Annotated in this window: 41 protein-coding genes and 1 pseudogene (2 of these 42 only partly in view); 22 read left to right on the top strand and 20 right to left on the bottom strand. The window is 66.7% G+C overall.

The window, feature by feature from the left end:
* The 4 genes from HWX31_RS19665 to HWX31_RS19650 form a co-directional block, all read left to right on the top strand.
* Window positions 1-1,240, top strand: partial view of a type VI secretion system Vgr family protein gene (locus HWX31_RS19665; protein WP_174963168.1) — the 3' end only. The gene continues 1,511 nt to the left of window position 1, outside the view; the window shows 1,240 of its 2,751 coding nt (coding positions 1,512-2,751); its start codon lies off the left edge, out of view; the stop codon is at window positions 1,238-1,240.
* A gap of 35 nt (window positions 1,241-1,275) precedes the next feature.
* Window positions 1,276-2,454: a hypothetical protein gene (locus tag HWX31_RS19660; protein ID WP_174963170.1), complete on the top strand. Its 1,179-nt coding sequence runs from the start codon at window positions 1,276-1,278 to the stop codon at window positions 2,452-2,454.
* Window positions 2,381-3,334: a hypothetical protein gene (locus HWX31_RS19655; protein WP_174963172.1), complete on the top strand. Its 954-nt coding sequence runs from the start codon at window positions 2,381-2,383 to the stop codon at window positions 3,332-3,334. Before HWX31_RS19660 ends, HWX31_RS19655 begins: the two co-directional genes overlap by 74 nt.
* Window positions 3,335-3,558: 224 nt before the next feature.
* Window positions 3,559-4,311, top strand: a complete 753-nt coding sequence (locus HWX31_RS19650; RefSeq protein WP_174963099.1) for a hypothetical protein — start codon at window positions 3,559-3,561, stop codon at window positions 4,309-4,311.
* Window positions 4,312-4,462: 151 nt separating this feature from the next.
* On the opposite strand, the gene HWX31_RS19645 is transcribed toward HWX31_RS19650, so the two are convergent.
* The 3 genes from HWX31_RS19645 to pdxR all read right to left on the bottom strand — a co-directional run bounded on the left by HWX31_RS19645 (window position 4,463) and on the right by pdxR (window position 6,913).
* The gene (locus HWX31_RS19645) at window positions 4,463-4,888 is read right to left on the bottom strand and encodes a cupin domain-containing protein (RefSeq protein ID WP_174963174.1); all 426 of its coding nucleotides are present in this window, start codon (window positions 4,886-4,888) and stop codon (window positions 4,463-4,465) included.
* Between the two features lie 10 nt (window positions 4,889-4,898).
* Window positions 4,899-5,336 (bottom strand): carboxymuconolactone decarboxylase family protein, encoded by a 438-nt coding sequence (locus tag HWX31_RS19640; protein WP_174963176.1) that lies wholly within the window; start codon window positions 5,334-5,336, stop codon window positions 4,899-4,901.
* Between the two features lie 116 nt (window positions 5,337-5,452).
* Entirely contained in the window at window positions 5,453-6,913 is a 1,461-nt protein-coding gene (gene pdxR, locus HWX31_RS19635; RefSeq protein ID WP_174963178.1) for a MocR-like pyridoxine biosynthesis transcription factor PdxR, read from the bottom strand.
* 235 nt (window positions 6,914-7,148) lie between these two features.
* On the opposite strand from pdxR, the gene HWX31_RS19630 reads away from it, so the two are divergent.
* Together HWX31_RS19630 and HWX31_RS19625 are read left to right on the top strand one after the other, a co-directional pair.
* Window positions 7,149-8,066, top strand: a complete 918-nt coding sequence (locus HWX31_RS19630; protein WP_174963180.1) for a LysR family transcriptional regulator — start codon at window positions 7,149-7,151, stop codon at window positions 8,064-8,066.
* A 129-nt stretch (window positions 8,067-8,195) separates the two neighbouring features.
* The gene (locus HWX31_RS19625; protein ID WP_059613281.1) at window positions 8,196-8,945 is read left to right on the top strand and encodes an SDR family oxidoreductase; all 750 of its coding nucleotides are present in this window, start codon (window positions 8,196-8,198) and stop codon (window positions 8,943-8,945) included.
* A gap of 45 nt (window positions 8,946-8,990) precedes the next feature.
* On the opposite strand, the gene HWX31_RS19620 is transcribed toward HWX31_RS19625, so the two are convergent.
* Window positions 8,991-10,637: a glycoside hydrolase family 32 protein gene (locus tag HWX31_RS19620; protein WP_174963182.1), complete on the bottom strand. Its 1,647-nt coding sequence runs from the start codon at window positions 10,635-10,637 to the stop codon at window positions 8,991-8,993.
* Window positions 10,638-10,795: 158 nt separating this feature from the next.
* Entirely contained in the window at window positions 10,796-12,358 is a 1,563-nt protein-coding gene (locus HWX31_RS19615) for a glycoside hydrolase family 68 protein (protein WP_174963184.1), read from the bottom strand.
* On the opposite strand from HWX31_RS19615, the gene HWX31_RS19610 reads away from it, so the two are divergent.
* The 6 genes from HWX31_RS19610 to HWX31_RS19585 all read left to right on the top strand — a co-directional run bounded on the left by HWX31_RS19610 (window position 12,260) and on the right by HWX31_RS19585 (window position 17,652).
* Window positions 12,260-12,550: a hypothetical protein gene (locus tag HWX31_RS19610; RefSeq protein WP_174963101.1), complete on the top strand. Its 291-nt coding sequence runs from the start codon at window positions 12,260-12,262 to the stop codon at window positions 12,548-12,550. The two genes, HWX31_RS19615 and HWX31_RS19610, sit on opposite strands and share 99 nt — an antisense overlap.
* Entirely contained in the window at window positions 12,532-13,560 is a 1,029-nt protein-coding gene (locus tag HWX31_RS19605) for a substrate-binding domain-containing protein (RefSeq protein ID WP_174963186.1), read from the top strand. Before HWX31_RS19610 ends, HWX31_RS19605 begins: the two co-directional genes overlap by 19 nt.
* A 373-nt stretch (window positions 13,561-13,933) precedes the next feature.
* Window positions 13,934-14,620 (top strand): type 1 glutamine amidotransferase domain-containing protein, encoded by a 687-nt coding sequence (locus tag HWX31_RS19600; RefSeq protein WP_059613275.1) that lies wholly within the window; start codon window positions 13,934-13,936, stop codon window positions 14,618-14,620.
* Window positions 14,621-14,768: 148 nt separating this feature from the next.
* Window positions 14,769-15,878, top strand: a complete 1,110-nt coding sequence (locus tag HWX31_RS19595) for an NADH:flavin oxidoreductase/NADH oxidase (protein WP_174963188.1) — start codon at window positions 14,769-14,771, stop codon at window positions 15,876-15,878.
* A gap of 138 nt (window positions 15,879-16,016) precedes the next feature.
* Window positions 16,017-17,087, top strand: coding sequence for an AI-2E family transporter (locus HWX31_RS19590; protein WP_174963190.1), 1,071 nt, complete (start codon window positions 16,017-16,019; stop codon window positions 17,085-17,087).
* Between the two features lie 190 nt (window positions 17,088-17,277).
* Window positions 17,278-17,652 carry a hypothetical protein gene (locus tag HWX31_RS19585; protein ID WP_059613270.1) on the top strand — a complete coding sequence of 125 codons (375 nt, stop codon included), beginning with the start codon at window positions 17,278-17,280 and terminating at the stop codon, window positions 17,650-17,652.
* Between the two features lie 15 nt (window positions 17,653-17,667).
* Here HWX31_RS19585 and HWX31_RS19580 read toward each other — a convergent pair whose 3' ends face one another.
* Entirely contained in the window at window positions 17,668-18,462 is a 795-nt protein-coding gene (locus HWX31_RS19580) for an SDR family NAD(P)-dependent oxidoreductase (protein WP_174963192.1), read from the bottom strand.
* Window positions 18,463-18,630: 168 nt separating this feature from the next.
* Here HWX31_RS19580 and HWX31_RS19575 point away from each other — a divergent pair, with 168 nt between their 5' ends.
* The gene (locus HWX31_RS19575) at window positions 18,631-19,482 is read left to right on the top strand and encodes an AraC family transcriptional regulator (protein ID WP_174963194.1); all 852 of its coding nucleotides are present in this window, start codon (window positions 18,631-18,633) and stop codon (window positions 19,480-19,482) included.
* Window positions 19,483-19,506: 24 nt separating this feature from the next.
* Here HWX31_RS19575 and HWX31_RS19570 read toward each other — a convergent pair whose 3' ends face one another.
* From HWX31_RS19570 to HWX31_RS19540, 7 genes are all read right to left on the bottom strand, one after another.
* On the bottom strand, window positions 19,507-20,094 hold the full coding sequence (locus HWX31_RS19570; RefSeq protein ID WP_045564882.1) for a LysE family translocator: 588 nt from the start codon (window positions 20,092-20,094) through the stop codon (window positions 19,507-19,509).
* 107 nt (window positions 20,095-20,201) lie between these two features.
* Window positions 20,202-21,650 carry a heavy metal sensor histidine kinase gene (locus HWX31_RS19565; RefSeq protein WP_174963196.1) on the bottom strand — a complete coding sequence of 483 codons (1,449 nt, stop codon included), beginning with the start codon at window positions 21,648-21,650 and terminating at the stop codon, window positions 20,202-20,204.
* Window positions 21,647-22,351 carry a heavy metal response regulator transcription factor gene (locus HWX31_RS19560; RefSeq protein WP_174963198.1) on the bottom strand — a complete coding sequence of 235 codons (705 nt, stop codon included), beginning with the start codon at window positions 22,349-22,351 and terminating at the stop codon, window positions 21,647-21,649. Before HWX31_RS19560 ends, HWX31_RS19565 begins: the two co-directional genes overlap by 4 nt.
* A gap of 19 nt (window positions 22,352-22,370) precedes the next feature.
* Entirely contained in the window at window positions 22,371-23,864 is a 1,494-nt protein-coding gene (locus HWX31_RS19555) for an efflux transporter outer membrane subunit (protein ID WP_174963239.1), read from the bottom strand.
* Window positions 23,864-25,096: an efflux RND transporter periplasmic adaptor subunit gene (locus HWX31_RS19550; protein ID WP_174963200.1), complete on the bottom strand. Its 1,233-nt coding sequence runs from the start codon at window positions 25,094-25,096 to the stop codon at window positions 23,864-23,866. The genes HWX31_RS19555 and HWX31_RS19550 overlap by 1 nt, the downstream gene beginning before the upstream one ends.
* Before the next feature lie 26 nt (window positions 25,097-25,122).
* On the bottom strand, window positions 25,123-28,371 hold the full coding sequence (locus HWX31_RS19545) for an efflux RND transporter permease subunit (protein ID WP_174963202.1): 3,249 nt from the start codon (window positions 28,369-28,371) through the stop codon (window positions 25,123-25,125).
* A gap of 168 nt (window positions 28,372-28,539) precedes the next feature.
* Window positions 28,540-29,271, bottom strand: coding sequence for a Crp/Fnr family transcriptional regulator (locus tag HWX31_RS19540; protein ID WP_059728759.1), 732 nt, complete (start codon window positions 29,269-29,271; stop codon window positions 28,540-28,542).
* 244 nt (window positions 29,272-29,515) lie between these two features.
* Here HWX31_RS19540 and HWX31_RS19535 point away from each other — a divergent pair, with 244 nt between their 5' ends.
* Entirely contained in the window at window positions 29,516-31,171 is a 1,656-nt protein-coding gene (locus tag HWX31_RS19535) for an acyl-CoA synthetase (protein WP_174963205.1), read from the top strand.
* Between the two features lie 34 nt (window positions 31,172-31,205).
* On the opposite strand, the gene HWX31_RS19530 is transcribed toward HWX31_RS19535, so the two are convergent.
* The 3 genes from HWX31_RS19530 to HWX31_RS19520 all read right to left on the bottom strand — a co-directional run bounded on the left by HWX31_RS19530 (window position 31,206) and on the right by HWX31_RS19520 (window position 34,463).
* On the bottom strand, window positions 31,206-31,649 hold the full coding sequence (locus tag HWX31_RS19530; protein ID WP_174963207.1) for a YqaA family protein: 444 nt from the start codon (window positions 31,647-31,649) through the stop codon (window positions 31,206-31,208).
* Window positions 31,650-31,689: 40 nt separating this feature from the next.
* Window positions 31,690-33,669, bottom strand: coding sequence for a methyl-accepting chemotaxis protein (locus tag HWX31_RS19525; protein WP_174963210.1), 1,980 nt, complete (start codon window positions 33,667-33,669; stop codon window positions 31,690-31,692).
* Between the two features lie 155 nt (window positions 33,670-33,824).
* Complete coding sequence (locus HWX31_RS19520) at window positions 33,825-34,463, bottom strand: LysE family translocator (protein ID WP_059609569.1); 639 nt, start codon at window positions 34,461-34,463, stop codon at window positions 33,825-33,827.
* Window positions 34,464-34,749: 286 nt separating this feature from the next.
* On the opposite strand from HWX31_RS19520, the gene HWX31_RS19515 reads away from it, so the two are divergent.
* Window positions 34,750-35,232 carry an Lrp/AsnC family transcriptional regulator gene (locus tag HWX31_RS19515; protein ID WP_174963212.1) on the top strand — a complete coding sequence of 161 codons (483 nt, stop codon included), beginning with the start codon at window positions 34,750-34,752 and terminating at the stop codon, window positions 35,230-35,232.
* Window positions 35,233-35,657: 425 nt separating this feature from the next.
* Here HWX31_RS19515 and HWX31_RS19510 read toward each other — a convergent pair whose 3' ends face one another.
* On the bottom strand, window positions 35,658-37,301 hold the full coding sequence (locus HWX31_RS19510; RefSeq protein WP_174963215.1) for an IclR family transcriptional regulator: 1,644 nt from the start codon (window positions 37,299-37,301) through the stop codon (window positions 35,658-35,660).
* A 175-nt stretch (window positions 37,302-37,476) separates the two neighbouring features.
* On the opposite strand from HWX31_RS19510, the gene HWX31_RS19505 reads away from it, so the two are divergent.
* The 7 genes from HWX31_RS19505 (at window position 37,477) to HWX31_RS19475 (ending at window position 56,400) form a co-directional block, all read left to right on the top strand.
* The gene (locus HWX31_RS19505; protein ID WP_059635737.1) at window positions 37,477-38,436 is read left to right on the top strand and encodes an MBL fold metallo-hydrolase; all 960 of its coding nucleotides are present in this window, start codon (window positions 37,477-37,479) and stop codon (window positions 38,434-38,436) included.
* A 156-nt stretch (window positions 38,437-38,592) separates the two neighbouring features.
* Window positions 38,593-39,954 carry an MFS transporter gene (locus tag HWX31_RS19500; RefSeq protein WP_174963217.1) on the top strand — a complete coding sequence of 454 codons (1,362 nt, stop codon included), beginning with the start codon at window positions 38,593-38,595 and terminating at the stop codon, window positions 39,952-39,954.
* A gap of 93 nt (window positions 39,955-40,047) precedes the next feature.
* Window positions 40,048-41,406: an MFS transporter gene (locus HWX31_RS19495; RefSeq protein ID WP_174963219.1), complete on the top strand. Its 1,359-nt coding sequence runs from the start codon at window positions 40,048-40,050 to the stop codon at window positions 41,404-41,406.
* Window positions 41,407-41,434: 28 nt separating this feature from the next.
* The gene (locus HWX31_RS19490; RefSeq protein ID WP_174963221.1) at window positions 41,435-41,923 is read left to right on the top strand and encodes a cupin domain-containing protein; all 489 of its coding nucleotides are present in this window, start codon (window positions 41,435-41,437) and stop codon (window positions 41,921-41,923) included.
* Window positions 41,924-42,530: 607 nt separating this feature from the next.
* Window positions 42,531-53,510, top strand: a complete 10,980-nt coding sequence (locus tag HWX31_RS19485; protein WP_174963223.1) for a hemagglutinin repeat-containing protein — start codon at window positions 42,531-42,533, stop codon at window positions 53,508-53,510.
* Window positions 53,507-53,788 carry a hypothetical protein gene (locus tag HWX31_RS19480; protein ID WP_174963225.1) on the top strand — a complete coding sequence of 94 codons (282 nt, stop codon included), beginning with the start codon at window positions 53,507-53,509 and terminating at the stop codon, window positions 53,786-53,788. The genes HWX31_RS19485 and HWX31_RS19480 overlap by 4 nt, the downstream gene beginning before the upstream one ends.
* Before the next feature lie 896 nt (window positions 53,789-54,684).
* Entirely contained in the window at window positions 54,685-56,400 is a 1,716-nt protein-coding gene (locus tag HWX31_RS19475) for a ShlB/FhaC/HecB family hemolysin secretion/activation protein (protein WP_244143789.1), read from the top strand.
* A gap of 115 nt (window positions 56,401-56,515) precedes the next feature.
* Here the strand turns inward: HWX31_RS19475 and HWX31_RS34995 are convergent.
* From HWX31_RS34995 to HWX31_RS19465, 3 genes and pseudogenes are all read right to left on the bottom strand, one after another.
* Window positions 56,516-56,620: pseudogene (locus HWX31_RS34995) on the bottom strand (VOC family protein); the annotation flags it as partial.
* A gap of 50 nt (window positions 56,621-56,670) precedes the next feature.
* Window positions 56,671-57,462 carry a DUF2182 domain-containing protein gene (locus HWX31_RS19470; RefSeq protein WP_174963230.1) on the bottom strand — a complete coding sequence of 264 codons (792 nt, stop codon included), beginning with the start codon at window positions 57,460-57,462 and terminating at the stop codon, window positions 56,671-56,673.
* On the bottom strand, window positions 57,459-57,671 hold the final stretch of the coding sequence (locus HWX31_RS19465) for a DUF1326 domain-containing protein (protein WP_174963241.1). It continues 432 nt past the right edge of the window; 213 of the gene's 645 nt are visible here — the last part of the coding sequence; its start codon lies off the right edge, out of view; its stop codon occupies window positions 57,459-57,461. Before HWX31_RS19465 ends, HWX31_RS19470 begins: the two co-directional genes overlap by 4 nt.

Below are 57,671 nucleotides of genomic sequence, written 5' to 3'. Positions count from 1 at the left end.
GTTCAACCAGCCGCCATGGGAGGTGCCGAAGAACCAGGCGCTCACCGGGTGGCTGAGCCGCTCGTTGACGGATAACCAGTCCACCGCGGTGGTGTCCGACGACACCCCGGGCAAGCTGCAGGTACAGGTGACGAGCGATCACGCGAAATCGCGCCTGGTGATCGGCTACAACACGCGCATCGAAGCGAAGACCGGGCGCATGGATGCGCGTGGCGAGGGCTGGGAGCTGTCGACGGAGGCCTGGGGCGTGGCGCGCGCCAACCGGGGCCTGCTGCTGACCACTGAGGCGCGCGAGGGTGCCGCCGCGCCAGTCAAGGACATGGACGAGACGATCGCACGGCTCGCGCAGGCGTGCGACGTACAGGAAAGCCTCACGGAGCTGGCGCAGCAGCACGGCGCGCAACGGAAGCACGCGGACCAGAGCGAGGTTGCACGCGCGATCGAGACACAGAACGATGCGATCCGGGGCGGAACCGCGACACCCGAGCAGCCGTTTCCACAGTTCGCCCGTGCCGACATGGTGCTGGCCAGCGCCGAAGGCGCCGCCATCACGGCTGCGCGCAGCGTGCATGTCGCGGCCGACGAGCATATCGCCCTCACCAGCATCGGGCATATGGCCATCGCGGCTGGCCGCTCGATCCATGCGAGCGCGCGCAAAGCGTTCTCGCTGTTCGTGAAAAAGGGCCTGCGGCTGATTGCCGGCGGAGGAAAGGTCGAGATCCAGGCGCAGCAGAACGGCATCGAGATCATCGCGAAGCAGGTCATCGACCTGATCAGTAGCACTGACAGTATCCGGCTGACCGCCGCGAAGAATATCGAACTCAAGGTCAACGGGACGGCCGTGCGGCTCGGCCCGGATGGTTTTCAGGTGCTCACGGGGGGCAAGTGCCATTGGTATGCGGGCGATCACCAGAGGTTCGGGCCGCAAGCGCCACCCGTGAAGATGCCGGTGACCCGTATCGAGGAAGCCAAGGTGGTGGAGCACTTCGTGCTGGTGGAACGCGAATCGGGTTGGGTTCTGCCGCAGCAGCGTTATCGCATCGCGCTCGACGACGGCCGAGTGATCGAGGGCACGAGCAGCTCGCAGGGCGAAACCGAGTTGGCGATGAGCGAGAGCTTGCAGATTGCCACATTGGAGTTGCTGCGCCAGGACGGCTCGCTGTTGGCAACGTCCTGCGCTGCCATCACGAAGGATGCGAAATCGAAAGGGGCCAATGCTCCGGAGGGAAAAGCCACGTGACTCGAACACGCAAGCACAAGGTTGGACCACACGAGATGCTGGTGAACAAGGTTCAGCCCACCAGCGCGGGCCTGATGCCGCAGTATCCGCTGTGCACGCCGGATCGATGGGGACTGCGACATTCGGACGCCGATCCGGAGCGGCGCGGCCAACTGACGTATCCGGTGGCCCGCGACTACGCGAAGGCGATCCAGAATGTGCTGGTCAAGCAGGTGCAGTGGGGGAATGCGTACTTCGGCCCATCAGGCACGGTGCCGGCATTGACGCTGCGATGGCCGTTCAATGAGACTGCGATTCAGCGATTTTTTTTATTGATTCGTCCCGTCATTGCCGCTGCATTGACCGATCGGGCGGCTGGTTTCGGGATTCCCATCGATGCCGTGCCGATCAACATGGGACTGATTGGATCATCGCGTAGTGCGCAGGGCCAGCAGGGAATCTTCAAGCCGAACGATTGGAGCCTGATCCTGAACACAGAGCAACTGGCGCCAATGTTTCGCATCGAGGCCGCGGCGGACATTAGTGGTGGCAATCGCGCTGCGCATCTTGGACCATTAAAAATGTTTGCCGACACGCTGTATCACGAGGCACGGCACTGCCAGCAGTGGTTCTGGATGTATGCCTTGGTACAGCAGCATCCGGACAACTTCGAGACATTGCCGAGCATCACGAAGTGGCCGACTGCGGTATCCGGCGGAAGAACTGGGCTTAGCGACGAAAAAATAAGGCAAGCGCACGACGTAATTGCGTTGGCCGCCAAACAAGCGATTCCGAATGAGCCGGCGGCGTTGGCAAGTCTCAAGCGGATGGCGATCGCGGAGTACGTGTACACGCTCAATATATGGCGGCATGCATCGGGGCCATATGTACCGCCCTATCTGGCGAATGCCGCAGCTCTGGAAGACGAGTTCGCGCGCGCCCGCGAGCTGGCGAAGGAACTGTTGCAAAACGTAGGCATGGGAGGAACCCCGATTGATATCGATGCGATGGTGGCTGAGCCGAGCCGGTGTTATTACGACTATACGGTCCGGCCGTGGGAAAACGATGCCTTTGTATGCGGCGACATGGCATCGGCCTACTGGGATGCCGAACTGGGACTGGCGCTCAGGACGTATCCGGCGGATCAGTGCAGCCGTGCTTATGAGCTGGCTGACCGTGCTCGCCGGTTGGAGTCCCGTTTGCCAGGCGCAACCGGCACCGAGGGAGGGCAGTGAAATGCAGGAGAAAACGCCGGTCCGGATGATGACCGAGGCCCAGCAAGTAAAGCTAATGGAGTTCGTGCGTGTCGGGCTGAAATGGGTGACGGGGCAGATCTCGTTCGACGACGTGGTGCGGACGTTTGGGCCGCCGGAGAAGTATGAGGCCGAGGGTGTCCGTATGATCGAATATGCCTATTACGTCGACGACGACGTGATCTCGGCAACCTTCTCCTACGACAAACTGCATCGGATTGACGGCAAGCCGAGCCTCTACGGAATGTCGCTCAAGATCAGGGACGATGTCTACACGAGCATCCCTTACGAGACGTGGGATCACTTGGGGCTGCACCGGCTGATGTATGGCGAATTGATTGACGGAGCGCGTACGGAGACGGGAGATTTTTTCGATCCGACCGGCCGCAGAGACATTACCGGCTGGGACCCAAAAAACTACGTCACATTCAGTTACCGCCTACCGATGCCACCGGATTCGCTCTTCGACGTCGGAGCAGGTTTCGGCTACTTGGGCGAATGGATAAATGAGCGCGGCGACGCCACGCTGAGCAATTTCCGCAATGCGGTCAATCTGCGCGACCTTGGCGTAGGTCGCCACTACCTGACGCCGGAAGAACTACAGCAGCGCCAACTGGCGAAGCGCCAGAAGTACGGCGAGATGAACCTCTGTACGGGCATGGTCTGCCCGGAAACGGCGATATGGCAGGCCTGGACATCCAACGGCGCGACCGATGCACACGTCGTGTTCGAGGGCCGGCCGTTTCCCACGGCGCGCAATCTTACCTACGAGGAAGCCAAAGAGCAGCAGAGATTTCCGACGTGGGAGCATGCGCGCTGGATGTGGCTGAACGAATACAACGCCCCTGAGATCGATCTTTAAGGGCGGTGTGCGTGAGTTGGGTTCTGCCGCAGCAGCGTTATCGCATCTCGCTCAATGATGGATTGATATCGATGGATGGTAGCCGAGCTGTTGTTATTACGACTACACGGCCGGGCCGTGGGAAAACGATGCCTTTGTATGCGGCGACATGGCTTCGGCCTACTGGGATGCCGAACTGGGGTTGGCGCTCAGGACGTATCCGGCGGATCAGTGCAGCCATGCTTATGAGCTGGCTGACCGTGCTCGCCGGTTGGAGTCCCGCTTGTCAGGCGCAACCGGCACCGAGGGAGGGCAGTGAAATGCAGGAGAAGCCGGTCCGGATGATGACCGAAGCCCAGCAGGCAAAGCTGATGCAGTTCGTGCGCGTCGGGCTGAAATGGGTGGTGGGACAGATCTCGTTCGACGACGTGGTGCGGACGTTTGGGCCGCCGGAGGCCGAGGGTGTCCGTATGATCGAATATGCCTATTACGTCGACGACGACGTGATCTCGGCAACCTTCTCCTACGACAAACTGCATCGGATTGACGGCAAGCCGAGCCTCTACGGAATGTCGCTCAAGATCAGGGACGATGTCTACACGAGCATCCCTTACGAGACGTGGGATCACTTGGGGCTGCACCGGCTGATGTATGGCGAATTGATTGACGGAGCGCGTACGGAGACGGGAGACTTTTTCGATCCGACCGGCCGCAGAGACATTACCGGCTGGGACCCAAAGAACTACGTCACATTCAGTTACCGCCTACCGATGCCACCAGATTCGCTCTTCGACGTCGGAGCAGGTTTCGGCTACTTGGGCGAATGGATAAATGAGCGCGGTGACGCCACGCTAAGCAATTTCCGTAATGCGGTCAATTTGCGCGACCTTGGCATAGGTCGCCACTACCTGACGCCGGAAGAATTACAGCAGCGCCAACTGGCCAAGCGCCAGAAGTATGGCGAGATGAACTTGTGTACCGGCATGGCCTGCCCGTAAACGACGATATGGCAGGCCTGGACATCCAACGGCCCGACCGATGCACACGCCGTGTTCAAGGACCGGCCGTTTCCCACGGCGCGCAACCCCCGACAACTTCGGGAGACTGCTGAACATCGCGAGCTGACCGGCCCCGAACGGTGAAGCGGGCTTACTGATCCATTGCCGACTTGAGCGGCATATTCTCCCCCGTCAACCCGAACACGACGATCTGCGCCGGCTCGGTATCGCTCCCGTTGCGCGACACGAGATGCCGCGAGCCCGGCGGTTCATACCAGCCTTCGCCCGCGCGATAGCGGCGCAGCGGGCCGTCGTTGACCTGCGACAGCACTTCGCCCTTCGACACGACCGCGAACACCGAGCCGAGATGCCGATGCGGCTCGGACGCCTGGCCGGGCGCGTAGTCGACGGTGGCGACCACGGCCAGCTTGCCGGGCGCTTCCGGCACGGCCTGCTTCATGACGGGACGAGCGCCGCCGCCACTGCCGCCGCCGTCGTGCGCGTGCGCGGCCGGCATCGTCGCGCCCAGCATGAGCGCGGCGCACGCGGCGGCGCGCATGAAAACGTTGCGAGTCATGGCCGTCTCCTTACTCGGGCATCTTGCGGAACGCGATCGCGAAGCGGTTCCACGCATTGATCGTCGTCACCAGCAGCGACAGGTCGAACAGCTCCTCGTCGCTGAAATGCGGCTTCACGGCTTCCCAGACGGCGTCCGGCACGTGATCGTCCGCGACCCGCGTCAACGCCTCGGTCCATTCGAGCGCCGCGCGCTCGCGGTCGGTGAAGAACGGCGTTTCGCGCCAGACGACGACCGTCGCGAGGCGGCGGTCGGTTTCGCCGCCCTTGCGCGCGTCGGTGGTGTGCATGTCGACGCAGAACGCGCAGCCGTTGATCTGCGACGCGCGCAGCCGCACGAGCTCGGCGAGCGGCTTCTCGATCGAGCTTTTGGCGAGGAATTCCTCGGCGTTGCGCATCACCTTGATGGCGTTCGGGCTGGCGGCGTAGAAGTTCAGGCGGGGTTGCATGGCAGGTCCTCGTTCGATTGATGCGCACGTTGGCGCGACAGGACCCAGATTAACGAGTGGACTGGCCTTCTAAAATAACCAATTTTAGGTAAATCGAGGTAGCCAATGGCGCATGGTCACCCGGCCGCCCGCAGCAGCGCGGCGAGCTGCGCGAGCGCCGCGTCGATGCGCGTCGCGTCGATGCCGCCGTAGCCGAACAGCAGGCCGGCCTGGCGCGGCGCGTCGAGGTGGAAGGCGGCGATGCCGTACAGCCCGATGTCGTGCGCACGCGCCGCGGCGATCAGCGCGGCTTCGTCGACGCCGGCCCTGAGGCGCGCGGCGAGGTGGATGCCCGCAGCCGGCACGATCGCGTCGAGCCACGGCGCGAGGCTGTCGCGCAGGTGCGCGATCAGCACCTTGCGGCGCGCGTCGTAGTGCTTCTGCACGCGGCGCAGATGCCGCGCGAAATCGCCATCGAGCATGAAGCGGGCGAGCGCGGTCTGGGTCAGCGTGCAGGTATGCCAGTCGGCGATCTGCTTCGCCTTGCACAGCGCCGGGTGCAGCGCGGCCGGCGGAATCGCGTAGCCGATCCGCAGCTCGGGAAAGATCGTCTTCGAGAACGTGCCGACGTACGCGACGAGGCCCGCGCGGTCGAGGCTCTTCAGCGATTCCATCGGGCGTCCTTCGAAGCGGAACTCGCCGTCGTAGTCGTCCTCGATGATGACGGCCCGCCGCCGCTGCGCCCATTCGAGCAGCGCGACGCGCCGCTCCAGGCTCATCGGCATGCCGAGCGGGAACTGGTGCGACGGCGTCACGTAGACGAGGCGCGCGTCGTCGGGCAGCCGGTCGGCGGCGAGCCCGTGCGCGTCGACCGGCACGCCCACCACCGTCGCGCCGAGCGACGCGAACGCGGCGCGGGCGGGCGGGTAGCCGGGGTCCTCGACCGCGACGACGTCGCCGGGCCGCACGACCACGCGCGCGAGCACGTCGAGCGCCTGTTGCGCCCCCTGCGTGACGATCACGTCCTGCCAGTTGCAGGCGACCGCGCGGCTGAACGCGACGTAGCGCGCGATCGCGAGCCGCAATTGCTGGTCGCCGGCCGGGTCGTGATACTGGCCCGGGCCGCGCGCCTGCAGGCGCAGCGCGTGGTGCAGGCAGCGCCGCCACGCGTCGAACGGGAACAGCGTCTTGTCGGTCACGCCGCCGCGGAAATCGAAGCCGAGCGCGGGCAGCGGCTCGGGCATCGCGAGCGCGTCGGGCACGTCGTTCCATATCGCGCGCGCGGTCGGCGCGTCGGCCGGCCGGCGGTCCACGGCGATCGCCGGCATGGCCGCGGCCGGCTCGTGCGGCACGCGCGCGAGGCCGTCGGCGACGAACGTGCCGTCGCCGCGCCGCGTGTGCAGGTAGCCTTCGGCGGCGAGCCGCTCGAACGCGTCGAGCGTCGTCTTGCGCGATACGCCGAGCTGCGCGGCGAGATCGCGGGTGGACGGCAGCCGCGCGCCGCCGACGAGACGTCCGTCGACGATCGCCGCACGCAACTGCCGGTAGATTTGCCCCGTCAGGTCGTGACGGCCTTCGATGTGGATCGCGATGTCCATCGCAGTGGCTACCTTGGTTTGGATGACTTGGCCTGATTTTGAATACCACGAGTATGCCTCGGGACAGGCCATGCGTCGCGATTCGCCACCGATCGGGGAGTCGAACGCCCGACGCGCATGCGTCGGCCGCCACCAGAGGGCACGCCGGCCCCCGCATTGCGCACGGCGTTCCAGGATTGGACCGCCGCGCGGAGCTGCCTTACGATGCACGACGTTCCCAGGCCGGAGTGTCGCCATGTTGTCTGAAGAAGAATTCGCGCTGCTCGATGCGATCCGCGCGACCGGCAGCCTGTCGCGCGCGGCGGCGCGCCTCGGCAAGGCGCCGTCGACGGTGTCGCATGCGGCGCGGCAGCTAGAGGCGCGCTTCGACGCGCTGCTGTTCGACCGGCGCCGCTACCGGCTGCAGCTAACGCCCGCCGGCCAGTTGCTGGCCGACGAGGCGGCGCGCCTGATGCTCGACGTCGCGCGGCTCACGCAACGGGTGCGGCAGATCGCGAGCGGCTGGGAGGACCGGCTGTGGATCGTCAGCGACGAGCTGCTCGAATTCGAATCGATGATGCCGGTGGTCCGCGCGTTCGATGCGCTGGAATCGGGCGTGTCGCTGCGCTTCACGCACGAGGTGCTCGGCGGCACCTGGGAAGCGCTGCGCGACGGCCGGGCCGACCTGATCGTCGGCGCGACCAACGAGCCGCCGGCGATTCCGGGGCTGAAATGGTTCGAGCTGGGCGCGCTCGACTGGGTGTTTGCGGTCTCGCCGCACCATCCGCTCGCGGCGTCGCGCGACCCGCTGACGCGCGATGCGATCGGCGCTCACCGCGCGGTCGTGGTCGCGGATTCGTCGCGGATCGCCGCCGGCCGCGCGTACGGCTTGCTGGGCGGCCAGACGGTGCTGGCGGTGCCGTCGATGCGCACGAAGATCCTCGCGCAGCGCGACGGGCTCGGCGTCGGCTGGGTGCCGCGGCGTCGCGCCGCGACGCTGCTCGCGCGCGGCGAGCTGGTCGAGATGCCGACCGCCGAGCCGCGCGAGCCGAACGTGCTGTACGTCGCATGGCGCGGCGATCGCGAAGGCCGCGCGTTGCAGTGGTGGCTCGAGCAGCTGCGCGCGCCGCGCCTGGCGCAGCGCCTGCTCGACGGGATCGACGTCGTGCCGTGACGGCGTACGGCCCCGGCCGGAACATGTTCGATGGATTCGAACGTTTTCGTCGCGCGAGTCGTACGGCAGCGGGCAGCTTCACGCGCAATATGCGTTCACGGTCATTCACCGAAATCACTGGAGAACATCATGGAACGCTTCAAAGGCAAGACGGTGCTCGTCACGGGCGGCACCAGCGGGATCGGCCTCGCGGCCGCGCGGGCATTCGCGGCGGAAGGCGCGCGGGTGATCGTCACCGGGCGCGACGTGGAGGCGCTCGCGGCCGCGCAACGCACGCTCGGCGGCGACGCGCTCGCGATCCGCAACGACGCGGGCAGCGTGGCGGCGGCCCGCGAGCTCGCGGATGCGATCGGCGCGGCGGGCGCGCGGCTCGACGCGGTGTTCGTGAACGCGGGCGTCGCGAAGCTCGCGCCGTTCGCGGACGTCGACGAGGCCCTGTGGGATCTCGTGTTCAACACCAACGTGAAGGGCGCGTACTTCCAGATCCAGGCGCTCGTGCCGCTGCTGAACCGCGGCGCGTCGATCGTCATCAACGGGTCGATCAACGCGCACATCGGGATGCCGGGGTCGTCGGTCTACGCGGCGAGCAAGGCCGCGGTGAATTCGCTCGCGAAGACGCTGTCGACGGAGCTGCTGCCGAACGGCGTGCGCGTGAACGTCGTGAGCCCGGGGCCCGTCGAGACGCCGCTGTACGGCAAGCTCGGGCTCGACGCCGCGACGCTGGAGGCGACCGCCGGGAAGATCAAGGGCCTCGTGCCGATCGGCCGGTTCGGCACGCCGGACGAGATCGCGTCGACCGTGCTGCACCTGAGCGCGCCGGAGTCGGCTTTCATCGTCGGCGCGGAAATCATCGCGTCGGGCGGGATGGGGCTGCTCTGAGCGGCTGACGGCGGACGCCCGCCGTCAGCCGGCGCGTTCGCGCGGCTAGCGCGGCGCGTCGCACGCACGGCCGGCGTCGTCCGGCCCCGCGAGGTTCGTCACCGTCAGCCCGCCGAACGTCGCGCCGCCATGTTCCGCGAACACGGCGACGCGATCGGCGTCGCCGGGCGGGAAGATCAGGTCGGTGATCGCGGTGCGGCCATGGCCGGCGAACACTTCGACCGAGCCGCGATCGACGACGATCTCTAGCGGCAGCCGCCCGTTCTGCAGCGGCAGGTTCACGATGTGCTGGCGGCTGAACGCGTTCGAGAAATTCGACTCGCCGGATTGCGACCGGTCGAGCGTCAACGTCTGCTTCGCCGTGTCGTAGACGATCCGCGTGCCGATCGCGCCATCCGCCGAGCGCCGCACGACGAGCCCTGCGCGCGCGGCGGACCGCGGCGTGAGCGTCAGCGTGATCCGCTGCACCGTGCCGCGCGTCGCGGCCGGCAGCTCACGCGTCGCCGACGCGACGCTCACATCGCCGAGATGCGTCGCGGGCCGGCCGTCCGCCCACGCGTCGAACGCCGGAGCCGGCGTGACGACGAGCCGCGGCTCGCCGTCGATCGTCTTCAGCGCGAACGCGCGCGGCAGCGTCATCGCGCCGCGCCACGGTGTCGTCGGCACCTTGGCCGCATAGTCCCAGTTGCTCATCCACGCGATGCCGACCGGTTGCGTGCCCGGCGCGCCCGAGAACGTGCCGGCCGCGTAGAAATCCGCGCCGTGATCGACCCAGCGGAACTGCGCGGGATCGGAGCCGGCCGGCGCGACGCGATCGGGCGTGAACGTGCGGCCGTCGAAGTCGCCGACGAAGTACATCGCCCCCGAGCCGCCCGCGATCGACCACGGATTGACGTTGACGATCATCACCCACTTGACCCGCGCCGGATCGCCGTCGAGCGGCAGCGCAATCAGGTCGGGCATTTCCCACAGCGCGCCGTCGTGCGGCACGCCGGGCAGCGTGAAGTCGCTCAGGAACGCCCAGTGGATCAGGTCGTCGGAGCGGTAGAGCTTCACGACCTGCGCATCGGCGACGACCGTCGTCATCAGCCAGTACCCGCCCGGCGCGTACCACGACACCTTCGGGTCGCGGAACTGCTTCGATTCCGGATCGAGCGTGAGCACCGGGTTGTGCGCGTACGGCCGCCAGGTCGCGCCGTGATCGAGGCTGTATGCGAGCGACTGCGCCTGCGTGCCGGGCGCGTGGCCGGAACCCGTCTTGTAGACGCTCGTATACAGCGCGACGAGCGGCGTCTGCCCCGGCGCGCCGAGGCCGGACGTGTTGCGGGTATCGGCGACGATCGAGCCGGAAAAAATCTCCTCGGTCGCGTTCGCGCGCATCGCGACCGGCTGCTCGCGCCAGTGGACGAGGTCGGTGCTGGTCGCGTGGCCCCAGGACATGTTGCCCCAGTCGTTGCCGGCCGGATTGAACTGATAGAACAGGTGATAGCGGCCGTTCTCGTAGACGAGGCCGTTCGGGTCGTTCATCCAGTTGCGACGCGGCGTGTAGTGAATCGCTGGCCGCCATTGCGGCGTGCCGTCTGCGGCGGGTGCGGCGCAGGGGGCGACGTAGGGCGCGGCGGCGTGCGCGCCGGCCGTGCACGCGAGCAGCAGTGCCGCGTGAAAGGGAAAACGGGGTAGCGTGAATCTCATGCGTGGTTCCAGGCTGCGTCCGGCGAAGCGGACCGCCGCGCGCTGCGCGCCGGATGCGGATTGGCGGCGCAGCGCGCGGCAGGCAGAGGGTGACGGCACGCGCGCGCACGGGACACGCCCGATACGCGCGCGCTGCGCGTGACTGTGCGCCGCCGTCGTCAGTGGCCGGGGCCCTGCGCGGGCAGGTTCGAGGGGATGTCGCCGTAGCCGCCGAGACCACCGCGGCCGTACTGGCGGACCACCGCCGTCGACGTGCCGTTGATGTTGACCTTCACCGTCGGCGCGAGCGTGCCGCCGCGGCGCGGGCCGATCGCGTCGATGAACGACTCGACGAGCCCGCCCGGCATCACGAAGTGCGAATACGACTGGAATTCGCGCGGGTTCTGGTTCGGGTCCTGCGAGTACGGCTGGCCGGCCGGCGCGGAGAGGTCGGTCGGGTTGCCGAGCACGAGGCCGCTGCCGCCGTTCAGCGGCAGGAAATCGCTGCGGATGCCGTTGCCGACGAAGCCGTACACGCCGTCCGGGCCGTCGACGCCCGCCGCCATCGTGTTGCGGTGGCTGATCGTGAACAGGTAGTACTTGCCGTCCTTCAGGTAGATCTGCGGACGCTCGGTCTGGTCGTCGACGCAGTTCGCCGACAGGATCGGCGGCAGGAACTTCCATGCGGTCAGTTGCGGGTTCGTCGCGACCGCGAGGCCGACGTTGGCCTTTTGATACACTGCGCCGGCATTCATCACCGCGTTGAGGTCTTCCTTGTACGGATCGTTCGGCGCGTAGCCGAGGTCGGCTTCAGTGCAGGTGCGCGCGCCGCGCGGGCCGCCCGTGTTGCCCTCGAACACCATGTAGGTCTTGCCCGGGTGCGCGGGATCGGTGAACACGAACGGGTCGCGGAACGAGAAGTAGGTGTTCTGCTGGCCGGTCTGGTAGTAGTTGCCGTCCGGCTGCAGCAGCGCCTTGTGATCGTCGAAGCCGCTGAACCACACGTGCTTGTCGTCGGCATGGATGTGGCCGTCGGCGCGCGTGATGATCGCCTGCGGCGGCGTGATGTCCGCGCCGCCCGGCGCCGAGCGGTTGAACGACGTCGCGGTGTAGTAGAGGCTGACGTTGTCGCCTTGCGTGAGGCGCGCGGAGCCCGACCATTCGGCGTTGTTGGTCATCGGCGAGGTGCCGAACACCTTGGCGCTCGCGCCGTCCGGGAACAGGTGGCCGCCCCAGGTCCAGCCGCCGTTCGCCGGTCGCTGCGACGCGGGAATGCCCGCGCGGCGGTAGAAGAAGCCGATCCGCGCGTGCACGTGGCGGTCGTCGAACGTGTAGCCGGCATGCGGGTCGGCGGTGAGCGAGAAGATCACCTCCCAGCCCTTGTAGCTGAGCTGGTTCGCGCGCAGGTCGGCGAGCGGCCACGTGTCCCAGACCCACACGTTCGAGTTGATCAGCGGGAAATCCTGCGGGATGTCCGGCATCGTCAGGGCTTGCGGCAGTGAGTTCCGATCAGCGCCGGCGGTGTGCGACTGGGTGACGATCTGACGGATGTCGGCGCGGGTCCAGCGCATCGTGAAGTTGCCTTCGGGGTCGTACGCCTGCTGCGTGTGCGGCGTGGGCTGAGGGGCGCCGGCGGTCTGCGCATGGGCAACGACGGCGAAAGCCGCGAAGGCGGCCAGTGCGCAGCCAGCGAGCGGCAAACGTTTGCCCTGGGGCGAGCGGAAAAAGGGAAAGTATGTCATCTCGGCGTTGTTTCGTTTGACGGTGAAAGGGAACGGCTTAAGGTGGCATCGATGTCCAAACCGGTTTGGATGCTATTTCAAACCGGTTTGGTCGTCAAAAGATATTTATTTGACGGTAATGCTTACCAAATGGAAATAATTACCCGGTCGGAGGCGGCCGGATGGACTGGCGAATGCGAGGAACGACGGTGAAGGTGAATCTGAAGGCGCTCTCGGATGCGCTCGGGCTGTCGCGCACGACGGTCAGCCGGGCGCTGAACGGCTATGACGACGTGAGCGCGGCGACCCGCGAACGGGTGATGAAGGCCGCGCGCGAGATGGGCTACGTCGCGGACCCGACCGCGCGCCGCCTCGCGACCGGGCGCGCGGATGCGATCGGGATCGTCTATCCGTTCGGCGCGGGCGATCTCGGCGATCCGCGCTTCGGCGAAGTCGTCGCGGGGATCACCGAGCGGCTTGCCGAGCGCAACCTCGATTTCTTCATCGTGTCCGCGCGGCCGAATGCGGAGCTGGACACCTACCGGCGGCTCGTCGACGGCAAGCTCGTCGACGGGCTGATCGTCGCGCGCACGCTCGTCGACGATCCGCGCATCGCGTTCCTCGCATCGCGCGGGTTTCCGTATGTCGCGTACGGCCGCACCGAGCGCACGGAGCCGTACGCGTGGTTCGACTTCGACAACGCGGCCGGCGCGAAGGCGGCCGTCGAGCGGCTGATCGGGTTCGGGCACCGGCGCATCGCGATGATCGGCGCGCCGCTGACGCTGAATTTCGCGGCGCAGCGGCGCGCGGGCTTCGACGCCGCGCTGCGCGAGGCCGGCATCGAGCCGGACCCGGCGCTGCGGGTCGAGTGCCCGTTCACGCGCGACGGCGGCCTGCAGGCGGCGCGCGCGCTGCTCGCGCTCGCCGAGCCGCCGACCGCGATTTTCGTCGACAACAACATCGCGGGCAGCGGCGCGTTTCGCGCGATCGCCGACAGCGGGCGGCGGCTGGGCGAGGAACTGTCGCTGATCGTCTACGACGGCGTGCCCGACGACGTCGCGCATCCGCATCGCGTGACGGCGATCGTGCAGCCGACCGGGCACGCGACCGGGCGGTCGCTCGCGGAACTGATGCTCGGGATGATCGACGGCGGCGGCCGCGGGCAGCGGCTCGAAATGCCGGTCGTCGAAGCAGGGGACACGGACGGGCCGCCGCGCGGGTAGCGCGCGGCACGAGACGCGTGGCCGGTGCGCGCCGAGACGGCCGCGCGCCGGCGCGCGATGAAATCCATGATGACCATAAGGTCGTATCCCCATTTTCCTAGACGACTGGTCTAATCGGCGGCTATCATCCAGCCTGTCGAATGCAGCGGCGCCCACTCGGCGCGGCTGCCGACGTGAGGCAACGGATCGCTAGCGGGTTTGCGCGATGTCATCGGGCTTCATTGCGGAACTTGCCGAGACGACTGGTCTAATAGAGAGTTCGCATGGCGGCCCTCGATGACGCGTACCGCACGTCGACGTGCCATATTTGATTAACGGGCAGGCGCACGATGCGCGGCCCTGTTTCCACCCTTTCGAAGAGGAATGCCCGATCATGAAGATTCTGGTTGTCCTGACGTCGCACGACACCCTTGGCGACACCGGCAAGAAGACGGGCTTCTGGCTCGAGGAGCTGGCTGCGCCGTACTACGCGTTCAAGGACGCGGGCGCGGAATTGACGCTCGTGTCGCCGCTGGGCGGGCAGCCGCCGCTCGATCCGAAGAGCAGCGATCCGTCCGCGCAGACCGACGCGACCCGCCGCTTCGAAGCGGACGCGGCCGCGAAAGCCGAGCTGGCCGCCACGCGCAAGCTCGCCGACGTGTTGCCCGACGACTACGACGCGGTGTTCTATCCGGGCGGCCACGGCCCGCTGTGGGATCTCGCCGAGGACCTGCATTCGGTCTCGCTGATCGAGCGCACGCTCGGCGCCGGCAAGCCGGTCGCGCTGGTGTGCCATGCGCCGGGCGTGCTGCGCCACGTGAAGGACCCGAAGACGGCCGAATCGGTGGTGCGCGGCAAGCGCGTGACCGGCTTCTCGAACAGCGAGGAAGCCGCCGTCGAGCTGACCGAAGTCGTGCCGTTCCTCGTGCAGGACATGCTCGAGACCAACGGCGCGCGCTACGAGCACGGCCCCGACTGGGCGCCGCACGTCGTGGTCGACGGGCTGCTGATCACCGGCCAGAACCCGGCGTCGTCGGCGCCGGCGGCCGACGCGCTGCTCGCGCAGCTCAAGCGCGCGTAGCCCCCGCGCGGCGCCGAACGTTGCGGCGCCGCCCGTTTTCGTCGCCCGCCGGCCCGTGCCGGCGGGCATCCCGGATCGTTCCGCCGCGCGTCGCGCGGCGGGCCGTACCCGTGCTGTCGTTTTGCAGGACCAATCAAAGGAGTCGTGGATGTCTGCCCTGTTCGAACCGTTCAAACTCAAGGATGTCACGCTGCGCAACCGGATCGCGGTGCCGCCGATGTGCCAGTACGTCGCCGAAGACGGCGTCGTCAACGACTGGCATCACGTGCACCTCGCCGGCATCGCGCGCGGCGGCGCGGGCCTCGTGATCGCCGAGGCGACCGCGGTGGCGCCGGAAGGACGCATCACGCCGGGCTGCGCGGGGCTGTGGACCGACGCGCAGGCGCAAGCGTTCGCGCCGTCGGTCGCCGCGATCAAGGCGGCGGGCGCGGTGCCGGGCATCCAGCTCGCGCACGCGGGCCGCAAGGCGAGCGCGAACCGTCCGTGGGAAGGCGACGATCACATCGCCGACGGCGATCCGCACGGCTGGCCGACCATCGCGCCGTCGGCCGTGCCGTTCGGCGCGCACCTGCCGAAGGTGCCGCGCGAGATGACGCGCGACGACATCGCGCGCGTGCAGGCGGACTTCGTCGCGGCGGCCAAACGCGCGCGCGACATCGGCTTCGAATGGCTCGAGCTGCATTTCGCGCACGGCTATCTGGGCCAGAGCTTCTTCTCGGTGCATTCGAACCATCGCGACGACGCGTACGGCGGCTCGGCCGACAATCGCGGCCGCTTCCTCGTCGAGACGCTCGCGGCCGTGCGCAAGGTGTGGCCGGAGCACCTGCCGCTGACCGCGCGGCTCGGCGTGATCGAATACGACGGCCGCGACGACGAGACGCTCGCCGAATCGATCGCGCTCACGCAGCGCCTGAAGGCGGAAGGGCTCGACCTGCTGAGCGTGTCGGTCGGCTTCTCGACGCCCGACGCGCGGATTCCGTGGGGCCCGGCGTTCCTCGCGCCGGTCGCCGAGCGGGTGCGCCGCGAGGCCGGGCTGCCGGTCGCGTCCGCGTGGGGGATCGACACACCGCAGCTCGCCGAACGCGTGGTCGCGGACCAGCAGCTCGATCTCGTGATGGTCGGCCGCGCGCACCTTGCCGATCCGCACTGGCCGTATTACGCGGCCAAGCAGCTCGGCGTCGAGCGGCCGTCGTGGACGCTGCCCGCGCCGTACGCGCACTGGCTCGAACGCTACAAGCTCGCGGCCAAGGCGGCCTGACCCCGGGCGCGCCGTCGCGCGGCGGGCAGGAGTGCGCCGCGCGCGATGGCTGATCCGGCACCGACGCCGATAGAATGGCGGTTCGCGCGACGCACGTCGCCTGCGCGAACCGCCGTTTTTTCTTTCGACCGAGGGCTCATGGGCGCAAACGTACCGCCGTCTTCCGATTCCGCCGCGCGTCCGGGCGCGCAACAGATCGCGCGGGTGGTCCTCTATGCGGGACTGCTGGCGCTCGCGCTGTGGGTGATCCGCGCGTTCATCCCGGCGATCGCGTGGGCGTGCGTGATCGCGATCGCATTGTGGCCGCTGCTCGAGCGCTTCGAGTCGCACCGGCTGTTCCGCGAGCGGCCGACCGTCGTCGCGACCGTCATCACGGCCGCGGTGTCGCTGCTCGTCGTGCTGCCGGTGGCGATCGCGCTGATCCAGGCGATCGGGCAGGCGCACGACCTGCGCGAATGGCTGCGCACAGTGCAGGACAACGGCATTCCGGTGCCCGACATGGTCGCCCGGCTGCCGGTCGGCGCGCCGCAGGTCGCCGCGTGGTGGCAGGCCCATCTCGGGCATCCGCTGCATGCGGAGACCGCGATGAAGGGCGTCAACAGCGAGACCTTCATCGCGTTCGGCCGGCAATTCGGCTCGAAGCTCGCGCATGCGGTGCTCGAATTCGGCTTCATGCTGGTCACGCTGTTCGTGATCCTGCGCGCGGGCCACAAGCTGTCGGGCGCGCTGCTGCAGGGCGTGCAGCGCGCGTTCGGCGGCAACGGCGCGCAGCTGATCGAGCGGATGGCGGCGGCCGTGCACGGCACGGTGACGGGCCTCGTCGTCGTCGGGCTCGGCGAAGGCGCGCTGCTCGGCATCGCCTACGTGCTCGCGGGCGTGCCGCATGCGGCGTTGCTCGGGCTCGTCACGGCGGTCGCCGCGATGCTGCCGTTCTGCGCGCCGCTCGTGTTCTGCGGCGCGGCGCTGTGGCTGTTCGTGCAGGGCGCGACCGCGTGGGCGGTGGCGGTGGCTGCGACCGGCTTCGTCGTCGTGTTCGTCGCCGAGCACTTCGTGCGGCCGGTGCTGATCGGCAGCTCCGCACGGCTGCCGTTCCTGCTCGTGCTGTTCGGCATTCTCGGCGGCGCCGAGACGTTCGGCCTGCTCGGCCTGTTCATCGGCCCCGCGCTGATGACCGTGCTGACGATGCTCTGGGCCGAGTGGGTCGCCTGACGAGCGGCGGGCCGCGCATCGTGCGGTCGCAACGGCGCCGCAACATTGCGTCACGATTCGCGCGCGCGGCGAGCCGCGCCGTAGCGGGCTAGAGCATTTATCTACACAAAAGTTTTTCGATCCGGCCCCGAAGGTCGAGTAGCATGAGGGCTTTCGACCGCGCCGGCCTGGCGCAGCAGATTTTCCGAGCATGCGATCGATCCCGATGTCCCGGCCCGCAGCGGCGCTCTCCCTGGCGGCGGGCTGCCTGATGATCAGCGGCTGCGCGTGGTTTGAAGCGCTGCTGCCGTTTTCGTATTCGCGCCTGCCGGTGCCGAAGGCCGCGTCGGCGCGCGGCGCGACGCGCGCCGACGTCATTCGCGCGGGCGGCAATCCGCGCAGCGTGTGGATGGTCCGCAACGGCAGCGGCGTCTGCTACAACTACCGGCTCGACCACGGCGACCAGTATCGGTCGTATTTCGTCGTGTTCGACGAGGCGGGCGTCGTCACGCGCCATGGCTTCGAGACCTGCATGGACGCCGATCGCAAGGGGCTGCTGCAGACGAAGAAGGTCAGCGCGCGGTAGCGCGCCCGGCCGCCGTCACGCGATCGTATCGACCACGCCCCCATCGACCCGCAGCGCGGCGCCCGTCGTCGCCGACGCCTGCGGCGAGCACACGTACACCACCAGGTTCGCGACTTCCGCCGGCGTTGCCGGCCGCTGGATGATCGAGCTCGAACGATGCGTGCGCACGAATTCGATCGCGACCTCGTCGACGCTGCGGCCGGTCTCGTCGGCGGTTTCCTTCAGCAGCGTGCGCACGCCTTCCGACAGCGTCGGCCCCGGCAGCACCGAATTGACCGTGACCCGGCTGCCGGCCGCGAGCTTCGCGAGCCCGCGTGCGATCGACAGCTGCGCGGTTTTCGTGAAGCCGTAGTGGATCATGTCGACCGGGATGTTCAGCGCCGATTCCGACGAGATGAACACGACGCGCCCCCAGTCGCGCTCGAGCATCCCCTTCATGTAATGCCGCGCGAGCCGCACGCCGGACATCACGTTCGTCTGGAAGTAGTGCGTCCATTCGGCGTCGTCGATGTCGAAGAACGGCTTCAGGCCGTAGATGCCCGCATTGTTGACGAGGATGTCGGCCTGCGGCATGGCGCGCGTCAAGCGTGCTGCGCCGTCCGCGTCGGACAGGTCGGCGGCGACGCCTTCGACGGTCGCGCCCGGCGCTACGCTGCGCAGGTGCGCGAGCGCCGCCTGCACCGACGTTTCGCTGCGGCCGTTGACGACGACGCGCGCGCCGGCGCGCGCGAGCCCTTCGGCGATCGCCAGCCCGATGCCGGCGGTGGAAGCGGTGACGACCGCGGTCTTGCCACTCAGATCGATGTGCATACGTGTGAAGTGCGATGGGGGGAAGGAAGCCGTCGGGCCTGCCCCGGCGGCCGGAATTCCAAGCTTAGGCGAAACCGCGCGATTCGGCAGTGGCCGGTCATGCGATTGCCTCGCGCGGGGCGGTCCTGTACCGTATGCGTTCGCCGTCCGATCCGGGAGCCCGTCCGCGTGAGCCGTTCCGCCAAACCCGCCGTGCCGTCGCCGTTCTGGCGCGATGCCGCGCTGCCGTTCATCGAGGCGCGCACCGTCGACGACGGGCGCACGATCTGCTATGCGAAGCACACGCACGACACGTTCTCGCTCGGCGCGGTCGTCGGCGGCACGAGCACCTACGTGAATGGCGCGACGCAGGAGCGCGTCGGGTCCGGCGCGCTCGTGATCATCGATCCCGAACAGGTGCATGCGTGCAATCCGTACGGGCGCGACGCGTGGGCCTACCGGATGGTATACGTCGACGTGCCGTGGCTCGCGCGGCTGCAGCATGCGCTCGGCCGCGATCCGAACATGGATTTTCACGGTTTTTCGCAGACGTTGAGCGTGCGGCGCGACCTGTTCGCGCAATTCGGCCGCTTCTACCGGACGCTCGTCGCACCCGGCGTCGAGCCGCTCGGCAAGGAAAGCGCCGCCGTCGAGTTCTTCACGCAGCTGCACGACGCGCTCGACCCGGCCGCGCCGCGCGCGCCGTGCGCCGCCGACAATGCGAAGCTCGCGCGCGCCGCCGACTACATCGCCGCGCACTGCCGCGACGCGGTGACGCTCGATGCCATCTGCGCGGCGGCCGAGCTGTCGCCGTCGTACCTGATCCGCGCATTCAACGCGCGCTACGGGATGACGCCGCACGCGTTCCTGATCGACCGCCGCGTGCAGTACGGCCGCGCCGAGCTGCGCCGCGGACGGCCGATCGCGGACGTCGCGCTCGACGCGGGGTTCGCCGATCAGGCGCATTTCCAGCGCGCATTCCGGCGCATCGCGGCGGCGACGCCGGGGCAGTATCGCGGCGCGGCCGGCGTTTCGCGCTAGGCATGGCCGGCTGGGCGCGGCCGGCTAGGCGTCGAGCAGGAAAAGCGCGCTGCCCGCGAGCAGCAGCGCCATCAGCCGGTTGAACACGCGCATCCGGGCCGCATTCGCGAGCCGGTGCCGCAGCGACGCGCCCGCATACGACCAGCACGCGATCGACGCGAAACAGATCACCAGATACAGCGCGGCAAACTGCCAGATCAGCACCCGGTCGCCGTCGGCCGCGTACGCGCCCATCGCGGCGACGCACGCGAGCCACGCCTTCGGATTCAGCCATTGCATCGCCGCGCCCGAGGCCGCGGACGGGCCGGCGACCTGCGCGTCCGGCGCGAGCCTCCCGTCGTCGAGCGCGAGGCGCAGCGCCATGTACAGCAGGAACGCGATGCCGGACCATTGCGTCGCCGTCGTCAACACCGGCCAGCGCACCAGCGCCGCGTGCAGGCCGAGCCCGATCAGCAGGAACAGCGCGACGAAGCCGAGCGTCGCGCCGGCCGCGTAGCGCAGGCTCGCGCCGAGGCCGTAGCGCGCGCCGGCACTCAGCGCGACGATGTTGACGGGGCCGGGAGTGATCGACGATGCGAGCGCGAACGCCGCCATTGAAACCAGAATGCTCATGCCATGCCTCCATGCGGATCGAAAGTCGCATCGAGGCTAAAGGAGCGGGGCGGGCAGGTATTGAAGAAAACTGCCCTCGGCTGACGGTGCGAACTTCGGGACGGCCGTCAGTGCAGTGCGCGCGGTGCGTGCGCCGTGGGTGTGCCGGTCGCGCGGGCCGGCTCCGCGGCGAGCGGTTCGCCGGGCGTGCACGGCTGCGTCGCGACGGAAAACCCGAACGTATTGACGCCGCCCGCGCAGGCGACGAACACGCTGCCGCCGTGCATCTCCGCGACGGCCTTGACGATCGACAGCCCGAGCCCGTGGTTCTCCTTGCTGTTCACGCGCGCTTCCTCGAGCCGGTAGAAGCGTTCGAACATGTGCGCGCGCTGGCCGACCTCGATCGGCTCGCCGGGGTTCGCGACCGACACCTCGACGAGCACGTCGCGCCGCGCGATCGTCACGCGCAGCAGCGCGCCCGGCGCCGAATGCTGGATCGCGTTGATCAGCAGGTTCGTCATCGCGCGGCGGAACAGCGACGGATCGACGCTCGCGCGCGCGTCGCCGTGCAGCTCGGCGCGCAGCTGCGCCTCGTCGAGCGGGATTTCGAGGAAGTCGAGCATGCGCCGCACTTCGTCGGCGAGCGACACGTCCTTCAGGTCGGTCGCGCGTTCGCCGCGATCGCTGCGCGACAGGAACAGCATGTCGTTGACGATCACGCGCAGCCGCTCGAATTCCTCGAGGTTCGACTGCAGCGTCTGGCGCATCCGCTCGACCGAGCGGTCACGGCTCGTCAGCGCGACCTGGGTCTGGCCGATCAGGATGCTGACCGGCGTGCGCAGCTCGTGCGCGACGTCCGCGTTGAACGCCTCGAGCCGCCCGTATGCCTGCTGGATGCGTTCGAGCGCGCCGTTGAACGACGCGGCGAGCTCGCGCAGCTCGGCGGGCAGCGCATCGGTCTGCAGCCGCTGGTGCCGGTTCGTGGAGCCGATGGCCGCCGCTTCCTGCGACATGCGCTCGAGCGGCGCGAGCCCGAAGCGCGCGACCGCGCGGCCGAGCAGCAGCGTGACGCCGGTCGCGAACGCGATCAGCGCGGCCAGCGTCCAGCCGTAGCGGCGCAGCATCCGCTGCGTGCGCTCGCACGACGTCGAGACGCTCAGCGTCAGGTCGGGGCGCTCGCCGCTGCCGGCCACCGTGACCGTCTTCGTCATCACGTCGTAGCTGCTGCCGTTGAGCCGGTAGCGCTGGAACGCGCCGAACGGCGCGCCGTGCGGCGTGCCGTCCACCGCGCGCCCGAAGCGGAACGCCGGATTCGGGCCGTCGACCCGGTAATGCGTCGAGCCGTCCGGCGGTTCGAGATCGGCGAGCTTTTCCTGCGTGATGTGCCAGCGCGCCGGCGTGGTCACATGCGACACGATCATCTCGACCACCTTGGTGCGCGTGTCGAGCGTCGCGCGCAACTCGGCGAACAGCTGCCGCTCCATCATCACGAACAGGCCGCACCCGACCAGCGTGAACACGAGGAACGACACGATGCCGAACATCGCGGACAGGCGCAGTGCGATCGAGCGTTTCATGCGCGCCTCTCGGCGTCGCCGTCCTCGCGCGCCTCGCGCTCCTCGAGGACGTAGCCCATCCCGCGGATCGTGTGCAGCAGCTTGTCGGCGAACGGGCCGTCGAGCTTCGCGCGCAGGCGCTTGATCGCGGTCTCGACGACGTTCGCGTTGCTGTCGAAGTTCACGTCCCACACGAGCTCGGCGATGGTCGTCTTCGACAGCACCTCGCCGCTGCGGCGCGCGAGCACGCCGAGCAGCTGGAACTCCTGCGCGGTCAGGTCGAGGCGTGCGCCGTCGCGCGTCGCGCGGCGGCCGATCAGGTCGACCCGCAGGTCGCCGATCGAGAGCAGCGTCGATTCCTGCACGCGCGCGCGGCGCGTCAGCGCGCGCAGCCGCTCGATCAGCTCGAGGAACGAGAACGGCTTGGTCAGGTAGTCGTCGGCGCCGCCGCGCAGGCCGCGCACGCGGTCGTCGACGCGGTCGCGCGCGGTCAGCATGATCACCGGCGTCTGCTTCTGCGCGCGCAGCGCGCGCAACACGCCGAAGCCGTCGAGCTTCGGCAGCATCACGTCGAGCACCACCACGTCGTAGTCGAATTCGACGGCTTTCCATGCGCCGTCCTCGCCGTCGAGCGCGGTGTCGACGACCCAGCCTTCCTCGGTCAGGCCGCTCTTCAGGTATTCGACGACCTTGAGTTCGTCTTCGACGATCAGGACTTTCATGTCAGGGTCCGTTGTCTGGTTAGTGTGAGCCCACCGCCGGGGCTGCGGCCTCGACCGCGGCCGCCGCGCCGCCGTCCCAGCCGCCGCCGAGCGCCTTCGCGAGGAACACGACGAGCGCCGCGCGCTGGCCCTGGATCTGCACCGCCTGCCGTTCGCTCGTCAGCAGCTGCTGCTCGGCGGTCAGCACGTCGATGAACGGCGTCAGGCCGCCCGCATAGCGGTCCTGCGCGAGCGACACGAGCTTGCGCGCGTCGTCGACGGCCGCGGCCGCCTGCCGCGCCGCCTCGTCGAGCACCGACAGGCCGGTGACCGCATTTTGCACCTCCTGGAACGCGGTCAGCACGGTCTGCCGGTAATTCGCCTGCGCGGCGACGTAGCCGGCCTGCGCGAAATCGACCCCGGCCTTCAGCCGGCCGCCCTCGAACAGCGGCTGGCTCAGCGACGCGCCGACCGACCACAGCAGCGCCGGCACCGTGAACAGCCCGGAGAAGCGCGTCGCGTCCCAGCCGATGTCGGGCGACAGCGTGAGGCGCGGGAAGTACGCGGCGCGCGCGACGCCGATCTGCGCGTTCGCGGCGGCCATCGCGCGCTCGGCCGACGCGACGTCGGGGCGGCGCTGCAGCAGGTCGCTCGGCACGCCGGTCGGCAGCGCCGGTGCGTTGACCGGCACGACGCGCGGCGGCAGCGAGAACGCCGGCGCGGGCGTGCCGACCAGCGTCGCGATCGCGGTCTCGACCTGCGCGCGCTGCTGGCGCAGCAACTGCGCCTGCGTGCGGGTCGCGTCGAGCTGAGCACGCTGCTGCAGCAGGTCGAGGCCCGACACCGCGCCGAGCTCGTGACGCGCGGACACGTAGTCGAGCGCCTTCTGCTGCAGGCCGATCGAGCGGTCGACGACGTCGATCTCCGCGTCGAGCTCGCGCAGCGCGAAGTAGCTCGACGCGAGATCGGCGGTGAGCACGAGGCGCGCGTTCGCGAAATCGTCGCGCGCCGCATCGGTGCTCGCCTGCGCCGATTCGACGCTGCGCCGCACGCGGCCGAACAGGTCGAGCTCGTAGCTGACGCTCGCGCCGACCTGGATCTCGTTCTGCACGGTCGACTGGCTCTTCACCGCGTAATTCGTCTGCGGCCGGTCGGCGGAGATCTTGAAGCGCTGGCCGCTCGCGTTCAGGTTCACGGCCGGATACTGCGCGGACGCGACCGATGCGAGCGTCGCCTTCGCCTGGTCGTAGCGCGCGGCGACGACCTTCAGGCTCTGGTTGTTGCGCAGCGCGTCGGCTTCGAGCGCGTCGAGCTGCGCATCGCCGAACGTGCTCCACCACGCCGGCGCGAGCGGCGCATGCGCGGGCGCGGCCGGATGCCAGTACGCGTCGGCCGGGTCGAGCCGCCATGCGGCGGGCGCCTCGACGTCGGGGCGCCGGTAGTCGGGGCCGACCGTGCAGCCGGCGAGGGCGGCAAGCGCGACGGCGAGGGCGACCGCGCGGGCGGCCGGCAGCGGCGCGAAGCGGGCGCGCATCACGCGTTCGCTCCCGCCGCGGCGCCGGACGCGGGCTTCGGCGCCGGCTTCACGACGACGACCTGGTCGCCGTTCGCGAGCGAATCGCTCGGGTTCACGACGAGGCGATCGTCGGGCGTCACGCCGCCGTCGATCTCGAGCGTCTGGCCGATCGTGCGCACGACCCTCACCGGCTTCAGCCGGACCACGCCGTGCGCGTCGACGCTCGCGACGGTCGGCCCTTCCGCGCGGAACAGCAGCGTGTTGGCCGGCACCGACAGGCGGCCGACCGGCGAGGTCGGCAGCGTCGCCTGCACGTAGGTGCCGGGCAGCAGCCGGCCGTCCGGGTTCGGCAGCGTGATCTCGATCTGCAGCGAACGCGTGGCGACGTCGATCGCCTCCGACGTGCGCGTGATGGTGCCGTCGAAGGTCCGGCCCGGCAGCTCGGCCTGCGCGACCGTCACGTGCTGGCCGGTCTTCACCTGCTGCGCGTATGCCTGCGGCACCTGCACGTACAGGCGCAGCCGGTCGGCCTGCACGACGGTGAACAGCGACCGGCCCGCGTTGCCCGAGCTGACGAGGTCGCCGACGTCGACGTTGCGCTGCGTGACGATCCCGTCGATCGGCGCGACGATGCGCTGGAAGCCCTTCAGCTCGGTGAGCCGGCGCACGTTCGCGTCGGCCGCGGCGAGGTTCGCGGTGCCCTGGTTGTACGCGCCTTGCCGATCGTCGAGCTCCTGCTGCGAAACCGCGTCGCGCTGGCGCAGTTGCTGCGCGCGCTCGAACGACGTCTTCGCGAGCGCGAGCGCGGCCTGCGCCTGCTGGCGCTGCGCGGCGGCCTGCGCGAGTTCCTGGTTCAGCTCGGGCGTGTCGAGCTCCGCGAGCAGTTGCCCCTGCTTCACGTGCGCGCCGATGTCGGCCTGCCAGCGCAGCACGTAGCCGTTCGCGCGCGCGAAGATCGGCGCCTCGACGAAGCCGCGCAGCGTGCCGGGCAGCGTCAGCCGGCCGCCCGACGCGGCGTCGACGGGATGCACGACGCTCACGTACTGCCGCGCGTTCTGCGCGGTCAGCGCATCGAGCCGGTTGCGGTTCATGACGTCGGTGACGATCGTGCGCGCCGCGCCGGCCGCGAGCAGCACGCCGACGACGATCAGCACGATCCGCGCGCGTCGCCATACGCCGGCCCGCGCGGGCAGGTCGAGCCCGTGTTCGTCCACCTGGATGCCGACGGAGCTGTGATGTTTCTCTTCCATGTAATCAACCGGTCAATAAGCGGGAATCAGTGTCCGGCGGCCTTGCGCGCGCGCCGCCGCGCGAGCCGCGCATGCACGCCGGCGAACACGAGCGGAACGAACAGCAGCGTCGAGGCGGTCGCGAACAGCAGCCCGCCGATCACCGCGCGGCCGAGCGGCGCGTTCTGCTCGGCGCCTTCGCCGAGGCCGAGCGCCATCGGCACCATGCCGATGATCATCGCGAGCGCGGTCATCAGCACCGGGCGGATGCGGGTCGCGCCGGCTTCGAGCGCGGCGGTCAGCGGCGGCGCGCCGGCCGCGAGGCGCTGGCGCGCGAACGACACGACGAGAATGCTGTTCGCGGTCGCGACGCCGACCGTCATCACCGCGCCCGTCAGCGCGGGCACGCTCAGGTGCGTGCCGGTGATGAACAGCATCCACGCGATGCCGGCGAGCGCGGCCGGCATCGCGCTGATGATGATCAGCGGGTCGAGCCACGACTGGAAATTCACGACGATCAGCAGGTAGACGAGCACGATCGCCATCGCGACGCCCGCGCCGAGGCCGAGATACGACGTGCGCATCGTCTCGATCTGCCCGCGCATCGTCAGCGCGGTGCCGCGCGGCAGCGTCGCGCGCGCGTCCGACACGAGGCGGTCGATCTCGCTCGCGACCGAGCCGAGGTCGCGGCCCTCGACGCTCACGTACAGGTCGATCGCCGGGCGGATGTTGAAGTGCGTGATCACGGCCGGCTCGCTCGCGGTGCGCACCTGCACGAGATTGCCGAGCAGCTGCAGCGGCTCGCCGGTGCGTCCCGCCGATACGGGCGTGCCGAGCAGGTCGCCGACCGAGCCGATGTCGTATTGCGGGGTCTGGATCGCGAGCGGGTATTGCACGCCGGTCTTCGGGTTGACCCAGAACGACGGCGTCGTCTGCGCGCTGCCCGACAGCGAGATCAGCATGTTCTGCGCGACGTTCTGCGCGGAGAGGTTCAGCTGCTGCATGCGCGTACGGTCCATGTCGGCTACCAGGGTCGGCTGGTCGTTGCGCTGCAGCACGTGCGCGTCGACCGCGCCGGGGATTTGCCTGACTTTTTTCATCAGGCGGCTCGCGATTGCCATGTTACTCGCGAGATCGTTGCCGAGCACCTGCACGTCGATCGCGGCCGGCTGACCGAAGTTGAGGATCTGCGTGATGATGTCCGACGGCTGGAAGAAGAACTCGGCGCCCGGGAAGCGTTCGGGCAGCCGCGCGCGCAGCGTCTCGACGTAATGCTGGGTCGGCGCGTGGCCGGGCTTCAGCGCGATCAGGATCTCGCCGTCGAGCGAGCCGATCGTGCCCGCGTTGCTGTACGACAGGTTGATGCCGCTGATCGGCTGCCCGAGGTTGTCGACGATCGCGCCGAGCTCGTCCGGCGGGACGACTTCCCGTACCACGCGTTCGACCTGGTCCGCGAGGCGCGCGGTCTCCTCGATCCGGTAGCCGGTCGGCGCGCGCATGTGCAGCCGGATGTTGCCGGAATCGGCGTTCGGGAAGAAGTCGCGGCCGAGTGCGAACACGAGCCCCGTCGACAGCACGCAGAAGCCGAGGAAGCCCATCGCGTAGAAGCGGCGGCGCACCAGCAGCACGCTGAGCAGCACGATGTACGACGCGCGCAGTCGCTCGAACGCGTGATTGAAGCGGTGATGGATGCGCGCGAAGCGCGACGTCGAACGGTCGGGCCCGGTGCCGGCCTGCTGCGGGCGGAACAGCAGCATCGCCATCGTCGGCACGAGCGTGCGCGACAGCACGTACGACGCGAGCATTGCGAACACCACGGCTTCCGCGAGCGGCACGAACAGGTAGCGTGCGACGCCGGTGAGGAAGAACATCGGCACGAACACGATGCAGATGCACAGCGTCGACACGAACGCCGGCACCGCGATCTCGCCCGCGCCTTCGCGGATCGCGTCGTGCAGGGCGGTGCCGAACGACGACCCCCACGCTCCCTTCGGTCGCTGCCCCCCGAGGGGGGCGCTCGGCACGCTTGGGGCGGCCCGGCGCATGCCGAGATGCAGGTGGCGCTCGATGTTCTCGATCGTCACGGTCGCGTCGTCGACGAGAATGCCGACCGCGAGCGCGAGCCCGCCGAGCGTCATGATGTTGATGGTCTCGCCGAGCGCGGCGAGCGCGATCAGCGACGTGAAGATCGACAGCGGGATCGAGATCGCGATGATCAGCGTGCTGCGCCAGTTGCCGAGGAACAGCAGGATCATCATCGCGGTCAGCACGGCGGCGATCAGCGCCTCGTGGATCACGCCCTGCACGGCGGCGTCGACGAACACCGACTGGTCGAACAGCGGCGTGATCGTGAGGCCCTCGGGCAGCGTCGGCGCGACCTTCGGCAGCAGCGCCTTCAGGTCCGACACGACCTTCAGCGTCGACGCGTCGCCGCTCTTCAGGATCGACACCAGCACGCCGCGCTGGCCGTTCTGGCGCACGACGTTGGTCTGCGGCGAGAAGCCGTCGCGCACGGCCGCGACCTCGCCGAGATAGGTGGTCGCGCCGTTCACCGTCTGCAGCGGGATGTGGCTGATGTCGGCGATCGTGTCGGCCGACGCGTTGGTGTCGACCCGGTATTCGGTCTGGCCCATCTTCGCGGTGCCGGTCGGCAGCACGAGGTTCTGCGCGTTGACCGCGTTGACGACGTCGGCGGGCGTGAGCCCCTTCGACATCAGCGCCTTCGAATCGATGTCGACCGCGACGACGCGCGTGCGCCCGCCGTACGGGAACGGCACCTGCGCGCCGGGGATCGTGATCAGTTGCGGGCGCAGGAAGTTCAGCGCGATGTCGGCGAGCGACTGCTCGCTCAGCGTCTTGCTCGACAGCCCGAGCTGGATCACCGGGATGCTCGACGCGGAATAGGTGATCACGAGCGGCGGCGTCGCGCCCTGCGGCATCTGCCGGACGATCGCCTGCGCGGACGACACCGTCTGCGCGATCGCCGTCTGCACGTTCGCGCCCGGCTGCAGGAACACCTTGACGACGGCCGTGCCGGGCAGCGTGGTCGATTCGACGTGCTGGATGTTGTTGACGGTCGTCGTCAGCACCCGCTCGTGCACCGCGGTGATGCGGTTCGTCATCTCCTTCGCCGACAGCCCGTTGTAATTCCAGATCACGCTGATGACCGGAATGTCGATCGACGGCAGCACGTCGACGGGCGTGCGCATCAGCGCGAGCGGGGTGGCCAGCACGATCATGATGGCCATTACGATGAACGTGTACGGGCGCCTGAGCGCGAGGTTGACGATCCACATGGAAGCAGCGGGGCAGGCGGCGGTCGGGCGTTGATGAAGAACGGCACTCGAATGATAGGCGGGCGCCCGGCACGGGTCACTGACGCGAAACTGGCGAAGTTGTCAGGTTGGCCCGCGCGCGTGTCGAGTTGGATTCGTCAGACGTAAAGCGCGCTGCCGTCGCGCGCTTCAGATCTGCTCCATCCCGACCCGCGCGAGCCCGGCCAGATCGACGACCTCGATCTGGTTGTATGCGAGCCGCAGCACGCCGTGCTTCTCGAGCTGCTGCAGCGCCTGGTTGATCCGCTGCCGCGACACGCCGACCAGCATCCCCAGCTCCTCCTGCGAAATCGCCAGCGCCGGCCCGGTATCCGGGTACAGGTCCGGGTTGAACAGTTGCGCGAGCGCCTGCGCGACGCGCGCGTCGACGTCGAGCAGCCGGCTGTTCTGGATCGACGCGATGAACTCGCCCATCCGGTTGTTCAACTGATGGATCACGAAGCGCGTGAACGGCAGGCTGCTGTCGAGCAGCGCATGGAACGTGTCGACGGGCACGAACAGCACGGTCGAGCGCTGGATCGCGACCACCTCGTACTTGCGCGGCTCGCGCTTGATCACGCTGCCTTCGCCGAACCAGCCGCCCGACGGCACGCCCGAAAACGTGCAGCCGCGCCCCGACGCGTTGAAGATCGCGAGCTTCAGCAGCCCGCGGTGCACGCCGATCCAGTATTCGGACGGCGCGAGCCGCTGCGCGATCACGTCGCCCGCTTCGCGGCATTCGACGCGCGACTGCGCGAGCACGAGCGCCTGGTGTTCGGGCGCAAGCGTGCGGAACCACGCGCACTGGCCGAACAGCGCGGACAGCGGGCCGGGTTCGGGCGGCGCGGGCGCGTCGAGGGGGGCGAGAACGTCGTCGTGCATGGCTGCGGGTTTGCGAGGATAGGGATAACACGCGGGGCGCGCGGGGGACTCTGTCGTTTCGATGACAGACGCTCCACAATATCGCCCGTTAGGCTATCTCGAATTGAACCACATCAAGACAGACCGGGGCGCGTGCGCCTTAACTTTGAATGAGACCGGAGTGCGGGGCATGGGACCGGAAGCGGCGCGCAGGCGCTGCCCCCGGTCGACACCGACGCCGCTTCGGCAGACTGGAGACACGATCATGACGCAGATGTTCGAAGCCGGCCTCGAGCGCCGCGATGCCAACTACGCACCGCTCACGCCGATCGATTTCCTGGTGCGCACGGCGGAGGTGTACGGCGACCGCCTGGCGATCGTGCACGGCGACGTGCGGCGCACCTGGGGCGAAACCTATGCGCGCGCGAAGCAGCTCGCGAGTGCGCTCGCGCGGGCCGGCGTCGGCCGCGGCGACACCGTTGCGGCGCTGCTGCCGAACATCCCGGCGATGGTCGAGGCGCACTTCGGCGTGCCGATGGCGGGCGCCGTGCTCAACACCATCAACACGCGGCTCGACATTCCGTCGGTGCTGTTCATGCTGCGCCACGGCGAAGCGAAGGTGCTGATCGTCGACACCGAGTACGCGGAGCTTGCGCACCGCGCGGCGCTGGAAATTCCGGGATTGAGGATCGTCAGCGTCGCCGACGCGATGCTGGCCGACCCTGCGCGCTTCGCAGGCGCGACCGACTACGAGGCGTTCGTCGCCGGCGGCGACGCGGACCATGCATGGACGCTGCCCGCCGACGAGTGGGACGCGATCGCGCTGAACTACACGTCCGGCACGACCGGCGACCCGAAGGGCGTCGTCTACCACCATCGCGGCGCGTACCTGGCGGCGCTCAGCAACATCCTCGAATGGGACATGCCGAAGCACGCGGTCTACCTGTGGACGCTGCCGCTGTTCCACTGCAACGGCTGGTGCTTCCCGTGGGCGATTGCCGCGCGCGCGGGCGTGAACGTGTGCCTGCGCAGGTTCGACGCGAAGACCGTGTTCGACCTGATCCGCCGGGAGCGCGTCACGCATTACTGCGGTGCGCCGATCGTGCAGAGCGCGATCGCGAACGCGCCGGCCGAATGGCGTGAAGGGATCGACCATACCGTGCACGCGATGGTCGCGGGCGCGGCGCCGGCGCCGGCCGTGATCGCGAAGATGAAGGAGATCGGCTTCGACCTGCTGCACGTGTACGGGCTGACCGAGGTCTACGGCCCGGCGACGGTCTGCGCGAAGCAGGCGCGCTGGGACGGTGAGTCCGACGAAGAGCGCGCGCGGCTCAACGCACGGCAAGGCGTGCGTTATCACCTGGAGGCGGGCGCGACGGTGCTCGATCCGGACACGATGGCGCCGGTGCCGGCCGACGGCGAGACGCTCGGCGAGATCATGTTCCGCGGCAACATCTGCATGAAGGGCTACCTGAAGAACCCGCACGCGACCGACGAGGCATTCCACGGCGGCTGGTTCCATACCGGCGATCTCGCGGTGCTGTCGCCGGACGGCTACATCCGCATCAAGGACCGCAAGAAGGACATCATCATCTCGGGCGGCGAGAACATTTCCAGCATCGAGGTCGAGGACGCGCTGTACCGGCATCCGGCGGTCGCGGTCGCGGCGGTGGTCGCGATGCCGGACCCGAAGTGGGGCGAGGTGCCGTGCGCGTTCGTCGAGCTGCGCGAGGGGATGAGCGCGACCGAGGAGGAGATCGTCGCGCATTGCCGGCAACTGCTCGCGGGCTTCAAGGTGCCGAAGGCCGTGCGCTTCGGCGAGCTGCCGAAGACGTCCACCGGCAAGATCCAGAAGTTCCAGCTGCGCACCTCGGTCGGCTCGGACAAGGCGATCGATCTGGCGGGCGACGGCAAGAAGTGAGCGGCGGTGCGCGTGGCGTGACGTCGATACGGCGTCAATGCGGCACGAGCCACGCGATCGCCAGATAGCGGCCGACCTTCGCGAGCGTGACGATCGCGAGAAAGCGCGGCAGCGGCTCGCGCAGCACGCCGGCGATCACGGTCAGCGGGTCGCCGATCACCGGGGCCCAGCTCAGCAGCAGCGACCAGTGGCCGTAGCGCGCGTACCAGCCCTCGGCCCGCGCGAGCGCCGCCGGCTTCACCGGGAACCAGCGCCGGTCGCGGAACCGCTCGATCCCGCGGCCGAGCGCCCAGTTGATCGTCGAGCCGGCGACGTTGCCGACGCTCGCGACGAGCACCAGCGCCCAGGCGGGCTCGCGGCCGGCCAGCAGCAGGCCGGCGAGCACGGCTTCGGACTGGAGCGGGAACAGGGTTGCGGCGACCAGCGACACGGCGAACAGGCCGCCGTAGGTCACCGATACGGTGAGCAATTCGGACATCGCGCGATTGTACCGGCCGCGCGAGCGCGGCCCGCGGCCGCTATTCGGCGTGGCCGAGCTTGAACACGCTGACCGCTTCCGACAGTTCCGCGGCCTGGTCGCGCAGCGCCACGGCCGCGCGCTCGGCCTGCGCGATCAGCGTCGCGTTCTGCTGCGTCGCCTCGCCGATCTGCGTGACGGCGAGGTTCACCTGCTCGATGCCGGCCGACTGCTCGCTCGACGCCGAGCTGATCTCGGCGATGATGGTGCGCACCTGGTCGACCCGCGCGACGATGTCGCGCATCGTGCCGTGCGCGGCCTCGGCGATCCGGTAGCCTTGCTCGACGGTCGCGGCCGATTCGGCGCTCAGTTCCTCGATCTCCTTGACCGCCGCCGCGCTGCGCTGCGCGAGCGCGCGCACTTCGGCCGCGACCACCGCGAAGCCCTTGCCGTGCTCGCCCGCGCGCGCGGCCTCGACGGCCGCGTTCAGCGCGAGGATGTTGGTCTGGAACGCGATGCCCTCGATCACGCTCGTGATCTCCGCGATCCGGCGCGTCGCGCGCTCGATCTCGCCCATCGTCGCGACCACGCGCTGCACGGCGTCGCCGCCGCCCGTCGCCGCGTCGGATGCGCCCGCGACCAGCGTGTTCGCCTGCGCCGCATGCTCGGCGTTCTGCTGCACGGCGGCCGTGATTTCCTCCATGCTCGCCGCCGTCTGCTCGACGCTGCTCGCCTGCGTCGCGATGCGGGCGGCGATGTCGCCGCTGCCGGCCGCGATGTCGACGGTGCCGCGCGCCATGTCGGCGGAGCCGCGGCGCACCTGCGCGACGATGCGCGCGAGGCCGTCGCCGATGCCGTCGACCGCCTGCACGAGGCGGCCGATCTCGTCCGCGCCGCGCGGCGCGACGCCGTCGTCGCGGATGCGCACGCTCAGGTCGCCGGCGGCGAAGCGTTCCGACGCGCGCGCGGCCGCGTCCAGCGGCCGGCTCACGACGCGCCGCACCACGACGACGAACATCGCCGCGAACGCGAGCACGAGCGCCGCGGCGATCAGCAGGAAGCGGTTGCGGGTCGCCCGCATGTCGGCGAGCAGCTCGTCGTCGATCGCGACACCGCCGACCAGCCACTGCCATTGCGGAATCGTCGAGAACGACGCGAATTTCGCGGTCGGGCCGCGGTCCTGCGCGGCAGGGTCGGTCGACGTGTACGCGAGCTCCCCGTGGCCCGCCGCGAGCATCTGCGCGTACGGCGCGGCATCGTCGCGGGCCGGTTTGCCGGCCGCTTCGGGGTGGACGACGAAGGTGCCGCGCGACGGGCCGGACGATGCGTCGATCACGAAGTAATAGCCGTGCTCGCCGATCTTCAGCTCGCGAATGCCGGCTTCGACGAGGCGGATTTCGTCCGCGACGTCGATACCGACGAACAGCGCGCCGATCACGCGCCCGCCGGCGTCGACGACCGGCTTGTACTCGGTGATGAACGGCTTGCCGAACAGCTTCGCGAGCCCCGTGTAGCTGCGGCCCGCGACGAGCGGCGCGTAGGCGGGGCTGTTGCGGTCGAGGTGCGTGCCGACCGCGCGCGTGCCGTCCTGCTTCTTCAGCGACGTGGTGATGCGCACGAAGTCGTCGCCGTCGCGCGCGAAGATCGTCGCGATCGCGCCGCTCTTCTGCAGGAACTGGTCGGGGATCGTGTAGTCGAGATCGAGCGGCCTGCCGCCCGCGGACAGCGTCGGCGCCATCACACCGCCGCCGAGGTCATGGGTGCGCGCCGGGTCCAGCGCGAAATCGGCCGGCAGGAAGCTCGCGAACAGCGTCATCGAGCGATGCGCTTCTTCCGACAGCGCCTTGTCGAACAGGTCGATCATCGCGGCGATCGAGCGTTCCTTCTCGGCGATGCGCGCGTGCGCCTGGTCGGCGATCTGTTCGCCGGCCAGGTGCGCGAGGGTCCACGCGAAGGCGGCAAACAGCAGTGCGACGGTTGCGCACGACAAAGCGGCCAGACGAGCGCCAACGCTCATCCGGCCCAGGGACATGAATCTCATAGAACTTCCTGCGTGGGGACGGAGAGGAGGCGGAACGCACGCGTCACCGCAATTTCGTCACAGGAATAACGGCAGCGCGTGCGGATTCTTTAGCGCGGACGGTTTCGACGGATCACGCGAAGGGAATTCAGGGGGAAGGTTGCGTGCGCAGCCACTCAGTTCCAGCCGACCATGACCGCACCCATCCCGACGAGCAGGCCGCCCGTCACGCGGTTCATCGCGCGCATCCGCGCCGGCCGCTGCAACGCGCTGCCGAGCCGGTGCGAGAACAGCGCCATCGACGCGACGCCGCCCGCGAACAGCAGCGCGAACGTCGCCGCGAGCAGCAGGAACTGAAGGTTCAGGCTCCATTCGGCGTTCGCGCTGATGAATTGCGGAAAGAACGACGGAAAGAACAGCAGCGTCTTCGGATTCAGGCCCGACGTCGCGACGCCGCGCCAGAACAGTTCACGTCCCGTATCGGCTGCCGGCTGGGCGGCCTCGGCCGATGCGGCCGGCGCATGGGCCGGCGCGCGGCTGATCCATTGCTTGCACCCGAGCCAGACCAGGTAAGCGGCGCCTGTCCAGCGCAGCACGGTCAGCGCGCGCTCGTCGATGTGCACCAGCGAATTCAGGCAGAGCGCGGTCAGCGCGAGTTGCAGCAGCACGGCGAGCGTGCTGCCCCATACGCAGGGCAGCGCGCGCCGCCAGCCGGCGCGCAGCGCCTGGTTCATCGTGAGCAGGTTGACGGGGCCGGGCGCGTAGATGAGAACGAAGGAAGCGGCAAGAAACGAGAGGTAAAGCCGGAACGACATGACGGGAAGCGCAGGAACGGGGAGACGGGCGCCGGCGCCGCGCACGGTCGGTTGGGGTGCGCGGGCGGCGGTTTCGAATGCCTGGGTGCCCGGCTCCGCAACTCGTGATTGCGGTCGTGCGCCCCGTTGCGACGGGGTTGTCGCGGGGAGCGTGCCGGGCAGCAGGCATAGGGAAAATGTATCAGGGGGCCAGGTTAAAAGGCTTCCTGTTTTCCAGTGAAACGGCGTCAAATCCAGAATCCTGTTCAGCTAGAATTCCAATTTTCAGTAGAAGATTCTTCCTGTCATGGCAACACGCGAACGCACACCCAAATCGCTCGACAATCAGGACCGCAAGATCCTCGGCGCACTGCAGAAGAACGCGCGCCTGTCGAATGCAGAACTGGCCGAACAGATCGGGATGTCGACGACCGCATGCTGGAACCGCACGCGGCAACTCGAGCTCGACGGCTACATCGACGGCTATGTCGCGCTCGTCAATCAGCGCATGCTCGGCTACGCGGACATCGTGATCCTCGAAGTGACGCTCGATCGCCACGAGGACGACGCGCTGGCCCGCTTCGGCGCGGAACTCGCGGCGCTGCCCGAGGTGCTCGAGGCCTACCTCGTGTCGGGCGAATACGATTACTGGATCAAGGTCGCCGTGGACGGCACGGCAGGCTACGAGCGGTTTCTGCGCGAGAAGCTGTACAAGATCTCGAGCATTCGCCACAGCCGCTCGATGTTCGCGCTGCGCTGCATGAAGGACGTGCCGTCGATTCAGGTGTGAGCGCGCGGAGGGAGGGGCAGCCGGCCTTCGTCGAAGTGCCGACGCGTGCGGCCGCGCGATTGCGCAGCGGAGGCGGGCGGGTGGAAGTGGAACAAAGCCGGGGGCCAGCCCAAGGCCGCCGGCCGGCGTCTGGTCGTTCCGTTCAGCGCGGCAGGCGCGCGTGGGCTTCAGCGATGATTGCGCAGTTCTCGAGGTGCAGTGCCCATGCTTCTGCAAGCAGCGAGCCAACACGCGTGAGCCAGCCAGCGGATTGGTTGGAACGGACGGAGACGTTAGACGTTTGCATGACGGTGCCCCATGTAGGTGGCGAGTTAGGGATAACCCTAATCATAGATGAGGCCCACCGCGTTGTGAAATGAGATTTTGTAATATGGTAATTCTTTGAGGATTCTGTTGCCGCAGCGCAACAGGATTCATCGTGATCGTCACTGCCCGCCGATCCACCCGAACCGCCACGACAGCCGCCGCGTCGCGGCGAGCAGCGCCTGCGCGAGGCCGCTGTCCGGCCCGTGCGGGAAGCCGCGCGACGCGCCGATGATCGCGATCACGAGCCGGATGCTGCCGGTGTGATCGAACACGGGCGCCGCGACCGTCGCGATGCCGGGCACCGGCGCGTCGAACGCGAAGTCGACGCCTTCCGCGCGGATCTGCGCGAGGCGCGCGCGGAACGCATCGTCGGCCGTCGCCGTCACGCGCCCCGCAAGGCGCACGGGTTCGCCGGCGAGCAGGCCGGCCAGCACGTCGTCGGTCATGCCGGCCGCGAAGCTGCGGCCGATCGCCGTATTGACGAGCGACATCACGGTGCCGACCTGCAGGCTCACGTGCTGCGGCCGCGCCGATTCCTCGAAGCGGATCACGGTCGGCCCGAGCGGCCCGAGCGTCGCGGCCGCGACGCTCATGTCGGTCGCTTCGGCGAGCGCGACGATCTCGGCTTCCGCGTCGCGCGCCGGCGACACGCGCTGCATCGCGATCAGGCCGAGCGCCTGGCTGAGCGGCCCGGCGTCGAAGCAGCCGGCCGCGTCGCGGTTCAGCAGGCCGATCTTCAGCAGGCTCACCAGATGCGGAAACGCCTTCGCGGCCGGCATGCCAGCCGCCGCCGCGAGGTCGCGCAGCGGCAGCGCGCGGCCTGCCGACACGAGCGCGAGCAGCAGGCCGCCGGTGCTGTCGAGCGCGTTGATCCCGCGCTGCGCCTTCGCGTCGTCGGCCAGCGCGGGCGGCACGCGCGGCGCGGCCGAGGGCGGCGCCGCCGCATCTTCCGCGCCGAGCGACGCGGTTGCCTGCCGCGCCGCATCGCGCAACGCCGCCGCGATCGGGCCGTCCCACGCGACGTCGATCGACCCCGTCGAACCGATCACCGTCATCGCGAGCTGCAGGCGGCCTTCCGCGTCGAGCACCGGTACGCACAGCGCGCTGACGCCGGGGCTCGGCAGGTCGACGCCGCGCTCGATGCCGCGCCGGCGGATCGCGTCGAGCTGGGCTCGCCGCGCGTCGGCGTCCGGAGTCGGCTGAGCGCTTTCGGCGCCCGCGAGCGTGTTGCCCGCACCGGCCTGGCTGGCCGCCATCGCATCGAGCTGCGCCGGGGCGCCGAATGCGCGGAATACGCGGCCGGTCGCCGTCGTGTCGAGCGACATCACCGATCCCACGTGCAGGTTCACGTGCAGCGGATAGCCGCCGTGCTCGATGCGCACGATCGTCGGCCCGAGCGCGCCCGGCACCGACAGCGCGACGCTCAGCCCGACGCTTTCCGCGAGCCGCGCCGCGTGCGGCAAGGCCGCGCGATAGGCCGGCTGCCGCTCGATCGACATCAGGCCGAGCCGCAGCGACAGCGGCCCCGGCTCGTAATTGCCGGTGATCGCGTCGCGCTTCACGAGCGCAAGGCGCGTGAGGCTCACCAGATAGGTATGCGCCTGCGCGGTCGACAGCTCCGCGGCCGCCGCCAGCTCGGACAGCCCGAGCGGCTTGCGCCGCCGCGCGAGCGCGTCGAGCAGCCGGCCGCCCACCTCGACGCTCTGGATGCCGCGCTGCGCCTTCTGCGGCGCATCGTCCGCGCGATCTTCATCGTTCTGCACTGCGTTCACCTGAAATCGAAACATCCCGCATGGTATCCGACGCCATTTCTCGCGCCCGTCCGCACGTTTACCCGCATTAAACAATAGCAAGCATATTTGTCATTGACAAATAATCGGCGCGAGACGATGATCGGCTCAACCCCTCAACTCATGGCTCGCAGCCACGGAACCCCACATGGCCAAAGCATTCGCCTCTCAAGCCGACCTGGAAGAGAAGAAGATCACCTGGACCCGGCTCTCCGAAAACGCGTACGCGTACACCGCCGAAGGCGACCCGAACTCGGGCGTGATCATCGGCGACGACAGCGTGCTGATCGTCGACACCACGGCGACGCCCGCGATGGCGCAGGACCTGATCGCGAAGATTCGCGGCGTCACCGACAAGCCGATCAAGCACGTTGTGCTGTCGCACTACCACGCGGTGCGCGTGCTCGGCGCGTCCGCATATTTCGCCGAAGGCGCGCAGCACGTGATCGCGAGCCGCGGCACCTACGAGATGATCGTCGAGCGCGGCGAGGCCGACATGAAGTCGGAGATCGAGCGCTTCCCGCGCCTGTTCGCGGGCGTCGAGACGGTGCCGGGCCTCACCTGGCCGACGCTCGTGTTCGAGCGCGAGATCACGCTGTTTCTCGGCAAGCTCGAAGTGAAGATCATGCATGTCGGCTCGGGCCACACGAAGGGCGACACGATCGTGTGGCTGCCGTCGCAGAAGGTGCTGTTCTCCGGCGATCTCGTCGAATACGACGCCGCGTGCTACTGCGGCGACGCGCAGCTCGAACAGTGGCCGGCGACGCTCGAGGCGCTGCGCGCGCTCGGCGCCGAGAAGCTCGTGCCCGGCCGCGGCCCGGCGCTGCTGAACCCGGCCGAAGTGAACCAGGGCCTCGACTACACGAAGGACTTCGTCACGACGCTGCTCGCGCAGGGCCGCAAGGCCGTCGAGCGCAAGCTCGACCTCAAGGCCGCGATGGCGCTCGCGCGCGAAGCGATGGACCCGAAGTTCGGCCAGGTGTTCATCTACGAGCACTGCTTGCCGTTCGACGTGTCGCGCGCGTTCGACGAGGCAAGCGGCATCACGCATCCGCGCATCTGGACCGCCGAGCGCGACAAGGAAATGTGGGCCGCGCTGCAGAACTGAGCGGCCCATGACGGCGGGGCATCCGGGCGGACGTCCCGCCTTTGCGCGGCGCCCGTAGACCCGCCGCGTTTTTTCGATCTCACAAGAAAGCAGGGCGCACGCACGCCCTCGGAGACTGCTGCGCGCTCGATTCGCGCAGCGCGTTTGGAGAGAGACATGCCCCAATCCCCTTCTGTCGCAGCGGCGGTCGCGTCCGCGTCGGCTTCCGACGACCAGCTGCTGTTCCGCAAGATCGCGTGGCGGATCATCCCGTTCCTGTTCCTCTGCTACGTCGTGTCGTTTCTCGACCGCATCAACATCGGCTTCGCGCAGTTGCAGATGAAGCATGACCTCGGTTTCAGCGATGCGATGTACGGCCTCGGCGCGGCCGTGTTCTACGTCGGCTACGTATTTTGCGAAGTGCCGAGCAACCTGCTGCTCGCGCGCTTCGGCGCGCGCCGCACGTTCACACGGATCATGCTCCTGTGGGGCATCGCGTCGGTGGGGATGATGTTCGTGTCGAAGCCGTCGCATTTCTACGCGCTGCGCTTCCTGCTCGGCGTGTTCGAGGCCGGCTTCTTTCCCGGCATCGTGCTGTACCTGACCTGGTGGTTCCCGGCGAATCGGCGCGCGGCGGCGATCTCGGTGTTCTTCGCCGGCGTGGCGGTCGCGGGCGTGCTCGGCGGGCTGATGTCGGGCTGGATCATGCGCGACATGGCCGGCGTGCTCGGCCTCTACGGCTGGCAATGGATGTTCGCGATCGAGGGCGCGCCCGCGGTCGTGCTCGCGTTCGTCGCGCTCGCGTATCTCGTCGACCGGCCGCAGGACGCGGCGTGGCTCACGCCGGACGAGAAGGCGCGCGTCGCGGCGCTCTGCGCGCACGGGCAGGGCCGCGACGGAGCGCACGGCGCACATGGCGCACATGGCGCACATGGTTCGGGCAGCTTCGCCGCCGCGTTGCTGAATCCGCGCGTCTATCTGTTCGCGTTCGTCTATTTCTCGCTGACCTGCGCGTCGCTGACGCTCAACTTCTGGATGCCGCTGATGATCCGCGATTTCGGCGTGACCGACGTCGTGGCCGTCAGCCTCTACACGGTCGTGCCGAACGCGATCGGCGCGATCGGCCTGATCGTGATCGCGCGCCGCTCGGATCGCACCGGCGAGCGCCGCGGGCATTTTGCGTGCTGCACGATCGGCGGCGGGATCGCGCTCGCCGCGCTGACGCTGCATCTGCACAGTTTCGCGGCGATGCTCGCATGCCTGTCGATCGCCGCGACGCTGATCTTCGCCGCGCTGCCGATCTTCTGGGCGGTGCCGACCGGCTACCTGTCCGGCAAGGCCGCCGCGGGCGGGATCGCGCTGATCAGCAGCATCGGCATCACCAGCGGCATCGTCAGCCCGTGGGTGATCGGCCTGATCCGCACGCGCACCGGCAGCATGGATCTCGCCGTGTATCTGCTGGCCGCACTGCTGGTTGCGAGCGGCGTCGCGCTGCTGCTTGGCGTGAAGGGCGAGCAGCAGCGGCGGGTTTGGGCTTGAGCTACGCCGGAGCCGTCCGCTGATCGTTGACGGCCGCGCCACGCCAGGTGCCGTTCCGGCGCAACCGATCGAATGCCATCAAGGAGACAACCGATGTCTGCTCCTCTTCAAGCGGAGGCGGCGCGCGGCGTCGCCTCCGGCGCCGACACGGGCGATGATGCGCCGGACACTGACGCGCTGTACCGCCGCATCGGCGCGCGGATCGTGCCGTTCCTGTTCGTCTGCTACATCGTGTCGATTCTCGACCGCAGCAACATCGGCTTCGCGCAGTTGCAGATGCGGCAGGATCTCGGCCTGACGGACGCGATGTACAGCCTCGGCGCGGTGCTGTTCTTCGTCGGCTACGTGCTGTTCGAGGTGCCGAGCAATGCGCTGCTGCGCCGGTTCGGCGCGCGCCGCACGTTCGCGCGGATCCTGGTGCTGTGGGGTGCGGTGTCGGTCGCGATGATCACCGTCGACAGCGTGCGGCAGTTCTACGCGCTGCGCTTCCTGCTCGGCGTGTTCGAGGCCGGCTTCTTCCCGGGCCTGGTGTTCTACCTGACCTGCTGGTATCCGGCGCGGCGGCGCGCATCGGTGCTGTCGATCTTCTACGCGGGCGTCGCGGTTGCGGGGATGGTCGGCGGGCTGCTGTCCGGCTGGATCATGCGCGGCATGTCGGGCGTGCTCGGGCTGCACGGCTGGCAGTGGATGTTCGCGATCGAGGGCGCACCCGCGATCGCGCTCGGCGTGGCTGCGTGGTTCTGGCTGTGCGACGGTCCCGAACAGGCCGCGTGGCTGACGCCGGACGACAGGCGGCGGCTTGCCGACGATCTCGCGGCGGACCGTGCCCGGGCGCCCGCCCACACGGCGGCGTCGCTGCGCGAGGCGCTCGCGGCGCCGCGCACGTATCTGTTCGCGTTCATCTATTTCTCGCTGACGACCGCGCTGCTGATGCTGCTGTTCTGGATGCCGCTGATGATCCGCGAGTTCGGCATCCACGACGTGGTGCACATCAGCCTGCTGTCGATCGTGCCGAACGCGATCGGCGCGGCGGGGCTGATCGCGATCGCGCGGCGCTCGGACCGGCGGCGCGAGCGGCGCCGGCATTTTGCCGCCTGCGCGCTCGGCGGGGCGTTGGCGCTTGCGCTGCTGACGCTGCATCTGCCGAACATTGTCGCGATGATGGCGCTGCTGTCGCTGGCGGCGATGCTGATCTTCGCCGCGCATCCGGTGTTCTGGGCGGTGCCGTCCGCGTATTTCTCGGGCGCGGGCGCCGCGGGCGGGATCGCGCTGATCAGCAGCATCGGCGTGTCGAGCGGGATGATCACGCCGTGGATCGTCGGGATGATTCGCACGCGCACGGGCAGCATGGACCCGGCGATGCTGATGATCGCCGGGTTGCTCGCGGCGTGCGCGGTGGCGATGCTGGTGGGGACGCGGGTGGAGCGCCTGAAGTCATGCGTTTTGTCATAACCTACTGGCTTTCGGGAGGTAGACTGCGATGCAACGTCCCAACTTCATCGAGCACTGGACCGCGCTTGAGGATCCGGACAACGAACACTACCCGGGTGACTCGGAGCTTATGGGCATCGGTGCTCCATTGGCTCGCAAGCTCGGGCTCAAGCGCATTGGAATTCATCACATCCGGCTGTCGCCGGGGCGCCGTACTTCATACCCTCACGCAGAAAGCGCAGAAGAAGAGTTTGTGTATGTGCTCGAGGGAACGCCGGACGTGTGGATCGACGGCAACCTGCATAAGCTGAAGCCGGGAGACTCCGTCGCATTTCCCGCAGGCACCGGTATTTGCCACAGCTTTCTTAATAACACCAGTCAGGAAGTGCGACTGATCGTGATCGGCGAGACGCCGAAGCCAGAGAATCGCATTCGCTATCCGCTGAACGAAACGTACGAGTTGACGAGAGCCGATCGATGGACGGATTGGCCGGCGCGGTCGCTTGGGCCGCATGATGGCAAGGCCCGTGGCGAGTGACGGGCTTGTCCCGGGCCTGCCCGCTCGTCGACGACATGTATGGCGCGGCCCGTGACTTCGCGGATCGGTGCCGGCCGCTGAAACACCTTCACGATGTTGAAGCCTTCGAGCACGTTGCCGTAATGGTTGCTGCAGTTCAAAAGTGAACGGATAACAGCGTCGGAGGTTGGGGGGGCATACGAACCAGCGGCCAGGATATTGCAGATCGTTCGCCATCGGATCGATGCCGGCCGCGAGTTGGAGTTGTGGTTCGCTCGAATCGCGGTAATTGCTCGCGGTGCGAGTCGAGGCGATATGAGCGATCAAGATCGTCGCATGGTAATCGACACAGTGCGGCAAACTGGGCGAGCAATATGGGCGTGATGCTCGTTGCATTTAAACGCGATGCGCGCAGCACGATGCCTTGCGTCGTGTGACGGCGATGGCCATTGTCCGCCTTTTCAAAGCATGTGATACCATTACAAAAAGTATCACGATTTTGCGTTGAACGCAATTTAAATCTAATTAAAACAATTCGGCCAGGGAATTTCGAATCGATGGGTTTGATCGTGGGGTTGGTCGTTACCCCATTTGATTCGCATTCCAAGTTTAAAAAATCGTTGCACTCATGAATAAAAATCAATATCGCCTCGTGTTCAGTCGCGTGCGCGGCATGTTAATCGCAGTCGAAGAGACTGTCAGCTCGTCGGGGAAAGCGGGCAGGGGCGAAGCCGTGCGCAAGGTGGCGGGTGCCTTGCAAAGCGCGATGCCGCGGGTCGCGCTGCGTCGCGCGGCGTTTGCCGCGCTGGCGATGGCAGGCGTAGTGCCGATGTGGGCCGGCGCGCAAGTGGTGGGCGCGGGTCCGCATGCGCCGGCTGTCGTTCAGACGCAGAGTGGCTTGCCGCAAGTGAACATCAACAAACCCAGCGGGGCTGGTGTTTCGTTGAATACATATTCCCAGTTCGACGTGCAGAAACCTGGCGTGATCTTGAACAACTCGCCAGTTATCACGAACACGCAGCAAGCGGGCTATATCAACGGCAACCCGAATTTCGGCCCGAATGATGCGGCACGCATCATTATCAACCAGGTCAACAGCAATAACCCGTCGCAACTGAGAGGCTACGTCGAGGTGGCGGGCCAACGCGCCGAGGTGATCATTTCGAATCCGTCCGGATTGGTCGTTGATGGCGGCGGATTTATTAATACCTCGCGCGCAGTCCTGACGACCGGGGCGCCGACCTTGAATGCGGACGGGTCGCTGGCGGGATTCAATACGACACGCGGCCTCATTGCGGTACAAGGCGCGGGCCTGAATGCAACGAATGTCGACCAGGTCGACCTCATTGCCAGAGCCGTACAAACGAATGCCGCGATTTACGCAAACAACCTGAACGTCGTCACAGGCGCGAATCAGGTCAATCACGGCACACTCCAGGCAACCTCGATTCAGGGGGAAGGTGCCGCGCCGGCCGTCGCGATCGACGTCGGTCAGCTTGGCGGGATGTACGCAAATCGCATCTTCCTGGTCGGGACAGAGGGCGGTGTCGGTGTACGAAACGCCGGCACGATCGCAGCGGATGCAATGGGGATGACGCTGACGACCGGCGGGCGGCTGGTGCAGTCGGGCAAGATCAGCTCGCTTGGCAACGTCGCGGTATCGGCGGCGGGTGGTGTCGAGAACAGCGGTACGACCTACGGTCAGCAGTCGGTATCGGTGAACACGGGCGCTGACGCGGTGAATACCGGGACGCTCGCGGCACAGCATGACGTGAGTGTAACGGCGGGTTCGCTGAATTCGACGGGCATGCTTGGCGCGGGCGTGAACAGCGACGGTGCCGTCACGCAAGTCGGCGACCTGCAAGTCACGACGACGGGCACGTTGAGCGCGACCGGCAAAAGCGTTGCGGGCGGAAACGTCACGGCGAAGGGCGACGGAGTCAATCTCGCCGGCAGCACGACGGCCGCGAACGGCAATCTGTCGCTGACCGCTACGACCGGTGACGTGAATCTCACGAATGCGACGACCAGCGCCCAAGGTGCATTCACGGTGAACGCGGCGGGCGCGGTCGTCAACGACCACGGCGAACTGTCGAGCCAGGGCACCGCCACGGTAACGGCCGGCAGCGTATCGAACCAGGGCGGCAAGGTATCGTCGCAGGGGCCGCTGTCCGTGACGGCCACCTCCGGGCAACTCGCGAACCAGTCCGGCTCATTTGTATCGAAAAGCACGCTGGCGCTGCGCGGCGGCACCATCGCGAACAATCAAGGCACGATCCAGAGCGCCGGGCGCGCAACAATCGACGGAGGCACGATCGACAATTCGGCGGGACGTATTGCTTCGCTGAACGGCGACGGCTTGACGGTCACCGCGAGCGGCCAACTGACGAACGCCGCTGGCACGACGGCTGCTGGCGAAGAAGGCGGCGTGATCGGCGGCAACGGTGATGTGACGCTGAAAACCGGTTCGCTCGTGGATAGCGGGAACATCTCTGCCAAGGCTGCGTTGAAGGTGACCAGCGACGCCGTCAATAATGACCACGGTTCGCTGACGGGGACAACGGTGGACGTGACGACATCCGGCGCGTTGTCGAACCGAGGGGGCCGGATCGAGTCGCTGGGGGCGGCCACGCTGAAGTCCGGGATGTTTGAAAATCAGCGGGGCACGGTGAAGAGCGGTGGGTCGCTCAAGGTCGACGCCGGCACGCTCGACAATACCGCCGGGCGCATCGTGTCGCTGAACGATGCGGGCTTGAACATCACGACCACCGGGCGGCTTACCAACGCCGCTGGCACGACGGCTGCCGGCGAGGACGGCGGCGTGATCGGCGGCAACGGCGATGTGACGCTGAAAACCGGTTCGCTCGTGAACAGCGGCGACATCTCTGCGAAGGCTGTATTAAAGGTGACCGGAGACACCGTCAACAACGACCACGGTTCACTGATGGGGCAAACGGTCGATCTGACGGCGTCCGGCGCGTTGTCGAACCGGGGTGGCTGGATCGAGTCGCTGGGGGCAGCCACGCTGAAATCCGGGACGTTCGAAAATCAGCGGGGCTCAGTGCAGAGCGGTGGTTTGCTGAAGGTCGACGCCAGTACGCTCGACAATACCGCCGGGCGCATCGTGTCCCTGAATGATGGCGGCCTGAATGTCACGACGACAGGACAGCTTAGCAACGCCGCTGGCACGACAGCCGCGGGCGATGAAGGCGGAGTCATCGGCGGCAATGGTGACGCGGCCGTGACGACGCAGACCCTGGTCAATAGCGGTCGCATCTCGGCGCGGCAGACGCTCTCGGCTTCGGGGCGGACGATCGACAACAGCAGCGGCACATTAAGCGCTGCGGTGCTTGATCTGTCGACGAGCCACCTGACGAACCGGCGGGGCATTATCCGCCAGACCGGTAGTGCCGACATGAACCTGTCTGTCGATCAAGCCATCGACAATACGCAGGGCACGATCCGGAGCAACAGTTCGAATCTGGGTTTGCGCGTCGGGAGCCTGATGAACGACGGCGGAACGATCTATCACGCCGGACCGGGGACGCTGACCATCACGGACGCTGCCGCATTGTCGAACCGTGGCGGCTCGATCGGTTCGGCGGGAGCGCTGAATGCGGCCGCAGGATCGATCGACAACACGGATGGCATCTTCGGCGCAAAGGCCGGTATGGCTTCGGTGTCATCGGCCTCGACGCTGACGAATGACCGGGGCATCGTGCAGAGTGAAGACGACCTGACCGTCACCTCGGCCGGTGCGGTTTCGAATAAAGGGGGCAAGCTCGAAAGCCTCGGGCGGACCAGCGCACTCAGGGTTTCGGCGCAAAGCCTGAACAACACAAATGGCCGCGTTGCCAACGCCGGCACCGGGCAGGCATACATCGCGGCTGGGTCGATCACCAATGCGAATGCGTCAGGTCAGCCGAACGTCGGCGTGATTGGCGGCAACGGCGATGTCGTGATCGACAGCGAAAATGTTCAAAACGGACCGAATAGCCGGATCATCGCGAGCGGGAATTTAGCGTTCGCGAACGCCAATCAATTGACCAACGCGGGGCAATTGACGGCGGGCGGCAAGCTGACGGTCGATCGAGCCACTTCGCATGTTTCGAATGCCAATGGCGCAATCAGCGCAGCAATCGTGAATCTGGTCACGGCGAACCTCGACAACACAGGCGGGCAGATTGCGAATCCGGACGGGAGTCTCGGTCAAATTTCGATCACGACCGGTACGTTGACGAACGCGTCGGGAAGCATCGCCAGTTCACGGGATCTTTCGATCCAGGCCGCATCGCTGGTCGGTAGCGGTCGCATTGTGGCAGACCGGGACGCAACGGTCTCCCTGCAAGGCGACTATACGAACGCAGCCGGCAACCAGATCACGGCAAACCGGAATCTGACGCTGTCGACCACCGGGCAGCTCACCAATACCGGGACGCTATCGGCAGTCGGGAATCTGACGACGCACTCGAATGGCCTCGTCAACAGCGGTGAAATCATGTCCGGCACGCCGGGCGTGGCGGGGACAGGCGCAACGACGCTCGACGCGGGCACCGGCGATATCTCGAACGATGGCCGGATTGAAGGCAACGAGATTGCAACCACCAGTCAGCATCTGACGAATACCGGCGCGATGATCGGCGGCACGATCACGAACACGGCGCGATCGATCCTGAACGACGGCAGCCGCGCCGTGATGGCGGGCACGCAGGGCGTGAACCTGTATGTCGCCGACGAGATGACGAACCGCGGCGGCGCGTCGATCATCAGTCTGGGCGACGTCAATATCGCCAGGGACGGTCAACGGGATGCCGGCGGCAACCTTGTGAACCGGACGAGTGTGGTGAATAACCTGTCGTCGTCTATCGAGGCTGACGGGAAACTGAATATTGCAGCCGACCAACTGAATAACGTTCGAGAGAACGTCGCGACCCAGACGACCACGACGAGCGCAACCTACACTCTGAGGCCGTTGCCATGGTGGAAGACGGGGGCGCCGGGCAGGCTTGCGCCGTTCCAGGACGCCAACGTGGGCTTTGCCAACGCCTATTACGTAAATCCGGCGGATATCGTGTCGTCCGAACTGCTCATCACGCCAGACGGCTATGGCGTGACCAAGATGGTGGTCAATCTGCCCGAGAACGCTTCGGTGTTCCAGTGGCGGCAGAGCGGTGTGAGTTATTCGCAGGCCAACGGCGGATCGCAGGTGCAATATCAGCAGGATCTGCGCCTGACACCGAGCGCCGGGCAAGTGGTGCTGTATGCGAACAACGTCATGACGGAGCAACCCAACCCGGATCAGATGGGCGGGACGGCGTGGACGGCGCCGAATTACGTCAAGACAAACGTCGTCAATCAGTTGGGTCATGCGACGTATTCGAATCAGTACGGGAACTGCACGACACGTTGCGTACGAATCGAAGCGTATCCCGACTTTACCGATCCGAATGCGCAGATGCTCAAGGGGACGGAGAAGAGGCGCGAGGGCGGGCTGCCGCTTGAAACGCAGCGGATCGCAACTGAAACGGTGACGACGACGACGCTGGTGCCGAACAGCGGTACGGCGGCCGTGCTGACGTCGGGCGGGGCCATGACGATGTCGGTCGGCCTCCAACTGTTGAATGACAACGGGACCATCGCAGCGGGTGGCGATCTGACCGTGAACGGCCAGAATGTGCCGAACGGCGGCACCAACGCTGCGATCGTGAACAAGGGGACGCAGCTTACAACGACGTATTCGTTCGTCAATCAGTCGGGCTACAACCACCCGCGCGATCCCTATCCGGGGACGCCGGCGGAATGGATTACGTGGACGAATCCGTCGATCACGCTCCCGACGAGTGTCGTGGGTGGGACGATCACCAGCAACAGGACAGTCAGCATCGACGGCGGTGTCGTCCGCAACACGAGTGTTCAAGCGACGTCCGGCCCGAAGGGCGCAAGCGCTGCGTCGCTTGGGTTGACGGCGGCGAACCTTGTGATGGGTTCGGGCGCAGGCGCGATCGGCGTAACCGGAAATGCAACCGGTGCTTCGGGTGTCACGGGGGCCGTTTCGATCGCACCCGGCGTCGTGCAGACGGTTTCGGGCGTACGGATTGCAATCCCGAACCTGACGCTGCCGACAAGCGGCCTGTTCTCGATTCAGAAAGCACCGGATCAACCGTATCTGGTTGCAACCGATCCCCGTTTCACGTCCTACAAAAAGTTCATTTCGAGCGATTACATGCTCGATCAGCTGAGCTTCGATCCGGCCAAGGCCGCCAAGCGTCTCGGGGACGGCTATTACGAGTCGCGGCTCGTGATGGAGCAGGTCGCCAACCTGACCGGTAAACGCTTTCTGGCCGGCTACACCAGCAACGAAGACGAGTATCGTCAGTTGATGACGAACGGTGCGGTGTTCGGGAAGGCGCTCGGTCTGGTACCGGGTGTGGCGCTGACTGACGCGCAAATGGCGGCGCTGACGACCGACGTCGTATGGATGGTCAACCAGACGGTGACGCTGGCTGACGGAACCCGGCAGACCGTCTTGGTGCCGCAGGTGTATTTGGCGAAATCGAACAACGTCGATCTTTTGCCGACCGGCGCTTTAATCGCAGGCGATACGCTTGGCATCAATGGCACGGATGTCGTGAACGACGGGAGCACGCTTGCATCGAAGCACAACGCGGTCATTGTCGCCAGCAACGATATCCAGAACCTGGGCGGCGTCATCGAAACCGGTCGGCTGGCCATGGTGGCGGGCAACGACATCGTCAACCGCTCGTCGACGAATACGGAAACGGCGCACTTCATTCAGGGAACGTCCACGCACACGTCGATCGGTTCACTGGCCACGATCAAATCGTCCGAGGATCTGGTCATGCAGGCCGGGCGTGATCTGACGATTGCAGGCGGCAAGGTCTCCGCCGGCCGTGATCTCGGCGTATCGGCGGGACGGACAACCAGCATCGGCACGGTCGCGACAGGCTCTGACGTTGACACGCGAATCGACGCGCGCAATGCGACCGGATGGACAAGCGCGACTCAGATCGGCAGCACGCTGGACGCGGGGCGCCATCTGGGCGTGGCGAGCATTGGCGATATCGATGTGACGGGCAGCACGCTGAAGTCGGGCGGCGATATGGCCTTGATCGGCGCCGGCAACGTGACGGTCCAGGGGGCGACGAACCGCTCGACGTATGACACGAAGGGAGCCAGCGGTAAAAACTGGTCCTCTTACAACCATCAACTCGATACGAACGTCAGTAGCCAATTGTCGGCGGGTGGCGCTGCGACCGTTGTCGCGGGCATGGGTACGCCGGACAAGAATCTGTCGATCCTCGGCTCGAGCGTCGTGGCGGGCACCGACGGCAAAGGCAGCGGTGCGATCAATCTCGGTGCAACCGGCGATATCACGATCAGCGCAACGCATACGCGCAGCAGTGGCGCGTATGCCGGACACACGGAATCCAGCAGTTTCCTGTCCAGTTCGTCCAGCGACTCGTCGCGCACCTACTCGGGCGTCGCGTCGAACGGCTCGCTGGTGTCGGGCGATTCGGTGACGGCCAGCGCGGGACGAGATCTGACGGTCGGCGGGAGCAACGTGGTCGGCCAGCACGACGTCGATCTCTCCGCAAAGCGCAACGTCGACATCACCGCCGATTACGACAGTTCGCAGGAATCGAGTTATTACCGGAAGAAGAAGTCGGGGCTGATGAGCTCGGGCGGCCTGGGCTTCACAATCGGTTCGAGCGAGCAGAAGGCGAAGTCCGACAGTCAGTCGGTCTTGCAAAGCCAGGCGCGCAGCACCGTAGGCAGCGTGCAAGGCAATGTGTCGATCAAGGCCGGGGAAAACGTTCACGTCGGCGGCAGCGACGTCGTGGCCGGTAAGGCCGTCGACGACACGAAGAATGCAACAGGCAACATCGACATCGTCGGCCGAAATGTGACGATCGATCCAGGTAAGGATGACGAACGGACGCACGACCAGCAGGAGTTCAAGTCGAGCGGCTTCACGGTCGCGGCTACGGGTACGCTGTTCGATACCGTCCGCAATGTGAAAGACAACGGGTCGACCGGTAACGCCTTTCAGCGGGCCCAGAGCGTCGCGAACGAGATCGGGGCCAGCGCGGCCGATATGCCGTCGATTTCGGTGACGTATGGCCGCAGCCAAAGCAAAAACTCGCTCGACACGTCGAGCCTGACGAATGCAGGCAGCACGGTTCGCGGCGGCGGCAACGTATCGGTAATCGCAACCGGGGGCGCGACGAAGGATGCCCAAGGTCGCGCCACGGACGGCGACATCACGGTGGTCGGCTCGGCGATCAGTGCGGGCGGCGCCGCGTTGCTCGACGCGAATCGGAACGTCACGCTCGCGGCGTCGACGGATCAGTATCGGCAGAAGAGCGAGTCGAGCAGTTCGAGTTCGAGTCTTGCGTTGCTGTCGTCGCCGAGCCTGGGCGATCTGGCGCGCTGGATCGGCGGGTCGGCAAATCATGGCGGCAACAGTCCGTCGCCGTACAACGCAAGCAGCAGCAGCGCGAACGGCTGGACGACGACAACGACTCAGGCCCCGACGACAGTTTCGGGTAATACCGTTACGGTGCGGAGCGAGACGGGCGATGTGAACGTGATCGGTTCAGGCATCAGCGGCACGAAAAACGTCGATGTGGTCGCGAAGCAAGGCGCGATCAACGTGCTCGCGGGTCTGGAAACGAGCAAGAGTCATCAGGAGTCGAGTAGTCGCCAGATCGGCAGTCTCGGCAGTAACGGTACGGCGACGGGCTTCAGCGTCGGCGTGGCGAACAGCCACACGGTCCAGGACAGCGCGAGCGATACGCAGAGCAGGATGCGCAGCCAGATCGCGAGCGGCGGCAACGTGACGCTCGACGCGAAGCAGGATCTGACGGTTACCGGCTCGGATGTCATGGCGGGCAAGGACCTGACGCTGACCGGCAAGAACCTGAACTTCGATCCGGGTACCGATACGACGCAAACCAGCATGAGCCAGCATTCGAGCCAGTTCGGCGTGAGCCTGGCGCTGGGCGGGGCGGCTGGCAACGCGGTGGCAGCCGTGAACCAGAGCATGCGGAATCCGGCACGCGGCGGCGATGCGCGACTCGGCGCGCTGGACAAGGCGCAAGCCGCGCTGGCGACGTACAGCGCGTATCAAGTTGCCAAGGACTTCAAACTTGACGACCCGTCAAAGGTGGCGCTCGTGAAGGCGACCGTGAGTATTGGCGGCAGCACCAGCTCGAGCGAATCGCACAGCGGTTCACTCGCGAACGCGGGCAGCAAGTTGACGGCTGGCGAGAACGTCAAACTGATCGCGACCGGCAGCGGGGCCAAGGATCAGGACGGTCTTGCGACGGACGGCGATATCAATGCGCGGGGAACGCAGATTTCGGGCAAGAACGTGACGCTCGAGGCGGCGCGCGATGTCAATCTGCAAAGTGCAAAGGACACGACTCAGCTGTCGAGCCGCAACAGCAGCAGCGGCGGCAGTATTGGCGTGGGTGTGGCGCTGGGCGGACAACAAAACGGCCTCACGGTGGAGCTTGGCGCGAGCATTGCGCGTGGCCATGCGAACGGCCAGGGCGTGACGAACCGCGATTCGGTGGTTTCGGCGAGCGATACGCTGACGTTGAAGAGCGGCCGTGACACGAATCTGCGGGGCGCGGAGACGTCGGGCCAGACGGTCAACGCCGATGTTGGTCGCGACCTGAACATCCAGAGCCAGCAGGATACGGCGACGTATGAAAGCAGGCAGACGAGCGGCGGATTCCAGGTGAGCGTTTGCGTGCCGCCGATCTGCTATGGCCAGATGGTGAGCGGCAGCGCCAACATCAGCCAGCAGACCATCACGGCGACGTACCAGTCCGTGAACCAGCAAAGCGGGATGTTTGCGGGTGACGGTGGTTATCACGTTACCGTCGGCAAGCATACGCAGCTGGACGGCGGCGCCATCGCGAGCAGCACGGCCGGCGCGGACAAGAGCAGCCTGTCGACGGAGACGTTCGGCCATACGAATCTCGAGAACAAGCTGAGCTACTCGGGTGACTCGTTGGGCTTTGGCGCGAGCGGCGGTTTCGGTAATAGCTCGCCAGGCGGCGTCAGACTGAATACGCCGGTCGTGCAGACGGGGCCGGCGGGTGCGGGACCGGTGACGGCGAATGGTTTGGGGCCAAGCGGCTTCTCGGCGGCCGGCACGAGCAGCGAGACGACCGGGACGACCTATGCGACCGTGAGCCCCGGCACGATTACCGTTCGCGGCGACGCAGGCACTGGCCACGACAGCACGGCGGGCCTGAATCGGGATATGTCGATCGCGAACGGTGCGATCGAAAACACGTTCGATGCGCGGAAGGTGCAGAACGATCTGGCGGTGCAGCAGGCGGCGGGTCAGGTCGGGATGCAGATCGTGGGGGCGGTTGGGAAGTATCTGACGGATAAGGCGTCCAGGGCCGTAACGAAGGCCGAAGAGGAGTTGAAGGCGGCGGAAGCCTCTGGCGACGAGACTGCGATTGCGAAGGCGAAGGCCGATCGCGATGCGGCCATGCAGCAGTATGCGATGTGGAATGGTGACAGTGCGTCCAGAAAGGCAGCGCACGCCATCGTGGCGGGTGGCGCGGCGGCGTTGGGTGGTGGCAATATCGGCGGGGCCATGGCTGGGACAATTGCCGGTGATTACGCAAGCTCGGCTGTGGGTCAGATCGCAGGCGGTACGCTGGGGGGCACATTGCTGACGAACTTGGCTGCCGGTGTGGCAGGCGCAGCGGCAGGTGGTGCGGTTGGCGGTGGGGCCGGAGCGATGAGTGGTGCTGGCGGTGCGTTGAGCGCCGATCTGTACAATCGGCAGTTGCACGATAATGAAGACGACGCGATTCGAACGAAAGCGAATGGTGACAAAAAGGCCGAAGAACGGCTGACACGTGCGGGTTGCTATGCAATCAAGTGTTGGGCTCAATATGCGGAAGGGAGCGCAGAGCGCAATAAGTATTTTGTGAGTGAGGTCGAGGCTGCGTCCCTTGGGCCGGAACTCGATTGGGTAAGCAAGCAGAAGGAAGCGGGGTTGTTCGAGTACACGCCGTTGCAGAAGGCTGGCGATGCGTTGAGGAACGATCCGGTTGGCGTGGCAAAGGATGTGGTGAAAGCGGGACTGGGTTTCGTGACCGCGAAGACAGGTGGAGCGCTCTGCGGAAGTGGCTTGGGATGCGCGGTCGGTTCTTGGATGTTTGCGTTTGGCGCAAGCGATATGGTAGAGGGTACGACCGGATTAATGAATCGCTATGACGGGATTTCCTCGCCTGGAGTGAATCCGTTGAGGTTTTGGTTCAATCAGCTAAACCCTACATGGGGGAATGCCGTGTACAACGGAGCTAATCTTGCATTCTCTATTGCGGCCTTGAAAGTTCAGGTTCCGCTAAATATTGGCGTTGCCGATGGTCTCAATCGCCCTGTTTCAATGTTTGGTGTCACGGTTCAGCGTATCGACAATGTGAATCTTATACCGTTTATTAAACAGCCTTGGCCGTATGGTTCGACGCTGGGGTTTTTGCTCTATGGGGTTGGTTCGAAAGGGATGGCGGTTGTCAATGACGTGCGGCAGGCCGTAGGAGATAAGAAGTGAACTGGCGAAGATTGTATGCGGCCACTCAGATATATGGAGTCGTAGGCGGTGTTGCCGTAGGTGGAGCCGGGTGTTGGTCGTTTCTGGTCGCAGGACTATGCCGCATAGCATTTGATCTTGGCGAAAACGAATCTATGCTGTTGATTGGCCTTCCTCTTTTTATTATTCTGTTTGTCGTATTTGTGAAGCACTTGCCGAAGTCGCTACGCAAGGCCGGGATGTTAAGCGACGATCCTGAAAAATTCGGTCCATGGTTCAAGTCTGATCGCAGGAACTGAATGACCGAGCTCGGCGGATGCCGGGCTCGGTGTTTATGAACGTTGGGAACGAGGGCGACGTCGAGGCCGTCGTTGGGCGGAGAATTGTTCGTCGTGGTGGATGCGGCCGGATCGTAGCGGAGATACTGCGGAACTCGGACATGCAGATGGCGGAGGCGTCGGGCGGGAAGCACAATAACGAGATTCGGAGCATCGTGGGCTGCCAGAATCTGAATTGCGATGGTTACAAGAGCGATCCGGAATGTGTCTCAGAAGGTTGTTGTTGTTGTTGTTGTTGTTGTTGTTGTTGTTGTTGGGGTATTGAGTTTTTTGTTCCGATTAGAGTTTCGCCTAACACTCCCCCGAGTGTGCCAACTGCGTATCCTATTGGAGGAATGAAATGAAGTGGGGGCATGCGCACGAAGTAAATGGTGTGGAAAGATTGCTATATGTTGTTCTTGCGTGAGTCTTGACCTTGTCTGATCCCCTTGATCGCTGGATAGGGGAAATTGTTTCGAATGAAGGGGAGATGAGGGGGATCCCGGATGGTCGATAGAACGAATTTCTGCGGCCGACGGGAGTGTGCAGTATAAAGTTTTGGCTAACCCAGAAATTAGTGGCATCGAGCGCGATGAGGAAATTTATGGCCAGGGTGTGTTTAACTCTGCTTTGCGTAAATTGTTAATGTCATATGCGGAGCGATTCCCGGAGAAATGCAAGGAAGTACATGATTTGATTGAGCGATACGGCCTATAGGCGGCGAGGTGAATTTCATTGGCTCGTAAATAAAAGTCAGTGGAAAACGCAGATGGTCGAGGCCAACGAACCATCGCTTATTGCAAGACACAGGCAGAGTCAGGAATTGATAAAAAGTGAAAATAACTAAATGGCTGGCGGCGCTGCCGATCACAGCCTTGATGTCGCTCGGGGTACACGCGCAGCAGGCGCCTACGCCTGCCGACCAGGCTGCCGCCGCGCGGGCGAATGCTGAGCAGGACCGACAGGCGCAGCAACAACGCGACGCACAACAGCGCGACGCAACCGTGCGCACCCCTTCCGTGCGCTCAGAAGTGCCGCACCTCGAAGCGTATCGGGCGCTTCCCACTGAAACGCCGTGCTTCCGCATCGAACGCTTCTTGCTCGAGGTGCCGAGTTCGTTGCCCGACGCCGCGAGGGCTCAAGGCGCGTCCGCGCTGCCGATGGATCGCTTCGCTTTTGCCCGCGAATGGCTGAACCACTACGCGGGGGAATGCGTCGGCAAGCAAGGCGTTGACGTGCTGGTCAAGGGCCTGTCGCAGGCGATTCTGGCGCGCGGCTACGTCACCACGCGCGTGCTCGTCCCCGAGCAAGACCTGTCGAGCGGCGCGCTCAAACTCTCGCTGATTCCCGGCGTGATTCGTCATGTGCGCTTCGCCGATGAAAAGCTGCGCGGCACATGGAAGACCGCATTCCCGACTGGAGACGGCGAACTGCTTAACCTGCGCGACCTCGAACAAGGTCTGGAGCAAATGAAGCGTGTATCGAGTCAGGACGTGTCGATGCAAATCGTCCCGGCCGATCTGCCCGGCGAAAGCGACGTGGTGCTCGATGTGAAGCGCGGAAAGCCGTGGACGGTCGTCGCATCGATCGACAACTCCGGCACGCGCGCCACGGGCAAATTGCAAGGGAACCTTTCGGTCGGCATCGACAACCCGCTCGGCCTGAACGACGTCTTCAATATCGGCGTCAGTCAGGACCTCGAGTTCGGCGACAAGCGCCTGGGCTCGCACGGCTGGAACGGTTTCTACTCGATCCCGTGGGGTTACTGGACCACCACGCTGTCCGCGTACACGAACAGCTACTATCAGCGGATTGCGGGCGTGAACCAGACGTTCATCGCAAGCGGCAATTCGAAGACGGTCGATTTCAAACTGGCTCGTGTGCTCACGCGCAGCCAGAACGACGTGCTCGGCACGTATTTCCGACTGTCGCGCCGCTTCGGCAAGAGCTTCATTGAGGATACGGAAATCTGGCAGCAGCGCCGTAACAATACGATCATCGAAATCGGCCTGACCGACCGCCATTACTTCGACGGTGCGCAGTTCGACGGCTCGCTTGCGTATCGTCAAGGCGTTGGCGGGTTCGGTGCGCAGGCCGACACAATGGCGGCAGGCGGTGGCCCGACCTATCGCTTCAAGATGGCCGTGCTCGACGCGAACCTGTCGGTTCCGTTCGCGATCGATAAACAGCCATTTCGCTATGTCGGAACATTTCACGGCCAGTTCACCGGAAACACGCTGTCCTACATCGATGATCTGACGATCGGCAGCCGCTACACGGTACGCGGTTTCGACGGCGAAACGATGCTGGCGGCGGCGCGCGGCTTCTACTGGCGCAACGAATTGCAGATGCCCATCGGCCAAACGGGACAAGCGGTTTATGCCGGGCTGGACTACGGTCGCGTATGGGGACCACAACCAATCGCGCTTGTCGGTACGCAACTGGCCGGTGCGGTGATCGGCGTAAAGGGAAGCGTCGGCACGCGGTTCGGTGCATACGCGTATGACCTGTTTGCGGGTACGCCTGTCTACAAGCCTTCCGGATTTCAGACTGCTCGCGCGACGGTTGGATTCCAGGTGACCGCGCAGTTCTAGGCAGGGCCTGAAAGCGTCCGACGAGGCCGTGTGCGAGTGGGGCCTTCCCCGACGCACGCTGGCGCGTACCTGCGCGCACAGGTGCGCGCCACGGCCGAAGGAGCCGGCGCGATGATTCGAACTCCGTGCCGACGATGCCTTCCGTTTCCAGCCCCAGACCGTCGCGGTAGAGGCGCATCGCCGTTTCCAGATCGTCGACACCGATTGTCAGTGCGCTGATTCTTGATTACATGTGGCGGCCTTCAAGGTCCGATAGGAGACGTGCACCAATCACGCCATCAGCGTTGCGCCGGCCCACACGATCAACACGATGCCCAGCGCGCGGCCGATGCGCTCGCCGCCGGGCAGGATCTTCTCCACGAAGACGATGAGCGACAACGCGGCGATCCAGACGAGATTCATCACGCCGCCGACGAACAGAAGCGCCATCAGCAGCCAGCAGCAGCCGACGCAGTAAAGGCCGTGGCGCAGTCCGAGCCGGAAACTGCCGGCGACGCCGGGCCGCCAATGCGTGGTGAGGAACTTCACCGGCGAGCGGCATTGCGTGAGGCAAGCGCGTTTGAACGGCGAAAGCTGATAAATGCCGGCCGCGGCCAGCACGATCGCGGAAAGGAGCGCGCTCTTCGACCACAGCATCATTGCCGAAATGAGGCCGGTTGGCTGCAGCACTTTCTGCAGCGATGCCGCAGCGATCGAAAACACCAGCCAGGTAGTCAGGTAGCCGGCCAGCAGCGCCAGCGACGGCGCGGACGATGCCCCGTCGGCCGCGCCGTAATGTCGCAAGACACGCCGGTACAGCAGGACGAGCGGCGCGGCACCGGGCGTCATCATCGCGATCATCATCGTCCACCACATGACGATCGCGGTCGCCAACGACGGGTCCATGCTGCCGATGCCGTGCGGCAGTCGATGGGGGAAGAGCGTAACGGCCGTCATGTCGAGCGCCGACATGCCCATTCCCGCGCCGGTCCACAGGTAGAACCACGACAGCGCGACGACGGCGGCCATGCCGAGCGCGGTGACGACGCGCTCGTGCCTGAAGAGCGGGTCGATGCCGATCATGCGGCAGTGCGATGCCGGATCGGTCCCGTGTTGTTCATGTGCAGTCGCGCGAACTGCGCGTAGGTATCCTTGAGATCCAGTGCGATGTTTCCGCGCGAACGGCTGGTGCCGGAGCCGATCTCGGCGAGTTCGTATTCGAAGCCTTGCGGCAGGTCGATCCGGGCGCGATGTTCGGCGCCCGTCACCGGATTGCGGATCGGTTCCCCGAC

It is taken from the genome of Burkholderia ubonensis, from assembly GCF_902833085.1.
Taxonomy (GTDB): Bacteria; Pseudomonadota; Gammaproteobacteria; order Burkholderiales; family Burkholderiaceae; genus Burkholderia; species Burkholderia ubonensis.
This window is presented reverse-complemented; position numbering and strand designations above follow the sequence as displayed.

What these genes read in the sequence shown, in the direction of transcription:
- HWX31_RS19660 (WP_174963170.1), top strand. Translation starts at nt 1,276, where the DNA reads ATGCTGGTGAACAAGGTTCAGCCCACCAGCGCGGGCCTGATGCCGCAG.
- HWX31_RS19655 (WP_174963172.1), top strand. Translation starts at nt 2,381, where the DNA reads ATGAGCTGGCTGACCGTGCTCGCCGGTTGGAGTCCCGTTTGCCAGGCG.
- HWX31_RS19650 (WP_174963099.1), top strand. Translation starts at nt 3,559, where the DNA reads ATGAGCTGGCTGACCGTGCTCGCCGGTTGGAGTCCCGCTTGTCAGGCG.
- HWX31_RS19645 (WP_174963174.1), bottom strand. Translation starts at nt 4,888, where the DNA reads ATGACTCGCAACGTTTTCATGCGCGCCGCCGCGTGCGCCGCGCTCATG.
- HWX31_RS19640 (WP_174963176.1), bottom strand. Translation starts at nt 5,336, where the DNA reads ATGCAACCCCGCCTGAACTTCTACGCCGCCAGCCCGAACGCCATCAAG.
- pdxR (WP_174963178.1), bottom strand. Translation starts at nt 6,913, where the DNA reads ATGGACATCGCGATCCACATCGAAGGCCGTCACGACCTGACGGGGCAA.
- HWX31_RS19630 (WP_174963180.1), top strand. Translation starts at nt 7,149, where the DNA reads ATGTTGTCTGAAGAAGAATTCGCGCTGCTCGATGCGATCCGCGCGACC.
- HWX31_RS19625 (WP_059613281.1), top strand. Translation starts at nt 8,196, where the DNA reads ATGGAACGCTTCAAAGGCAAGACGGTGCTCGTCACGGGCGGCACCAGC.
- HWX31_RS19620 (WP_174963182.1), bottom strand. Translation starts at nt 10,637, where the DNA reads ATGAGATTCACGCTACCCCGTTTTCCCTTTCACGCGGCACTGCTGCTC.
- HWX31_RS19610 (WP_174963101.1), top strand. Translation starts at nt 12,260, where the DNA reads ATGGGCAACGACGGCGAAAGCCGCGAAGGCGGCCAGTGCGCAGCCAGC.
- HWX31_RS19615 (WP_174963184.1), bottom strand. Translation starts at nt 12,358, where the DNA reads ATGACATACTTTCCCTTTTTCCGCTCGCCCCAGGGCAAACGTTTGCCG.
- HWX31_RS19605 (WP_174963186.1), top strand. Translation starts at nt 12,532, where the DNA reads ATGCGAGGAACGACGGTGAAGGTGAATCTGAAGGCGCTCTCGGATGCG.
- HWX31_RS19600 (WP_059613275.1), top strand. Translation starts at nt 13,934, where the DNA reads ATGAAGATTCTGGTTGTCCTGACGTCGCACGACACCCTTGGCGACACC.
- HWX31_RS19595 (WP_174963188.1), top strand. Translation starts at nt 14,769, where the DNA reads ATGTCTGCCCTGTTCGAACCGTTCAAACTCAAGGATGTCACGCTGCGC.
- HWX31_RS19590 (WP_174963190.1), top strand. Translation starts at nt 16,017, where the DNA reads ATGGGCGCAAACGTACCGCCGTCTTCCGATTCCGCCGCGCGTCCGGGC.
- HWX31_RS19585 (WP_059613270.1), top strand. Translation starts at nt 17,278, where the DNA reads ATGCGATCGATCCCGATGTCCCGGCCCGCAGCGGCGCTCTCCCTGGCG.
- HWX31_RS19580 (WP_174963192.1), bottom strand. Translation starts at nt 18,462, where the DNA reads ATGCACATCGATCTGAGTGGCAAGACCGCGGTCGTCACCGCTTCCACC.
- HWX31_RS19570 (WP_045564882.1), bottom strand. Translation starts at nt 20,094, where the DNA reads ATGAGCATTCTGGTTTCAATGGCGGCGTTCGCGCTCGCATCGTCGATC.
- HWX31_RS19565 (WP_174963196.1), bottom strand. Translation starts at nt 21,650, where the DNA reads ATGAAACGCTCGATCGCACTGCGCCTGTCCGCGATGTTCGGCATCGTG.
- HWX31_RS19560 (WP_174963198.1), bottom strand. Translation starts at nt 22,351, where the DNA reads ATGAAAGTCCTGATCGTCGAAGACGAACTCAAGGTCGTCGAATACCTG.
- HWX31_RS19555 (WP_174963239.1), bottom strand. Translation starts at nt 23,864, where the DNA reads ATGCGCGCCCGCTTCGCGCCGCTGCCGGCCGCCCGCGCGGTCGCCCTC.
- HWX31_RS19550 (WP_174963200.1), bottom strand. Translation starts at nt 25,096, where the DNA reads ATGGAAGAGAAACATCACAGCTCCGTCGGCATCCAGGTGGACGAACAC.
- HWX31_RS19545 (WP_174963202.1), bottom strand. Translation starts at nt 28,371, where the DNA reads ATGTGGATCGTCAACCTCGCGCTCAGGCGCCCGTACACGTTCATCGTA.
- HWX31_RS19540 (WP_059728759.1), bottom strand. Translation starts at nt 29,271, where the DNA reads ATGCACGACGACGTTCTCGCCCCCCTCGACGCGCCCGCGCCGCCCGAA.
- HWX31_RS19535 (WP_174963205.1), top strand. Translation starts at nt 29,516, where the DNA reads ATGACGCAGATGTTCGAAGCCGGCCTCGAGCGCCGCGATGCCAACTAC.
- HWX31_RS19530 (WP_174963207.1), bottom strand. Translation starts at nt 31,649, where the DNA reads ATGTCCGAATTGCTCACCGTATCGGTGACCTACGGCGGCCTGTTCGCC.
- HWX31_RS19525 (WP_174963210.1), bottom strand. Translation starts at nt 33,669, where the DNA reads ATGAGATTCATGTCCCTGGGCCGGATGAGCGTTGGCGCTCGTCTGGCC.
- HWX31_RS19520 (WP_059609569.1), bottom strand. Translation starts at nt 34,463, where the DNA reads ATGTCGTTCCGGCTTTACCTCTCGTTTCTTGCCGCTTCCTTCGTTCTC.
- HWX31_RS19515 (WP_174963212.1), top strand. Translation starts at nt 34,750, where the DNA reads ATGGCAACACGCGAACGCACACCCAAATCGCTCGACAATCAGGACCGC.
- HWX31_RS19505 (WP_059635737.1), top strand. Translation starts at nt 37,477, where the DNA reads ATGGCCAAAGCATTCGCCTCTCAAGCCGACCTGGAAGAGAAGAAGATC.
- HWX31_RS19500 (WP_174963217.1), top strand. Translation starts at nt 38,593, where the DNA reads ATGCCCCAATCCCCTTCTGTCGCAGCGGCGGTCGCGTCCGCGTCGGCT.
- HWX31_RS19495 (WP_174963219.1), top strand. Translation starts at nt 40,048, where the DNA reads ATGTCTGCTCCTCTTCAAGCGGAGGCGGCGCGCGGCGTCGCCTCCGGC.
- HWX31_RS19490 (WP_174963221.1), top strand. Translation starts at nt 41,435, where the DNA reads ATGCAACGTCCCAACTTCATCGAGCACTGGACCGCGCTTGAGGATCCG.
- HWX31_RS19485 (WP_174963223.1), top strand. Translation starts at nt 42,531, where the DNA reads ATGAATAAAAATCAATATCGCCTCGTGTTCAGTCGCGTGCGCGGCATG.
- HWX31_RS19475 (WP_244143789.1), top strand. Translation starts at nt 54,685, where the DNA reads ATGTCGCTCGGGGTACACGCGCAGCAGGCGCCTACGCCTGCCGACCAG.
- HWX31_RS19470 (WP_174963230.1), bottom strand. Translation starts at nt 57,462, where the DNA reads ATGATCGGCATCGACCCGCTCTTCAGGCACGAGCGCGTCGTCACCGCG.